A 43446-nucleotide genomic window follows, 5' to 3' on the forward strand; every position below is an offset into this window, starting at 1 on the left:
GGACGGGTGGTGGCGCTGGCCGCGCGGGATCTCTGGCATATGCAGCCATCACCGCTGCTCTCTTCGTTTTCTTACGTTGCGCTGGAAGCGGCGAAAGAAGCGGCGCCTGAGCTCCCACGAGGGTTGCTGTTGCATGAATGGCATGACAACTGGCAGGAAATGACCGAGGCGCTGGAGTGCGTATCGATTCATTTTAATCACAAAGTGCTTAATGAAAGGCGGGTTGCAGAGCTGAAAAAGTCCGGGTTACGGATCCTGGTGTACACAGTCAACAAGGCGGAAAGGGCAACTCAACTGCTGAAGTGGGGTGTCGATGCCATCTGCACAGACGCCATCGACACCCTGGGACCAGATTTTCACACTCCTTCCTGACCTGCCTACAATGCTGGCTGAATCCACTCACCCCAGTCACTGACTTGAGTAAGCTGCTGGGGGTTCATGCACTTGCCGTCTTGTTGCACGCCAGTCAGGTAGGCGCGTGCTTCATAAACCTAGTTGGTATTTTGCTGGACCTGCGGCGTGGTGTTGGTTCCAGGCTGTGACTGAATCACGCGCTGGGAAGCACTGTTCCGCTGCTCCTGTACCTTACGCTGTGTGTCCTGACTCTGACGCTGCTGATCCTGCTGCAACTTCAGTTTCTGCTGGGACTGCTGCGTCTGCATCTGATTTTGCATCCGTTGAGTGCTGGGATTGTAGCCCGGCTGATTTGGCTGATTGTTGTTGTTCAACATATTTGCCATACCGCTTAACGGTGCCAATGCGGCAACTAAAATAACTAACCATTTCATAAATGCCTCCTTATTTGATTACTCAAGTGTATGCCAGGGCCACCAAACTGCCTCCAGGAGTGGACTGAATTTCCGTCCCGCCTCGCCTTTTCTCTTATTTCGTACACACTTAACAGCGGTAAACAAACGTAAATAAGACTAACAAGAGGTGAAGATGACAGGACAGGGTAAGTTGACGCGGCTTGCGGGACCGCTAATGATCGGGCTGTTGCTGTGGCAGGGAGCGAATGCCGCGCCCACAGCACCAGCGGTTTCTTACGGTGTGGATGCCGATACGTTCCACCCGGTTAAAGAGCAACATGGGATGGTGTCGTCTGTCGATGCGACAGCAACTCAGGTTGGGGTGGATATCCTTAAGCAGGGCGGCAACGCGGTTGATGCGGCGATTGCGGTGGGATATGCACTGGCGGTTACACACCCTCAGGCGGGAAATCTGGGCGGTGGCGGTTTTATGATGCTGCGTACCGCTTCAGGCCGCACCACTTCCATCGACTTCCGTGAAATGGCGCCGACCAGAGCCAGCCGTGACATGTTCCTGGACGCGCAGGGCAATGCGGACAGTAAAAAATCCCTTACCTCTCATCTGGCTTCCGGCGTACCAGGCACGGTGGCTGGTTTTGCGCTGGCGCACAAAGAGTACGGCACCCTGCCGCTCAGTCAGTTGATCCAACCGGCTATTAAACTGGCCAGCAAAGGGATCGTGGTGAATGAAGCGCTCGCTGATGATCTGAAGGTTTATGGCAAAGAAGTGCTGATCACCCATCCCAACAGCAAAGCGATTTTCTACAAGCCGGATGGCCAGCCTTACAGCCGGGGCGAGAAACTGGTGCAACGCAATCTGGCCCACAGCCTGGAGTTGATTGCCACGCAGGGGGCGGATGCGTTCTATAAAGGCGCTATCGCCACGCAGATTGACCAGGAGATGGCGGCTAACGGCGGTCTGATTAACAAACAGGACTTAGCGAAATATAAGGCGATAGAGCGTAAGCCGATCAGCGGCACCTATCGCGGCTATGAAGTGTTCTCCATGCCGCCACCGTCATCTGGTGGCATCCATATCGTGCAGATCCTGAATATCCTCGAAAACTTCGACCTGGCGAAAATGGGCTTCGGCAGCGCGGATGCGATGCAGGTGATGGCTGAAGCGGAAAAATATGCCTATGCCGATCGCTCCGAATATCTCGGCGACCCGGACTTTGTGAAGGTGCCATGGCAGGCGCTGACCAGTAAAGCCTATGCAAAATCGCTGGCGCAGCAGATTGATATCAATAAAGCGCGACCTTCCTCGGAGATCAAACCTGGCAAGCTTGCACCGTATGAAAGCAACCAGACCACCCATTTCTCGGTGGTAGATAAGCAGGGTAATGCGGTAGCGGTGACCTATACGCTGAATACCTATTTTGGCAGCGGCATCGTGGCGGGGAACAGCGGCATCTTAATGAACAATGAGATGGATGACTTCTCGGCCAAGCCGGGTACGCCGAATGTCTATGGTTTGGTCGGCGGCGAAGCCAATGCTGTAGGGCCTTATAAGCGACCACTTTCCTCAATGTCGCCGACTATCGTGGCGAAAAACGGTAAAACCTGGCTGGTAACCGGGAGCCCAGGCGGCAGCCGCATTATCACCACCGTGCTACAAATGGTGGTGAACAGTATCGATTATGGGATGAATATCGCTGAAGCGACCAACGCGCCACGTTTCCATCATCAATGGTTGCCGGATCAACTGCGGGTTGAGAAGGGCTTCAGCCCGGACAGCCTGAAACTGCTGGAAGCCAAAGGTCAGCATGTGAAGGTGATGCCAGCGATGGGCAGCACGCAGAGCATTATGATTGGGCCAGACGGGATGCTGTATGGCGCGTCCGATCCCCGTACGATTGATGATTTAACGGCAGGATACTGATTGGTCTGCCGGTAGAATAATTAACGGCTTCAGCAAGATTGTCCCGCTGGAGCCGTTTGTTTTTCCCGATCGTTTATCGAACCTGATCGGGTTAAGCCTCTCTTTTCTTCTCATGTTCCGCAAGCCGAGTGTTGAACTCTTCCGCCAGACAACCCTGCTGCAAAGCTTCCAGTATCAGCTGCTGCTGCGTTTTCGGCACCAGGCCACCTAACGGCGGATCGGTATCCAGATTGGTCGGGAAGGAATAGCCTTCACCACTTGCGGCTACCACGGCTTGCCGCTGTGCTTCGCTCAACTTTTTCGTCAGTAACGTGGGATAGATCGCTTCCAGTACCTTGACATGATTCACTTTTTCCATCGTTTTGCCGAAGGCCGACGACACCTGTAACAAATTGGCGGTGCGAATATGATCCTGAGTCACGTTCGTTCCCGCAGCATGGAACAGAGCCGGATTGAAGAACAACCCATCGCCTTTTTTCAGCGGCAGCTGAACGGCATGCTGCTCGAAGAACTCGATAAAGCGCGGGTCGCGCCACGCAAGATAGCCTTCCGCATACTGCTGTGACCACGGCAGAAGTTGCGTTGGACCAGACTCGATGGGCATCTCACTGTGGGCAACCGCGCCCTGAAGCGTCAGATATTGCGACAGGATGTGTAACGGCAGCGGGAAGCGCGCGACAACGTCATTAACCTGAAAGCCAAGATGGTAATCGCGGTGCGGTTGCTGCGCTTTACCGCCCGGACGCACCTGATTTACCTGCGCAGTCATTTCATAGCCAGGCCCAACCCAGGCTTCGCAAATCAGCGCCAGTAACGGGTTGCTGTAATAATCGATAAACGCATCAGCATCGCGCTCAGCCACCTTTTGCAGGGCATTCCAGATGCGGCCATTACTGCCTGCTTTGGCGAAGTGATCGCCGCCGCCGCCGTTAGCCGCTTCGCTGGCGAGGATCGCTTCGAAGACGCTGCTGCTGCGATCTACGGCAGAAAGGTCCTGATACAGGCCCTGCACCACAAAGACGCCAGGCCCGCTGGACAGGGCGCGGTGTAGCTCACTCAATACAGTCTGACGGTCTGCTTCTGCAGCGGCTATCAGGTCATCACAATGATAGATGAGGACATTTTTTTCGGCTGAATGTGCCAGCGGGAAGTCGGTCTTCGGCAAGGTTTGCGCACAGATCGTGGCGAAATCATCCAGCGAAATCTGGCTATCATTACTGTAGATGTTAGTCATTTGGCGCCTCACAGAGTCAGAGCTTGTGGCGGCTGGAAGCCACCGTTATCACCACAGCCAACCACCGACTGATCGAAGTCGATCACCGATCCAGTCATCATTCCTGACTCTTCTGAGAGCAGAAAAGCAACGCCTCGGGCAACTTCCGCCGGTTTTAACAAGCGGCCAAACGGCTGTTGCTGCTCCGCTTTTTCCAGCCAGCCGTCTTCCGCCTGATGGTATTGCCGCTGAATATCATCTTCATGCGGGGTATCCATCCAGCCAATGTTGAGGCCATTCACCCGGATGCGGTTGCGCATTGCACTGAAGGCGACGTTTTTGGTTAAGGTCACCAGCGCCCCTTTCGACGCGGCATACGCTGTCAGGAAGCTTTGGCCACCGTGTGAAGTCATGGTGATGATATTGACGATGCTGCCCTCAACGCCTTTGGAAATCATCAGCTTGATCGCTGCCTGCATCAGGAAGAAGGGGGCGCGGACGTTGACCGCCATAATGGCATCGAACAGCTCAGGCGACGTGCTGAGGATAGTGCCGCGATCGGACATGCCAGCGCAGTTCACCAGCCCGTGCAGCGTGCCAAAACAGGACTCTGCGGCCGCGATGACTTTGGCACAGGCTTCAGGTGAACTGATGTCTGCTTCAACAAAGATCGCCTCACAGCCTGAATGACTGAGACTTTCGACCTGTTCTCGTCCGGCTTCGGCGTTGCGCCCACAGATCACGATGCCACGTGCGCCACGCTTTGCCAGCAGATGGGCCACGGCAGCGCCAAGTCCCTGGGTTCCACCCGTGACGACGAACACTTTGTTGTTGAACATATTGCTTTCAGTCAGGCTCATTCTTTGTCCTTTCTTTTTTTAGGGGGGAGGTAAGGTCTGTCCACTTGCTCACCCTGACCTTAGCAATTACATTTGATTAACAATACGTCGGCATAACCTCAAAAAGACCTCATTTTATGGCCAACCCATTTTCACTCAAGCAAATCGCGGCCCAATCTGGCGTCAGTAAAGCCACGGTCGACAGGGCGCTGCACCAGCGTGGCAGCGTGCATCCCCGAACGGCACGGCGGATTGCGCAGGCTATCCGCGATCTGGAGTTGCAGCAGCGCGCAAGTCTTGCCAGCGGCCGCACATTGCCGATTGATTTAGTGATGCACGCGCCTGAACGCTTCAGTTCGCTGACCCTTGCGGCGCTCCTCAGCCAGATAAAAAGCTTTGCGCCTTTCCGCCTGACTTTGCGTTGCCATATTTTTGAGGAGACTTCGCCAGAAGAGCTGCAACGGGAGCTGCGCCGCTGTGGTAATGACAGTTATGGGGTGCTACTCAAGGCAAGCGATCATCCCTTGCTGGAAAGCTGTATTGCCGAACTGGCAGCACTGCGAGTCCCGGTTGTGACGATGGTCACCGACCTGCCGCAAAGCGAGCGGATCCGTTATGTCGGCATGGATAACGAAGGGGCAGGGCGAACGGCAGCGTGGCTGATGTCTCGCTGGCTTCCGGCGGTGGCACAAACGGTAGCTGTAGTCCTCAGCAGCGCTGGATTTCGCGGCGAAGAGCAGCGAATGGAAGGCTTTATTGCCGCGCTAAATCAGCGGGCGCCCTGGCTGAATACGGTGGCGGTCAGCGAAGGTTATGGCATCGATCAACTGACTTTCAGGCAGATGTGCTTAGCGCTGGAACAAGACCGCACTATCGAGTCTGTTTACAGTGTTGGTGGCGGCAACAGCGCCATTCTGAGGGCCTTTACTGAAATGAACCGCGAGGTAAAAGTCTTTATCGGTCACGACCTGGATGAAGAGAACAGGCGATTACTGGCGGCGGAAGAGTTGGATGCGGTGATTGACCACGATCTGCGTGAGGATGCCCGATCGGCTTTCAGCGCTATCCTGCGTTTTCATGGCTTCCTGCCGGAGGAGGAGGAACAGCAAACGGCGTTTTCACGCGTGATCGTGGCCACGCCGTTCAATGTTTGATTAGACAGGCAGCTGCTCATCCTTCAGGCGTGCCATATACAGCGCATCAACCTGCTGACCGTCACGAACCGCGAAGCGGCGTGCAACGCCTTCGGTCACAAAGCCGAATCGCTGATAAAGCGCGATTGCCGTGGCATTGTCAGAGAAAACGGTCAGTTCAATACGTTCGATACTCAGCCAGTTATCGCAGAGGGTGATCATCTCTTTCATCAGGGCTGAAGCCACGCCTTTGCCACGGTGATGGAGATCAACGCAAATTCCGAACGAAGCTGAGTGACGGCGGCGTAATCGGTCACTCACTTCAAGCGTCAGATCGCCCACCACTTCACCCTCAATGCAGGCGACAAATCGCTGCTGGCCTTGTTTCGGTGAGGTCAGGCGATCCTGCCACATTTGCTGCGAAGGATGCGGAAGCTGGAGCGTATCGCGGTAAGTTTCTGGCTGGCTCAGAATGCGAAAAAGCGCCTCAGCATCAGTCGGTTCGGCATGACGTACAACGATCTCACTCATTTCCTTGCTCCTTGTTTTGTCCTATTCCTCTTTAAGATCATGGCCTTTAGCCGATAAATCAAGCAAAAAAAGTCTTTACAAGTGCGAATGATAATGATTATTATTGTCATGCGTTCCCGGCATGGGCTTCACGGACCAACGGGAAAGCACGACATTGCTCACATTGCTTCCAAGTATTATTTAGCCAGCTCGGGTGCTGGCTTTTTTTTTGCCTGCTCATTGCCCCCCTTAAACTCTCGCTGCCAAATTGTCTGTTTGATCCTGCCATATTCCATCGAATAATTTGAACAGAGGAGACAATTTTATCCACTATCATCCCTTCCGGAACAGGTCCAGACTGTTTGAAAACGTTGAGGAGGATTGAACATGATTTACTTACGCAAAGCACAAGATCGCGGTCACGCTAATCACGGCTGGCTGGACAGCTACCACACATTTTCTTTTGCCAGCTATCACGATGCCAATTTCATGGGCTTCTCGGCGCTGCGGGTGATTAACGAAGATGTGATCGACGGCGGACAAGGTTTCGGCACTCATCCCCATAAAGATATGGAGATCCTGACTTATGTGCTTTCCGGTACGGTTGAGCATGAAGACAGCATGGGCAACAAAGAGCAGATCCCGGCGGGCGAATTCCAGATTATGAGCGCCGGCACCGGTGTGCGTCACTCTGAGTACAACGCCAGCAAAGACGAGCCGCTGCATCTGTATCAGATCTGGATTATCCCGGAAAAAACCGGCATCGAACCTCGCTATGCTCAGCGCCGTTTCGATGACGTGCAGGGCCGCCAGTTGGTGCTTTCTCCTGACGCCCGTGACGGTTCTTTGAAGGTGTTCCAGGATATGACGCTGTCGCGTTGGGCGCTGAAACAGGGCGAACAAGGCACGGTCGACATTGAAGCGGGCCGCCGTGTCTGGATCCAGGTGGTGAAAGGTGATGTCTCCGTGAACGGTGAAAAAGCTTCAACCAGCGATGCCTTCGCTGTCTGGGACGAAGCGGCTCTGGCGATTGAAGCCGGAAGCGATGCCGAAATCCTGCTGTTCGATCTGCCTGCAGTTTAAGTTCGTCACACTTTGGGTGCGGTTTACCGCACCCTTCACCGTTTCCCTTTCATTTTTGTTACACTCTGCTCATCTCTCCCCAGACCCTTTACAACAATGAAGAAGAAAAGACCGGTATTACAGGATGTTGCCGATCGTGTGGGCATCACCAAAATGACCGTCAGCCGTTATCTGCGTAACCCTGATCAGGTCTCTGTTGCCTTACAGAGCCGGATTGCCGAAGCGCTGGATGAGCTGGGTTACATCCCCAATAAAGCCCCCGATATTTTGTCTAATTCCACCAGCCGCGCGATTGGCGTGCTGCTTCCCTCGCTGACTAACCAGGTCTTCGCCGATGTGCTGCGCGGTATCGAAGCCGTGACGGATGCCGCTGGATACCAGACCATGCTGGGCCACTTTGGTTACAGCGCGGAAAAAGAAGAGCTGCAAATCCGCTCTTTGCTGGCCTGGAACATTGATGGCCTGATCCTCACCGAGCGAACCCACACCGCAGCCAGCCTGCGGATGCTTGAAACCGCCGGGATCCCGGTGCTGGAAATGATGGATTCGGTTTCACCTTGCCTGGATATGGCCGTTGGCTTCGACAATGTGGAAGCGGCGCGACAAATGACGCACGCCATTCTGCAGAAAGGCTATCGCCGCACGGTGTACCTTGGCGCACGGCTGGATGAACGTACTTTGCTGAAACAGCAGGGCTATGAAAAGGCGATGCTGGAGGCCGGTCTGGAACCGCGCAGCATTATGATGGAAGAAGCGTCCTCTTTCTCGATGGGCGCCACCTTGTTGAAGGAAGCGCAATGCCGCTATCCCGACACCGACAGCCTGTTTTGTACCAACGATGACCTGGCGGTAGGGGCGATGTTCGAATGCCAGCGCCAGGGATTGCGGGTTCCTCGAGACATGGCGATCGCCGGTTTTCACGGCCATGATATTACTCAGGTGGTAACACCTGAACTGGCAACGGTGGTGACACCGCGTGAAAAAATGGGCCGTGAATCTGCCGCTTTGCTGCTGTCCAGCATCCGTGGTGAGACCAGCGAGACCAAACAGGTGAATGTCGGCTTTACCATTTCGGAAGGTGGCAGCATCTGACGGCAGGGCGGATTTATCCGGAGCCTGTGGGCAAAATGTGATGCAGCCCGCATGCTCCGGCTGAAAGTTGCCCCTTTGTGCCGCCATCACTCTGAAACTGTCATTTTTTTGAGCTACTTCACATTTACCAGCTTTTTCCTCCCCAGCTGTTGCCTTAGCGGACGGCCGTCCAGACAATGTTACCGATAACAAATTGGGCTGATCCCGAACGGCCATCTCCATAGACTTCTCTGCCGGAGCATAAATAATGAAAACCACCCCTTCGTCCAACCACGTTTTCGTGCTGATGGGCGTATCCGGAAGCGGCAAATCAGCTGTTGCCAACGCCGTTGCACACCAGTTGAAAGCGGCGTTTCTTGACGGGGATTTTCTTCATCCTCGCGCCAATATCGAGAAAATGTCTGAAGGGCATCCGCTCAATGACGATGACCGTAAACCCTGGCTGGAAGCGATTAACGATGCGGCTTTCGCCATGCAACGCACCAACGAAATCTCGTTGATTGTCTGCTCTGCGCTGAAAAAGAGTTACCGCGATATTCTGCGCAAAGGCAACGACAACCTGTCGTTCGTCTATCTGCAGGGTGATTTCGACACCATCGAATCCCGCCTGCGTGCGCGTAAAGGGCACTTCTTCAAACCGCAGATGCTGGTCACCCAGTTTGACACGCTGGAAGAGCCAGGCAGCAATGAGAGCGATGTACTGGTCGTAGAAATCAATCAGACGCTGGATGAGGTAGTGGCCGAGACCGTTACCACTATCGAAGGCGCGATTAAAAAATAAGTTGGATGTAATGGCTACTGCAACACTGGTTTTAACCGCAGCAGGTTCTGTTTTACTGCTGCTGTTCCTGGTGATGAAAGCGCGTATGCACGCCTTTGTCGCTCTGATGTTAGTTTCTGTTGGGGCCGGAATTTTCTCCGGCATGCCGCTCGATAAAATCGCTGACACCATGCAAAAAGGCATGGGCGGCACGCTGGGCTTCCTCGCTATTGTGGTCGCGCTGGGGGCGATGTTCGGCAAAATTCTGCATGAGACGGGCGCGGTTGATCAGATCGCTATCAAGATGCTGAAGACCTTTGGTCAGAGTCGTGCGCATTATGCGATGGGCGTAGCCGGGTTAATTTGTGCGCTGCCGTTGTTCTTTGAAGTGGCTATTGTGCTGCTGATCAGCATTGCCTTCGCCGTGGCCCGTCGGACTAACGACAACCTGGTGAAGCTGGTTATTCCTCTGTTTGCCGGTGTGGCTGCTTCAGCCGCCTTCCTGATCCCTGGGCCTGCGCCGATGCTGCTGGCATCGCAGATGCACGTCGATTTTGGCTGGATGATCCTGCTGGGCGTTTGCGCCGCGATCCCAAGTATGCTGATTGCTGGTCCGCTGTTCGGCAACTTTATCAGCCGTCATGTGACGTTCACGCTGCCAACGGAAACCACTCATCCGGATTTTGACGAGAGCAAGCTGCCTTCCTTTGGCTTCAGCCTGTCGTTGATCCTGTTCCCGCTGGTGCTGGTTGGTTTGAAAACCATTGGTGCACGTTTTACCGAACCTGGCACAAGTTTATATGAGTGGCTGGAATTCATTGGTCACCCGTTTATCGCTATTCTGCTGGCCTGCCTGGTGGCGATTTATGGCCTGGCTTACCGTCAGGGCATGGATAAAGAACGTGTGATGCAGATTTGCGGCAGTGCGCTGCAGCCTGCCGGGATTATCCTGCTGGTGATTGGTGCTGGTGGCGTATTTAAGCAGGTGCTGGTGGATTCGGGTGTCGGCCCGGCATTGGGCAATGCACTGACCGGTGCTGGTCTGCCGGTTGCGCTGGCGTGCTTTATTCTGGCTGGTGCGGTGCGCATCATTCAGGGGTCGGCAACGGTTGCCTGTCTGACCACGGTAGGCCTGATTATGCCGGTGATTGAGCCGCTGCATTACTCAGGCGCGCAGATGGCTGCGCTGTCGATCTGTATCGCTGGTGGCTCGATTATCTTCAGCCACGTCAACGATGCGGGTTTCTGGCTGTTTGGCCGCTTTACCGGCGCAACGGAAGCACAGACGCTGAAAACCTGGACGATGATGGAAACCATTCTGGGCACGGTCGGCGCTATCGTCGGGATGATTGCTTTTGAGCTGCTGTCCTGATCGGCACTTGAAAAGGAGAAGGGCGCTCACTGAGCGCCCTTTTTTTGTTAAATCTTCAGATAAGCCCGTATGCCATCCAGGAACATCTGGGTTGCCAGCATAATCAGAATCAAACCCATCAGCCTTTCCAGCGCATTGACGCCTTTCTCCCCCAGCAGCCGTAAAAATACGCCCGACATCAGCAGGATAATCACCGTTGCGCCCCAGGCAATCATCAACGCGCCGACCAAATGCGTCATCTGATCGGGATACTGATGCGATAAAAGCATCAAGGTAGCCAGCAAAGAGGGGCCGGCCACCAAAGGAATTGCCAGCGGAACCAGGAAAGGCTCTTCTCCGGCAGGTAATCCGCTGCTGCTACTTTCGCTGGAAGGGAAGATCATTTTAATGGCGATGAGGAAAAGAATGATGCCACCGGAAATTGACACGGTTTCAGTACGCAGGTTCAGGAAGGCGAGGATTTTCTCGCCGGCAAACAGAAACAGCAACATGATCACCAGCGCGATCAGCATTTCGCGGATCAAGACCACCCGTCGACGTTTAGGCTCCAGATGCTTTAAAACCGACATAAAAATCGGCAAATTGCCCAGCGGGTCCATAATTAGCAACAATAATATCGTTGCTGAGATCATTTCAGTCATCGTTTCTGTCTCTGTTTGATGCCGTCAACGGCAAATTAACCCGCATTTTTCAGGCTACAGATCGGGCTTTAGCCGCCTTCCTGTTTACTGAATAATGACCGGTATATTAGCGATATTGCTAAAAATTTGCCGATAATCGATTTAATTCACTTGCCACTTTTGCAGCATTTTGTAAGGTGTTAACCATACTTCTTTCTTATAACTTTAACAGGTCAGGCCTTACTCTTTTCGCCAGCCATTTACTGGCCGGGCAAGCCAGTGGTCTGCAGCAGGTGCAACATGAAATCAGTAGGACTTATCGGTTGGCGTGGCATGGTCGGATCCGTTCTCATGCAGCGCATGGTAGAAGAGCGTGACTTCGATGTGATTCGCCCGGTCTTCTTCTCTACTTCTCAGCATGGCCAGGCGGCCCCGGAGTTTGGCGGGCAGTCTGCCGGAACCTTGCAGGATGCCTTCAATATCGAGGCGCTGAAAGCGCTGGATATTATTATTACCTGTCAGGGCGGCGATTATACTACTGAAATCTATCCAAAACTGCGTGCTGCCGGCTGGCAGGGTTACTGGATTGATGCTGCTTCCACGCTGCGCATGAATGACGATGCGCTGATTATCCTCGATCCGGTCAACCACAACGTGATCCACCAGGGACTGGACAAAGGCATCAAAACCTTCGCTGGCGGTAACTGTACTGTGAGCCTGATGCTGATGTCACTTGGCGGCCTGTTCGCCAATAATCTGGTTGAGTGGGCTTCTGTTGCGACTTATCAGGCGGCTTCCGGCGGCGGCGCACGTCACATGCGTGAACTGCTGACTCAGATGGGCATGCTGCATGACCACGTAGCAAAAGAGCTGCAAAACCCGGCTTCTGCCATTCTGGACATCGAACGTAAAGTGACGGAGATGGGCCGCAGCGGCGTTCTTCCGACCGACAACTTCGGCGTGCCTTTGGCTGGTAGCCTGATCCCCTGGATCGACAAACAGCTTGAGAATGGTCAGAGCCGCGAAGAGTGGAAAGGCCAGGCTGAAACCAACAAAATTCTGCAGCCATCCAGCGTCATTCCGGTAGATGGGCTGTGTGTCCGTGTGGGTGCGCTGCGCTGTCACAGCCAGGCCTTCACGCTGAAGCTGAAAAAAGACGTGCCGCTGAAAGAAGTGGAGCAACTGCTGGCTTCCCATAATGACTGGGTACACGTAGTACCAAACGATCGGGAGCTGACCATGCGTGAATTGACGCCTGCAGCAGTTACCGGCACGTTGAAAACGCCTGTAGGCCGTCTGCGTAAGCTGAACATGGGGCCGGAATATCTCTCTGCCTTCACCGTTGGCGATCAGCTGCTGTGGGGCGCCGCTGAGCCTCTGCGCCGCATGCTTCGTCTGCTGGTTGGCTAAGCTTTCAACGCTGCTCAACACACCCCGTTCGCCTCTGGCTGCGGGGTGTTTTTTTAGCAACCCTCTTCCCGCTGCGCTTTCCCTCCCTCGTTTTGCGACTTGTCCGTCACCAATCTCCGAAAGTTTGATCTAAAAGGCATATTTTTCTCTTTTCGGTGCGGGCTTTAGCCGCGCCCTGGCTATGCTTAAAAATATCACTGAAACATAACGGGCCGGAACTGCTAGCAGGACACGGTCCGAAACGCTTTACCTTATCTGATGAAGTTCTCGCGCGCTGCGGCGGTTTTCGCACTGGATGGCCACCTTTCCTGTCAGCGTGCTTTTGGTTCAATAAAGAGCAGAGCCTTCGTTGCCGTTTTCAGGTAATCAGAGATCGCCTGCCAATCATCAAGGGAAGAAAGTCATGTCCGAGCTTACGGATCGTCGGCTTATTAATGAATTATTAACTGGCCACTATGCAGACCCCTTTTCGTTCCTTGGAATGCATCAGACCGACAGCGGCCTGGAAGTGCGGGCAATGCTGCCAGATGCGACCGAAGTCTGGGTGATTGAAACCAATACCGGGCGCAAATGCGCTCAGCTTGAGTGCCTGGACTCCCGTGGTTTCTTCCACGGCGTGGTACCACGACGCAGAAATCCTTTCCGCTATCAGCTGGCCGTCACCTGGCATGGCCAGCAAAACCTGATAGATGATGCCTACCGCTTTGGTCCTTTGCTGGCTGAAATGGACAGCTGGCTGTTGGCCGAAGGGACTCACCTTCGCCCTTACGAAACGATGGGCGCTCATGCAGATGTGATTGATGGCGTGATCGGCACGCGCTTCTCGGTTTGGGCGCCTAACGCCCAGCGAGTCGCGGTAGTGGGTGATTTCAACTTCTGGGACGGCCGCCGTCATCCGATGCGTTTTCGTCAGGAGATTGGCGTCTGGGAGCTGTTCGTACCCGGCGCTATTCACGGGCAGCTGTATAAATTCGAGATTATCGATCTGCACGGTCAGCTGCGGCTGAAAGCCGATCCTTACGCTTTTGAAGCGCAGATGCGGCCGGACAGCGCCTCGATGATTTGTGGCATTCCACCGAAAATTGAGATGCCTGAAGCCCGCAGGCGAGCCAATGACTTTGACCAACCGATCTCGATTTATGAGGTGCATTTAGGGTCATGGCGCCGTCACACCGACAACAATTTCTGGCTGAGCTACAAAGAACTGGCCGAACAGCTGGTGCCGTATGCCAAAGAGATGGGCTTCACCCACCTTGAGCTGATGCCGATCAATGAGCATCCATTCGATGGCAGTTGGGGTTATCAACCGACCGGCATGTATGCGCCAACCCGACGTTTCGGCACCCGTGATGAGTTCCGCAACTTTGTCGCCGCGGCGCATGAAGCGGGGCTGAACGTGCTGCTCGACTGGGTGCCAGGACATTTCCCTTCCGATGATTTTGCGTTGGCGAAGTTTGATGGGACTGAGTTGTACGAACACGGGGACCCGCGTGAAGGCTATCATCAGGACTGGAATACCCTGATTTATAACTTCGGCCGCCGTGAAGTCAGCAACTATCTGGCAGGCAACGCACTGTACTGGATTGAACGCTTTGGGATTGACGGACTGCGCGTGGATGCGGTGGCGTCGATGATCTACCGCGACTACAGCCGTGCCGAAGGTGAGTGGGTACCAAACCATTTAGGCGGCCGGGAGAATTTAGAAGCGATCGCCTTCCTGCGCTACACCAACCGCACACTTGGACAGGCCGCGCCTGGCTCCGTTACCGTGGCCGAAGAGTCTACCGATTTCCCTGGCGTCTCACGCCCGCCTGAAATGGGGGGCCTCGGCTTCTGGTACAAGTGGAATCTGGGCTGGATGCACGACACGCTGGATTACATGAAGATGGACCCGGTTTACCGTAAGCATCACCACGATAAGCTGACCTTCGGCATGCTCTACAACTCCACCGAGAACTTTGTGCTGCCGCTGTCGCACGATGAAGTGGTGCACGGCAAGAAATCGATTCTGGACCGGATGCCTGGCGATGCGTGGCAGAAGTTTGCCAATCTGCGCGCCTATTACGGTTGGATGTTCGGCTTCCCCGGCAAAAAACTGCTGTTTATGGGCAACGAATTCGCCCAGGGCAAAGAGTGGAATCATGATGTCAGTCTGGACTGGCATCTGCTGGACGGGCACGACAACTGGCACAACGGCGTGCAGCGTCTGGTGCGCGATCTGAACCAGACTTACCGTGCGCATCCTGCGCTGTATCAGCTTGACTTTGACCCGATGGGCTTTGAATGGTTGGTAGTGGATGACTTCGAAAACTCAGTATTTGTCTTCGTCCGCCGCGATCGGGACGGTAATGAGCTGATGGTCGCCAGCAACTTCACGCCAGTGACTCGCGAGAGTTATCGCTTTGGCGTAACCGGTGCTGGCAGCTGGCGGGAAGTCCTGAATACCGACTCTGACCATTATCACGGCAGCAACGCCGGCAATCAGGGCGTGATCCACAGCGATCCGCAGCCCAGCCATAACCGTGAACACTCCGTCAGTATGACGTTGCCGCCGCTGTCGACCGTCTGGCTGGCAAGGGAGGCGGGATGAGTCCAGTCCTTCCTGGCAAAGCCACGCCTTCCGGCGCTGATTATGACGGCAAAGGCGTGAACTTCACGCTGTTCTCGCAGCATGCAGAGCGCGTTGAGCTGTGCCTGTTCGATGAGCAAGGTCAGGAAACCAGACTGAATTTACCCGCGCGTACCGGAGATATCTGGCATGGCTATCTGCCGGCAATAAAACCCGGCCAGCGTTATGGCTACCGGGTTTATGGCCCGTGGCAGCCAGAAGTCGGGCACCGTTTCAATCCCAACAAATTACTGGTTGATCCCTGTGCCAGGGAAGTGGAAGGCGAAGTGACGGACGATCCTCGTTTCCAGTGCGGTGAAACGGAGATGAATTGCGAAGACAGCGCGTCAGTGGCCCCCAAAAGTGTGGTGCTGGCCAATGATTTCGACTGGGAGGATGACCAGCCGCCACGCGTGCCGTGGGGATCGACCGTGCTCTATGAAGCGCATGTTCGCGGGCTGACTAAGCGCCATCCAGAGATCCCAGCGGAGATTCAGGGCACCTATGCGGCGCTGGGACATCCGGTGATGATCAGCTATTTCAAACGGTTAGGTATCACCAGCCTGGAGCTGTTACCGGTCGCCTATTTTGCTCATGAACCGCGTTTGCTGCGACTTGGGCTGACCAACTATTGGGGCTACAACCCGCTGGCACCTTATGCACTCGATGCCCGTTATGCCTCAGGTGTTGACGATGTTCATCCCCGTAACGAGTTCCAGCAGGCGGTGAAAGCGCTGCATGCCGCAGGGATCGAAGTGATTCTGGACGTGGTGTTCAACCACACTGCCGAACTGGAAGAGACCGGGCCTACGCTGTCAAAACGCGGTGTGGATAACAAAAGCTATTACTGGCTGGACGATCAGGGCGGCTACCAGAACTGGACCGGCTGCGGCAATACGCTGAACATCAGCCACCCCAAAGTGATGACCTGGACGCTGGACTGCCTGCGCTATTGGGTTGAAGAGTGCCACGTTGACGGCTTCCGCTTCGATCTCGCCACTGTCTTAGGGCGCACACCTGAATACCAGCGCGATGCCGAAATGTTTCAGACCATCAAGGCCGATCCGTTGTTATCGAAGTGCAAGTTAATTGCCGAGCCCTGGGACATTGGGCCCGGGGGGTATCAGGTGGGAAATTTCCCGCCGCCGTTTGCCGAATGGAATGACCATTTCCGCGATGTTGTCCGCCGTTACTGGCTGTATGGCGATATCCCGAACGCCGAGTTTGTAAAACGGTTTGCCGCCTCAAGCGACGTGTTCCAACAGGAAGGGAGACTGCCTTCGGCCAGCATCAATCTGATCACCGCCCACGACGGTTTCACCCTGTGCGACGTGGTTTGCTACAACGACAAACATAACGAAGCCAACGGCGAAGATAATCGCGATGGCAACAACAGCAATTACAGCCATAACCACGGCGTGGAAGGGCTGAATGCGCCTTTATTGGTGGCTGAGCATCGCCGCCGCAGCGTGCACGCCTTGCTGACCACGCTGCTTCTGTCGCAAGGAACACCGATGCTGTTAGCCGGTGACGAGCACAGCCACAGCCAGCACGGCAACAATAATGCTTACTGTCAGGATAACGAGTTGACCTGGCTCAACTGGGAAAACAATGACAGCGGGCTGTTTACTTTCACTGCCGCTTTAATCCATCTGCGCAGCAAGATCCCTGCGCTGCAGACGGATAGCTGGTGGCAGGAAGGGGACGGAAACGTGGAATGGCTGGGCCCGACTGGTCAGCCGTTAAGCGCGGAGGAGTGGCAAAACGGGGCGCATCGTCTGCAGATTTGCCTGTCACAGAACTGGTTAATCACTTTTAACGCCACCGAAGAAGTGTGCGATTTACACCTGCCTAAAGGGGAATGGCACGCCATTCCACCCTTCGCCGGGGATGATAACCCGATCCTTATAACTGTCTGGCATGGACCAGCCCACGGTGTGTGCGTGTTCCAAAAGCAATCATAACAGGAGTCAGACATGATCAAATTAGAGAAGAACGATCCCCTGATGCTGGCAAGACAATTGCCGACACAAACTGTAGCCCTAATCCTGGCGGGTGGACGCGGTACCCGTTTGAAAGATCTGACCGCTAAACGAGCCAAACCGGCTGTCCACTTCGGCGGCAAATTCCGCATTATCGACTTTGCGCTGTCGAACTGTCTGAACTCCGGGATCCGTCGGATCGCGGTGATCACCCAGTATCAATCCCACACGTTGGTGCAGCATATCCAGCGCGGCTGGTCTTTCTTCAACGAGGAGATGAATGAGTTTGTCGATTTGTTGCCTGCACAGCAGCGTCAGGCTACTGAACACTGGTATCGCGGGACGGCGGATGCGGTAACGCAGAACCTCGATATCATCCGCCGTTACCAGGCGAAGTACATCGTGATCCTGGCGGGTGACCATATCTACAAAATGGACTACTCGCGGATGCTGTTGGATCATGTAGAAAATGATGCCAAATGCACGATAGCCTGTTTGCCTGTACCCATTGAAGAAGCCAGTGCGTTCGGCGTGATGGCGGTTAATGATGACAGTCGGGTAGTTGAATTCCTGGAAAAACCGGCCGATCCGCCGCATATGCCAGGCGATAAAACTCAGGCGCTGGCGAGCATGGGGATCTATGCGTTTACCGCGGATTATCTCTATGAGTTGCTGGAAGAAGACCTTAAAAATCCTGATTCCAATCATGATTTTGGTAAAGACATTCTGCCGCAGATTGTCGCTACTGGAGAGGCGCTGGCGCACTCCTTCAGCATCTCCTGCGTGCAAAGTGATGAAACCTCTCCGCCTTACTGGCGCGATGTTGGGACGCTGGAAGCTTACTGGAAAGCCAATCTCGATTTGGCTTCAGTGACGCCAGAGTTAGATATGTATGACCGCAGCTGGCCGATCCGCACCCATATGGAGCCGCTTCCCCCGGCGAAATTTGTGCAGGACCGCTCAGGCAGTCACGGTATGACCATGAATTCACTGGTGTCGGGCGGGTGCATTATTTCCGGTTCGGTGGTGGTGAATTCGGTGTTGTTCTCCCGCGTACGAATCAATTCTTTCTGCAATATCGAATCCTCTGTTCTCTCGCCAGATGTGGTTGTAGGGCGATCCTGTCGCCTGCGCCGCTGCGTGATTGACCGGGCCTGCGAGCTGCCGGAAGGGACGGTAATCGGCGAGAACCCCGATGACGATGCGCGGCGTTTTTACCGTTCGGAAGAGGGGATTGTGCTGGTAACGCGATCCATGCTGGCCAAGCTGGGCTGGCGCAGTTAACCAGGAAAAAGGTCAGTTGTAGGGCACGGCATTTGATGCGGAGGACCGCATCTGCACACAGTTAAGGAGCCGATAATGCAGGTTTTACATGTCTGTTCAGAAATTTTCCCGCTGCTGAAAACCGGCGGGCTTGCTGATGTTGTTGGGGCATTACCGGCGGCGCAAATTGCAGAAGGCATTGATACCAGAGTCCTGCTTCCAGGGTTCCCGGACTTGAAGAAAGGGATCCCGGATACGCAGGTGGTGGCAAGGCTGCAAACGTTCGCGGGCTACGTGGAACTGCTTTATGGGCAGTTTGATGGCGTAGGGATATACCTGATAGATGCGCCCGGCTTGTACGAAAGACCCGGCAGCCCGTATCACGACGAGTCCCAGTTCGCGTATACGGACAACTATCTTCGTTTCGCGCTATTGGGCTGGATTGGCTGTGAAATGGCCTGTGGGCTGGATCCTTACTGGCGCCCTGAGGTTGTCCATGCGCATGACTGGCATGCCGGTCTGACCTGCGCCTATCTGGCGGCCAGAGGCCGACCAGCAAAATCGGTGTTTACTGTCCATAATCTGGCTTATCAGGGATTGTTTGCTGCCAAGCATATGGAGGATATCCAGTTACCCTGGTCGTTTTTCAATATGTTCGGCCTGGAGTTTTTCGGGCAGATTTCTTACCTAAAGGCCGGCCTGTTTTATGCCGATCATATTACTGCGGTCAGTCCGACGTATGCTCGCGAGATAACGCTGCCTGAGTTTGGTTACGGTATGGAAGATCTGCTAAAGCAGCGGCAGATTGAAGGTCGATTAACCGGGATCCTCAACGGAGTAGATCCGGCCATCTGGGATCCGGCTCACGACCTGTTGCTGAACGCGCGCTACAACCGCGATGTGCTGGATGCCAAAGTAGAGAACAAACGCCAGTTGCAGATCACTATGGGCCTGAAGATTGATGACAAGGTTCCGGTGTTTGCGGTGGTTAGCCGCCTGACAAAACAAAAGGGGCTGGACCTGGTGCTGGAAGCGCTGCCAGGACTGCTTGAACAGGGCGGACAGCTGGTATTACTTGGCGCCGGAGATGCGGTACTGCAACAGGGCTTCCTTGCCGCAGCCGCCCAGTATCCGGGACAGGTTGGCGTGCAGATTGGCTATCATGAAGCGTTCTCCCACCGAATTATGGGGGGCGCAGATGTGATTATGGTGCCGAGCCGCTTTGAACCTTGCGGCCTTACGCAGTTGTACGGTCTGAAATACGGCACGTTACCGCTGGTAAGACGCACCGGCGGATTGGCCGATACAGTCAACGACAGCTCGCTGGAAAACCTCGCTGACGGAATGGCCAGCGGGTTTGTGTTTGAGGACAGCAATGCCTGGTCTTTACTGAGGGCAATCCGTCGTGCTTTTGTTTTGTGGTCCCGTCCTTCACTTTGGCGTTATGTGCAGCGTCAGGCGATGGGGATGGATTTTAGCTGGCAGGTGGCCGCTGTGGCCTACCGCGATCTCTATCAACGACTGTTGTAATGGCTATGGGAATTTTGATATGAACGCACCTTTCACCTATACCGCTCCCACGCTCAGCGTCGATGCGCTGAAACACTCTATTGCCTATAAGCTGATGTTTACCATCGGCAAAGATCCCTCTATTGCCAATAAGCATGAGTGGCTGAATGCCACGCTGCTCGCGGTGCGGGACCGGATGGTAGAACGCTGGCTGCGCTCCAACAGGGCGCAGCTTTCCCAGGATGTGAGGCAGGTTTATTACCTGTCGATGGAGTTTCTGGTAGGCAGAACCCTCTCCAATGCGCTGCTGGCGATGGGCATGTACGATGATGCTCAGGCCGCGCTGGAGGAGATGGGCTTCAATCTGGAAGACCTGATTGAGGAAGAGAGTGATCCAGGCTTGGGCAACGGCGGGTTGGGGCGACTGGCTGCGTGCTTCCTTGATTCCCTCGCCACGTTGGGGCTGCCAGGCCGGGGCTATGGCATCCGCTACGACTATGGCATGTTCAAACAAAATATCATCGATGGCCGTCAGGCAGAGTCTCCAGACTACTGGCTGGAGTACGGCAATCCCTGGGAGTTCCAGCGGTTTAACACCCGTTACAAAGTCCGGTTTGGTGGACGTATTCAGCTTGAGGGCAGCCGTTCCCGCTGGCTGGAGACGGAAGAAGTGCAGGCGATGGCCTACGATCAGATCATTCCAGGTTATGACACCGATGCTACCAACACCTTGCGTCTGTGGTCCGCACAGGCCAGTAATGAGATCAACCTGGGGAAATTCAACCAGGGCGATTATTTTGCGGCGGTAGAAGATAAGAACCATTCGGAAAACGTGTCTCGCGTGCTTTATCCGGATGACTCGACCTATTCAGGCCGTGAACTGCGTCTGCGTCAGGAGTACTTCCTTGTCTCGGCTACGGTGCAGGACATTCTGAGCCGTCACTGGCGGATGCATCAGACCTTCGACAACCTCGCCGACAAGATTGCCATTCACCTGAATGACACCCACCCGGTATTGGCTATCCCGGAACTGATGCGCCTGTTGATTGATGAGCATAAATTCAGCTGGGATGATGCGTTTGAGATCACCTGTCAGGTGTTCTCCTACACCAACCATACGCTGATGACAGAAGCGCTGGAGACATGGCCGGTAGATATGATCGGCAAAATCCTGCCACGCCATCTGCAAATCATTTTCGACATTAATGACTACTTCCTGAAAACGATTCAGGATTACTACCCTGATGACTGGGAGCTGCTGTCACGCATTTCCATCATTGATGAGAACAACGGCCGTAAAATCCGCATGGCCTGGCTGGCGGTAGTGGTCAGCCACAAAGTGAACGGTGTTTCTGAGCTGCACTCCAATCTGATGGTGCAGTCGCTGTTTGCTGATTTTGCGGCCCTGTTCCCTGGCCGCTTCTGTAATAAAACCAACGGCGTGACGCCTCGTCGCTGGCTGGCGCTGGCGAACCCGAAACTTTCCGGCGTGCTGGATGAGGCGATTGGCCGCACCTGGCGTACCGAACTGAGCCAGCTGGATGAGTTAAAACAGCACATCGATTACCCCAGCTTCCTGGCGCAGATCAGCGAAGCCAAGCTGCATAACAAAAAACGGCTGGCAGATTACATTGCGCAGAAAATGGGAGTGGTTATCGATCCGCATGCGCTGTTTGATGTGCAGATCAAACGTATCCACGAATATAAGCGTCAGCTACTGAACGTGCTGCATGTGATCACCCGCTATAACCGCATCAAGGCGGATCCTGAAGCCGACTGGGTGCCGCGTGTGAATATCTTCGCGGGTAAGGCCGCTTCTGCTTACTACACCGCCAAGCACATCATCCACTTGATCAACGATGTGGCGAAGGTCATTAACAACGATCCGCTGGTGAATAACAGGCTGAAGGTGGTCTTTATTCCCAACTACAGCGTCAGCCTGGCGCAGATCATTATCCCGGCGGCGGATCTCTCTGAACAGATTTCGCTGGCCGGTACAGAAGCCTCAGGCACCAGTAATATGAAGTTTGCGCTGAACGGGGCGCTGACCATCGGCACCCTTGATGGGGCGAATGTCGAGATGCTGGAGCATGTGGGCGAAGAGAATATCTTTATCTTCGGTAACACCACGCCGCAGGTTGAGGAGCTTCGTCAGAATGGCTACAGCGCGCACAAGATTTACGAACAGGATGCCGAGCTGCATCAGGCGCTGACGCAAATGGCCACCGGAACCTTCAGCCCGCAGGAGCCAGGCCGCTACCGTAACCTGTTCGATTCGCTGGTGAATCTGGGAGACCATTATCAGTTGCTGGCCGACTATCGCAGCTATGTGGATACTCAGGATAAGGTCGATAAACTCTATCGTCATCCGGATGAGTGGACGCGCAAAGCGCTGCTGAATATCGCCAACATGGGCTACTTCTCTTCTGACCGAACGATTCAGGAATACGCTGATGAAATTTGGGGGATCAAACCTGTCCGGTTGTAATCTGATTTTTTAAAAACTGAAAATGTAAAAGGGGCAGAATTCACATTCTGCCCCTTTTTATCGCGCCGACTGGACGGGTTACGAAGCCAGTGACAACGCCGGTTTTTTAGCATGCTGCGCCAGCCACTCGCCTACGCGGGCGCGCTGCTCGTCATTCAGCCACATACCGATTTTGGTCCTGCGCCACAGCGCATCGTCCTGCTCACGTACCCACTCGTTCTCCATCAGATAACGCAGTTCAGCTTCATAGAAGTGGTGACCAAACAGTTCACCCAACTCTTCCAGGCTGGTTGCTCCGCTCAGCAGCTTCTCGGTATTGCTACCGTAAGTGCGGGCGTAATGACGCGCCATGCCTTCAGTGATGAACGGATAACGACGACGCAGGCTGGCCGCGTAATCTTCACGCGTCCCGGCAATATCGCCGCCAGGCAGTACGCAGGTTTTGGTCCACGCCGGGCCAGCTTTCGGATAGTACTTCGACAGCTTCTCCATCGCATGTTCAGCCAGCTTACGGTAAGTGGTGAGCTTGCCACCAAACACAGAGAGCAGCGGAGCCTGACCATTATCATCGCGCACGTCCAGCGTGTAATCGCGGGTGATAGCCTGCGGTGAATCAGATTCATCGTCACACAGCGGACGCACGCCGGAGTAGGACCAGACGATATCTTCTTTGCTCATCGACTTTTTGAAGTGGCCGTTGAACACCTTCAGCAGATACTCGGTCTCTTTGTCGTCGATATGAACGTTTTTCGGATCGCCTTTGTATTCCACATCGGTGGTGCCGATGATCGAGAATTCGTCCATCCATGGGATGACAAATACGATACGGTTATCTTCGTTCTGCAGAATGTAAGCCTGCTTCTCAGTATGAACGCGTGGCACCACGATGTGGCTGCCTTTGATCAAGCGGATACCGTACGGCGATTTCAGCTTCAGGCCGTCATCAAACAGCTGTTTAACCCAAGGGCCAGCCGCATTGACCAGACCTTTGGCGCGCCAGGTGAAGGTTTTACCGCTGTCGATATCTTCAGCTTCCACCATCCACAGGCCATTTTCACGCCATGCGCGGGTCACTTTAGTGCGGGTACGGACTTCGCCACCGCGCTTTTCAACTTCCTGCGCATTCAGCACAACCAGACGCGCATCGTCGACCCAGCAGTCGGAATATTCGAAACCGCGCACGATTTCAGGCTTCAGTACCGAATCTGAGCCAAAACGCAAACTTTTGCTGCCCGGCAGGCTGGTACGTTTACCCAGATGGTCATACATAAACAGACCGATGCGGATCATCCATGCCGGACGCAGATGCGGACGGTGCGGTAAACGGAAACGCATAGGGAAAGCGATGTGCGGCGCCATCTTCAGCAGCACTTCACGTTCGGCCAGCGCTTCGCTGACCAGACGGAATTCATAATGCTCCAGGTAGCGCAGGCCACCGTGGATTAATTTTGAGCTGGCGGAAGAGGTCGCGCAGGCCAAATCTTGCGCTTCCAGCATCAGCACAGACAGGCCGCGTCCTGCAGCATCAGCTGCAATGCCAGCGCCGTTGATGCCGCCGCCGATTACGATCAGATCTTTGGTTTCCACGTCATCTTCCCCCGATGTTCGGAATAGTTCTTAAATGTTCGTTTTCGAGCATAATAATAATCGTATTCGCACATTGATGCCAGCGTTAACCGAATAAAAACATTTATGCGTGATGTGGGTAACATAATTGAGCAAAGAAAAGGCGATTAACCCTGCAACAATTCGGGTTATTCCAGGCAACCTTCGCGTTACAATAAGGCTTGTTTGTCTGACTTTGACGAGACCCCACCATGGAACAATTTGAGTGCATCAACGTGCAACAGGCACAGGCACAGTTGACCGACCACAACGCGTTGATGGTTGATATTCGCGATCCACAAAGTTATGCCGCAGCCCATGCCAGCGGGGCGTTTCACCTGACCAATGAGTCACTGCAGGGCTTTATAGAACAGTCAGATTTCGCTACGCCAGTGCTGGTAATGTGCTACCACGGCAACAGCAGTAAAAGTGCTGCGCAGTATCTGTTGAACCAGGGATTTAACCAGGTGTTCAGCATTGATGGCGGCTTTGAAGCCTGGCGCGTGGTGTTCCCGCAGCAGGTAGAAGCCGTTGCGCTTTAACTGACCCCCTTGAAACAGTGCGGTATACTGTTCTTTCGTTTTAATTAACAGAGACTTTCGACGGCGATGATGCGCATCACTGAATTCTCCAACCCCCGCATGGCACAAGCCTTTGTGGACTATATGGCTACCCGCGGCATTGCGCTGCGAGTGGAGCACGATAACCATTATACGGTCTGGCTGGATGATGATTCGAAAGTCAATCTGGTCGAAAACGAACTTAGCCAGTTTATCCGCGACCCTAACCATCCGCGCTACCAGGCGGCGAGCTGGCATTCCGGCAGTACTTCTACCGGTATTCACTATCAGAGCTCTTCGTTGCTGGCTAATATCCGCCAGCGTGCCGGGCCGCTGACGCTGTCCGTGATGGGGGTCTGTATTGTTGTTTATCTGCTGATGCAGGTCTTCGGTGACCAGACGGTGATGAGCCTGCTGGCCTGGCCGGATGCGGATCAGCACTTTGAGTTGTGGCGCTGGTTCACCCATGCTCTGCTGCACTTCTCGATTCTGCATATCATCTTCAACCTGATGTGGTGGTGGTATCTGGGCGGCGCGGTGGAAAAAAGGCTGGGCAGCGGCAAGCTGTTAGTCATCCTGTTGATTTCGGCGTTGCTCAGCGGCTGGATGCAGTCTAAATATAGCGGTGTGATGTTCGGCGGACTGTCTGGCGCCGTCTATGCACTGATGGGCTATGCATGGCTGAGAGGCGAGCGCGACCCGGAAAGTGGCATTTTCCTGGAGCGTGGGCTGATGGCCTTCGCGGTTGTCTGGCTGGTCGTGGGCTATATGGGCTGGTTTGGCTTATCCATTGCCAACGCTGCGCACGTTACCGGCCTGTTGGTTGGCCTGGCTATGGCCTTTGTTGATACCCGACACGTTAAAAGATCCTAAAGCAATAATCAGCACGGATGCCCGGACAGGAGAGTTTTGTGAAGCAAACGCAACGTCATGACGCCATTATCGAATTAGTGCGTCGTCAGGGATATGTCAGTACGGAAGAGCTGGTGGATCATTTTGCCGTCAGCCCGCAAACCATCCGTCGCGACCTGAACGACCTGGCAGAACAGAATAAAATTCAACGTCATCACGGCGGGGCAGCCCTGCCATCCAGTTCGGAAAACACCGCCTGGCAGGATCGTAAGATGATGTGGTCGGCCGAAAAAGCCCGCATTGCTCAGCGCGTTGCCAGTCAAATCCCTGACGGCGCATCGCTGTTCATTGATATCGGTACTACGCCAGAGGCCGTGGCCCACGCTTTGCTGAATCACAGCAATCTACGGGTGGTGACCAACAACCTCAACGTGGCGATGCTGCTGATGTCGAAACCCGATTTCAGCCTGATTGTCGCCGGTGGGGAAGTGCGTACCCGCGATGGCGGCATTATGGGTGAAGCCACGCTGGACTATATTTCTCAGTTCCGGCTGGACTTCGGTATTCTGGGGATCAGCGGCATCGATATGGACGGGTCGCTGCTGGACTTCGATTATCACGAAGTCCGCACCAAACGGGCGATTATTGAAAACTCCCGCTGCGTTATGCTGGTGGCAGACCACTCCAAGTTTGGCCGTAACGCGATGGTTAATCTGGGGAATATGAGTCTGATCGACTACCTGTTTACCGATGAGGCACCGCCCCCAAGCGTGATGCAAACCATCGAGCAGCACGAAGTGCATCTGGAGTTGTGCTGAGGTAAAAATGCCGACCGCTTTCTGGTCGGCAAGCCATCCCATTCTTCTCTCTGTAAGCCCTGCTTTCTCTAAAAAAGTGAAGGCGATCGTCGCCTCCTTGATAAAAAAGACACTCTTCCGCTACGGTTGGCATTCACATAGATGCCTGCTCTCTTCCTGCGCGTTATTTTCCAGAGCACTCTTCGTTCATCTGTCCGGGTGAACGACAACGTTCTGATTATCAGGGGAAGATGATGAGCATTCGATTAGGCGTGTTTGGTATTGGTTTGGAGACTTACTGGCCTCAGTTCGAGGGATTAAAACAGCAGCTGGAAGGCTATCTTGATTGTGTGGCAACCCGTCTGGCGTCTGATGACATCGCGGTCATTAACGGCGGCCTGGTGGATAATAACGACCGCGCAGATGAAGCGGCCAGCTTATTTCGTGCATCGCAGGTGGACGCACTCGTTCTCTATATCACGACCTATGCACTAAGTTCGACGGTACTGCCCTTGCTGCAAAAACTCAATGTGCCGGTTCTGATACTGGCCCTTCAGCCTGAAACCCAGGTTCCCCATGAGCGAATCAACCAAATCGACGATCGGGCGATCCGAACCGGTCAGTGGCTCGCGCATTGTCAGGCTTGTACTGCGCCGGAGATGGCGAATGTTCTGCAACGCGCGGAGATAGGTTTTGAGCTGGTAGTGGGCTATTTGAACGATGAGCAGGCATGGCAAAAAATTGGACATTATCTTACCGCGCTGAGACTTGCCGAAGCTTTACAGCGCTGCAATATCGGCGTGCTTGGCCATTACTATAACGGGATGTATGACGTCTATGCAGACCTGACCAATCTGTCGGCAAAGTTTGGCGTGAGATTCAAAATTCTGGAGTTTTGTGAGCTGACGGAAAGTCTGGCGGCCATCACTGACCAGGACATCGAGAAAAAGTCTGCTGAAGTGCATGCCGTTATGGAAGTGGATCGAGCCTGTGAGGTGAGTGAAATAAATCGGGCAGTGAAAACCTCAGTGGTGTTGGACAAACTGGTCAGCAGGCATTCGCTGGGTGCCGTGGCTTACTATTACGAAGGTGCGCCAGGTTCGCAGCATGAAAATATCGCCACGTCGGTGATTCTGGGTAATACCCTGCTGACGGGTAAAGGCATTCCTGTCGCCGGGGAATGTGAAATTAAAAATGTGATTGCCATGAAAATCCTCAGCCTGATCGGGGCTGGTGGCTCTTTTTCTGAACCCTATGGCATCAATTTTGATAACGATACGGTGCAGTGGGGACATGACGGCCCTGCGCATCCTGAAATGGCCAACAGCAGAGTCAAACTGGTGCCACTCCCTGTTTATCATGGTAAGCCGGGCAACGGCGTTTCTATCCAGATGTCCGTTGCCTTTGGCCCGATCACGTTCCTTTCAGTGGTAGAGAAAAAGGGCGGCGTGGTGGTCTTGCAGTATGCGGAGGGGGAATCTGTGCCTGGCGGCGTACTTGATATCGGCAATACCAACAGCAATTACCGTTTCCCGCTCTCTGCCAGAGAGTTTACCGAAAAATGGTGCCTGGGCGGCCCCGCCCATCATTGTGCTATTGGTTCTGGTCATCAGGGAAAGGTGATTGAAGCGCTGGCAAAACGGCTCAACATCCAGGCCTGTAAAATCGCCTGAGTTAACGCGGTTCGTCCTGGCTCACCTTTTTTGGCGTTTATCTCCTTAACGGGTGAGCATTTTTTTCTGTTCCGGTCTTAACTGTAAGGGTCGTTAGCCGGTTTGCACCTTGCCTTTTTTCCCTTTTTATAAGGAAGCGGTATGTCGCAGCAGAAATTCAATCAGGCGCGTTTTGACGCGGCCCTTACCCGTCAGTGGCAACATCTGGGTTTAGCTTCAGCCAGTGAAATGACTCAGCATCAATGGTGGCAGGCCCTCAGCGGGGCGCTGGCCGAGTTGCTGGCGGCCTTGCCCGTAGCAAAACAGACTAAAAAGCAGCGCCACGTTAACTATATTTCGATGGAATTCTTAATTGGCAGGCTCACCGGCAATAACCTGCTGAATCTTGGCTGGTATGACGAAGTAAAGGCGAGCCTGGCAAAACATCAGTGCGATTTGAGCGAGCTGCTGGAAGAAGAAGTGGATCCGGCGTTGGGCAACGGTGGCCTGGGCCGACTGGCTGCCTGCTATCTGGATTCGATGGCCACGGTCGGGCAACCTGGGATTGGCTATGGGCTGAACTATCAATATGGCCTGTTCCGCCAGTCCTTTAAGGATGGGCAGCAGTTTGAAGCCCCGGATGACTGGCAACGCAACAGCTATCCGTGGTTCCGCCACAATGCGGCACTGGATGTGAATGTCGGGTTGGGCGGTAAAGTGGTTAAGAATGGCAGCGGATTCCGTTGGGACCCGGCGTTTACCCTGCGCGGTGAGGCCTGGGATCTGCCCGTAACCGGCTATCGCAATGGCATCACTCAGCCTTTGCGCCTGTGGCAGGCCACGCATGTGCATCCGTTCGATCTGACCTTGTTTAACGACGGCAAGTTCCTGAAGGCCGAACAGCAGGGGATTGATGCAGCAAAGCTGACAAAAGTGCTGTATCCCAACGATAACCATCAGGATGGCAAACGGCTGCGGCTGATGCAGCAATATTTCCAGTGCGCCTGTTCAGTGGCCGATATTCTGCGCCGCCACCATCTGGCCGGGCGAAAAATTGCCGAGCTGCCGGATTATGAAGTCATTCAGCTGAACGATACCCATCCTACGATTGCCATTCCTGAAATGCTGCGCGTGCTGCTTGATGAGCATCAGATGGGCTGGGACGATGCCTGGGCCATCACCAGCAGGACCTTCGCTTACACCAACCACACGCTGATGCCGGAAGCGCTTGAGCGCTGGGATCAACGGCTGTTCCGTGCGCTGTTGCCACGGCACTTTATGATCGTCAATGAGATCAACAAGCGGTTTAAAAAGGTGGTCGAGCAACACTGGCCAGGCGACGAAGCCATGTGGGAGAAGCTGGCGGTCCTTTACGACCATCAGCTGCGGATGGCGAACCTCTGCGTGGTCAGCGGCTTTGCGGTTAACGGGGTGGCGGCTTTGCACTCTGAACTGGTGGTAAAAGATCTGTTCCCTGAGTATTACCAGCTGTGGCCAAACAAATTCCATAATGTGACCAACGGCATCACACCGCGCCGCTGGTTGAAGCAATGCAACCCGGCGCTGGCCGGACTGATTGATGAGACGCTGAAAGTTGAATGGGCCAATAAGCTGGATGAGCTGAAAGGGCTGGAACCCTTCGCCGATAACAAAGCCTTCCGTAAGCGCTATCGTCAGATTAAACATGATAACAAGGTGCGCCTTGCCGACTACATCAACCATCTGACCGGCATTGTAGTCAGCCCTGACGCGCTGTTTGATGTGCAAATCAAACGCCTGCATGAATACAAGCGCCAGCATCTTGGTCTGCTGCATATTCTGCATTGCTATAAAGAGATCCGCGACAATCCGAAAAAGGAGGTCGTTCCTCGGGTCTTCCTGTTCGGGGCCAAAGCTGCGCCGGGCTATTACCTCGCCAAAAATATCATCTACGCCATCAATAAAGTGGCGGAGAAAATCAATAACGATCCGCTGGTCGGCGACAAGCTGAAAGTGGTGTTTATCCCCGACTACCGCATCACAGCGGCTGAATTGATGATCCCGGCGGCCGATCTTTCCGAGCAGATCTCCACGGCAGGCTACGAAGCTTCCGGCACCGGCAACATGAAGCTGGCGCTGAACGGCGCGTTAACCATCGGGACGCTCGATGGGGCAAATGTAGAGATAGCCGAACAGGTGGGAGAAGAGAACATCTTTATCTTCGGCAACTCAGTGTATGAAGTGAAGGCGTTGAAAGCAGGCGGTTATTCACCGAAGAAACTGCGTAAAAAGGATAAGCATCTTGATGGCCTGTTGAAGGAGATGGAAAAAGGCTTCTTTAGTGACGGCGATAAACATGCCTTCGATTTGATGCTGAACAGCCTGGATAAGGGCGGCGATCCCTGGCTGGTGCTGGCCGATTTCAACAGCTATATCGAAGCGCAAAAGCGGGTGGAGACGTTGTGGCTGGATAAAGAAGGCTGGACCCGCGCCACAATCCTGAATACCGCCCGTACCGGAATGTTCAGCTCCGATCGTTCCATTCGCGATTATCAGCAGCGTATCTGGCAGGCAAAGCGCTAAGGAGACATCATGGACAAGAAGAAATTTGAACAGGAAGCCGCCGCCGCTGGGATCGCCACAAAATACATCAATGCCAGAGGTGAGTCGGAAGAGATTGAGCTGAGCATTCGCCAGCGGTTGCTGGCAGCAATGTCGGATCAGCGAAAGGCAAAAGCAGGCCCGGTTCCCTCCTGCAAAGTGTTTATCCGTAAGCGTTCGCTGCAACTGGATGTGGCCGGTAAGGGCGAATATCAGTGGCAGCTGATGATGGAAAACGGACGTGAACACAGTGGCACGGTTAACGGTGGCGAGGCGATTAAACTGCCTGCCAATCTGGCCTTTGGCTATCACCAACTTCAGCTTCATCAGGGTGAAAAGCAGTGGCCGTGCCGGATTATTGTGGCACCCAAACGCTGCTATGAACCGGAGCCGCTGTTGCAGGGCAAAAAACTGTGGGGTTCCTGCGTTCAGCTTTACACCGTCCGGTCTGAACAGAACTGGGGAATGGGTGATTTCGGCGATTTAAAACGGATGCTGGTGGAAGTGGCCGATCGTGGAGGGGCGTTTATCGGCCTGAATCCCATTCACTCTCTTTATCCCGCCAGTCCGGAAAATGCCAGCCCGTACAGTCCCTCGTCCCGGCGCTGGCTGAACGTGTTGTATATCGATGTGGCTGCCGTGCCGGATTTCCAGCAGGGCAAAGCGGCGCAACGCTGGTGGCTGCAAAAGGGCACGCAAAAGCAGCTTGCCAAAGCCCGTGAAAGTGACTGGGTGGATTACGCACGAGTAGGCGAGCTGAAAATCAGTGGTCTGCGCCACGCGTGGCAGCATTTTAGTAAGCGTAAAGAGCGTGATCCTGATGTGGTTCTCTTTAACGACTTTATTGCTGAAGGCGGCAGCAGCCTTTACTGGCAGGCGGCTTATGATGCGCTGCATGCCATTATGCTGGCAGACAATCCTGACCGCTGGGGCTGGCCTGTCTGGCCGAAGACGCTGCAGCAGGCGCACTCCAAAGAAGTGGCGCAGTTCTGCCAGCAGCAAGAGTCTGAAATCCGCTTCTGGCTGTGGTTACAGTGGCTGGCAAACCAGCAGTTTGATGCGTGCTGGCAGCTCAGCCAGCAGCGCAATATGCCCATCGGTTTATACCGTGACCTGGCTGTGGGCGTGGCGGAAGGCGGCTCGGAAACCTGGTGCGATCCTGAGCTGTATTGCCTTGGTGCTTCCGTCGGTGCGCCGCCGGATATTCTGGGGCCGCTGGGGCAAAACTGGGGTCTGCCGCCGATGGATCCCCACGTCATGGCTGCCAGAGGTTATCAGCCGTTTATTGACCTGGTCCGGGCGAACATGGCCAGTTGCGGCGCGCTCCGCATCGATCATGTGATGTCGATGCTGCGGCTGTGGTGGATCCCCTACGGTGAAACGGCCAACTTCGGTGCCTATGTTTACTATCCGGTAGAGGATTTACTGGCAATCCTCGCGCTTGAGAGCCAGCGAAATCAGTGCATGGTGATAGGGGAAGATTTGGGAACCGTCCCCAGGGAAATCGTCTCATTGCTGCGTGACGGCGGGATCTACTCCTGGAAGGTGTTGTACTTCGAACAGGAAAATATGGACCAGTATCGTTCTCCGGCGGCCTGGCCCCGGCAGTCGATGGCGAGTGCGACCACACACGATCTGCCAACCTTGCGCGGCTTCTGGAATGCCGGAGACCTGCTGCTGGGTGAACGGCTGGGGCTGTATCCGGACAAAGTGGTGCTGCACAGCCTTTATCAGGATCGCGCCAGGCAAAAGCAGGCGTTACTCACCGCTTTGCACCAGTATGGCTGCCTGTCTAAAGGCAGTGGCAAAAAAGCCAGCGTGATGAAAATGACCCCGGAGTTGAATCGCGGCATGCAGCGGTTTATTGCTGACAGCAACAGTGCGCTGCTTGGGTTACAACCTGAGGACTGGCTGGATATGGATAAGCCGGTAAACGTGCCGGGCACCACCGATCAGTATCCCAACTGGCGCAGGAAGCTGAGTGTAACGCTGGAAGCGATGTTTGCTGATGCGCGGGTGAACAGGCTGATTAAGGATATTAATCGCAGACGTAAGGCTGGAGAGAACAGCGGGAAGTAGCGGCAGAACGCAAGGGGAAGTTAGCCGTGAAAAGGAAACGGGCGGAAGGATCCGCCCGTTAGCAACACTCAGTAGAAAGAGTGCTCGCCGCGCTGGTGTTCAGTCAGATCGCGGACGCCTTTCAGTTCAGGGAAGGCGATCAGCAGCTCTTTTTCGATGCCTTCTTTCAGGGTCACATCGACCATTGAACAGCCGTTACAACCGCCGCCGAATTGCAGGATGGCGAAGCCGTCATCGGTGATTTCCATCAGCGACACTTTACCGCCGTGGCTGGCCAGCTGGGGGTTGATCGTCGCCTGAAGCTGATATTCAACGCGTTCAATCAGCGGCGCATCGTCGTTCACCTTACGCATTTTGGCGTTTGGCGCTTTCAGCGTCAGCTGAGAGCCCAGGTTATCGGTGACGAAATCAATTTCAGCATCATCCAGATAAGGGGCGCTGAGTTCATCAATATAGGCAGACAGCTTCTCAAACTTGAGTTCGGTGTCGGTGGCTTCTACTGCATCGGGTGGGCAGTAAGAGACACCGCATTCGGCTGTTGGCGTACCTGGATTGATTACGAATACACGGATTTGGGTGCCATCTTCCTGTTTCGACAGCAGTTTTGCGAAGTGCTCTTGCGCAGAATCAGTTATTAGGATCATGGCGATTGCTCAATAGTTTAGACAATTAATTAACAATATTACGCCCATCGCCGACGCTCTACAAGGTTCGGCACAGGCTCCATACCTGCACGCTGGCCGCGCCTGCGGCCAACAAAATGCGGCTGATCTCCCCAACGGTGCTGCCGGTGGTGACCACATCGTCTATTAATGCGATATGCAGCCCTTTCACCGCCATTTCAACCCTGAACGCCCCACGTAAATTTTTCCTCCGTGCGACAGCCAGCAGCTGGTGCTGGATCCGGGTCTTTCTTTGCCGGGAAATCCCCGCCACGGCATAGCGGCAGTTAAGCCAGCGGGAGAGATGGCGGGTCACTTCATCCATCTGATTATAGCCCCGTTGCCAGGCGCGCGTTTGGTGTAAGGGTACACAGAGCAGCAGGTCAGGTCTGCGCAGCTTGTGCTTCCTGCGCGCACTTAACCAGCTTAGCAAAAGCAGCCTGGCCAGCATGGCCGAGAGTGCGGTTGCCCGGAAAAATTTTAGCCGCTTCACCCAGTCACTGAGCGGTGGCCGCCAGTCGCTGACCACAATCATCTGTTGCCAGTAAGGCGGTTTAAGCAGGCAGGAACCGCAGTCAGTCAGCGTGTTAGCTGACGGCAGGCCACAGCGAGGACAACACGCTGGCAGGGGCGGAAGATGGCGCAGGCAAACGCTGCAAATGCCGTGGTGGGCAAAGGTCAGCGGCATCTGGCATAGCCAACACGTGCCGGGCATTGGTAGCATAGCGGCCTCCATGGCAAAAACAGGACAATAACGGATGACACAGCTTTACTGGCAGACAATCGGCACTGGCGATCGCCATCTTGTGATGCTGCACGGGTGGGGGCTGAATGCCGGTGTCTGGCAAAACGTGGTAGAGCGACTTAGCCCGCATTTTTGTCTGCATCTGGTGGATCTGCCAGGGTATGGCCGCAGCCGGGAATTTGCGCCAATGAGCCTTGAACAGATGGTTGAGACACTGTTGCCGCAGGCCCCGGAAAAAGCGCTGTGGCTGGGCTGGTCATTAGGCGGGCTGGTCGCCAGCAAGCTGGCTTTATTGCACCCTGAGCTTGTGCAGGGACTGATCACCGTCGCCTCTTCACCTTGTTTTTCTGCTGGGGAAGGCTGGCCAGGCATCAAGCCAGAGACGTTAACGGGCTTCCAGCAGCAGCTGAGTGAAAACTTCCAGCGCACCGTAGAGCGATTCCTTGCTTTACAGACGCTGGGAACGGAAAGTGCCAGGCAGGATGCCCGCGTCCTCAAAAGCGTGGTATTGGCGTTGCCCGCGCCTGAGGTCGAGGTGTTGAACGCCGGGCTGGAGATTTTACGGTCGGTCGATCTGCGTGAAGAGATGAACGCGCTGACGCTGCCGTTACTGCGAATTTATGGTTCACTGGATGGTCTGGTACCCCGTAAAATTGTGCCGTTGCTAGATGCCGCGTGGCCTGCCAGCGAATCCGCTATCATTGAAAAATCCGCACACGCGCCGTTCATTTCTCATCCCGACGCTTTCTGCCAGCAACTGATTGATTTCGGCTCAAAAAATCACGCATAAACTTTGGCGAAAAACTGGCGAATTATTCATTACGGGTAATAATTACCTTTGTAAGCAGGATCGCTTACTGATTACCTCTGAGCTGTCAGGGAGTTAGCTCGTTTTTCCCTCCCTGAATTCTCATCAAGCGATTGCTTATTCCTAACTACTATTTCAGGAGTGTCTTTGATGAAGATCTTTAAAACTGTTGCGATTAGCCTGCTGGTAGGCTCGGTTTCTTTCACGGCCATGGCGGCCAAAGAAGTGACCAAAGAAGAAGTTAAGACAATGAACCTCGAAAAAATTGGTACGGTGACCACCACTTCGGAAGCGACTTCCCCAATGGATGCCAAAAAAGATCTGTCTGAAAAAGCGGATGAAAAGGGTGGGAAATACTATCTGATTATCGCCGGTCGTGAACACGGCAAATTTAGTGGAATAGCCGACGTTTATAAGTAAGTCCTGGTTCTAAAAGGCATCTGTTAATCCGCTTACAGATGCCAGTCATTTAAAGCGAAGGGCAGCGTCTTCCCTGCCTTTCGCTCATTCATTTTTATCATCAGCTCTTCAGCCACAGGTAAGATAACGGCGTTAACGTCAGTGGCTTCTCCCCTTCGAATATCCTGTCAGTAAGAATATCGCGATAGCGCCTGGCATCCGGCAACGTATAAAGGATTTCTCTGTTGCTCAGGTTATAAATGCACAGCAGCGTCTGATGATCTTTTTCGGACCAGCGATACATCACGAAAAGCGCGTTATCCCCCTCTAACACCTGCATCGGATTGTCCGGATGGAAGGCCGTTTGCCGGGTTCTTAGCTGTACCAGCCTGGAGAGTGAGTGGTAGACCTGGTAACGTAATGAATGGGGGTCGCTCAACGCCGCTTCAATCTGGCTGAGGCTGTATTTCTGCCGGTTAATCGCCCGGTTATGCCCGGCGGTTTTCACCCCGTCCATATCGTTACGCGAGCCAAGAATACTTTGAATATAGAGTGCAGGCACGCCGGGAAAGGCCAGTAATAAGGCGTGGGCCAGCATAAATCGTTGCAGCCGCGTGCTGTCGTCATCGTCTTTTTTGTTCAGGGCATCCATGTAGGTGACGTTGATTTCGTAAGGGCTGGTGCTGCCATCCGGGTTGTTTTTATAGGAAACCAACGCCCCTTCCATCGCCAGATCCCTGACCAGCGAAACGATTTCCGTCTCCGGTAAAATCCCCCTTAGCGGGTTAAGGCCGATGCCATCGTGCGAGGCCAGGAAATTAAACCAGGTTGTTGTTCCGCCGGAACCATCAAGAGAGGCGGCCCACTGTTTCAGGGCACGTGCTGAGCCATTGTGGATAGCATGGAGCACCAGCGGCGGCAGCGAAAACTGATAAACCATCTGCGCTTCATCCTGCCCGTTACCCAGATAACTGATGTTGTCTTTATGCGGCACATTGGTCTCAGTGATGATCACCGTACCCGGCGCTACGGCATTGGTTATGGCACGGAACAGTTTGACCAGCAGATGGGTTTTTTCGAGGTGGATGCAGGAAGTCCCCGGCGTTTTCCACATATAGCCAACGGCATCCAGACGGACATAATCAGCCCCTTTTGCCAGGTAATCTAGCAGCACGTTAACCATGCTCAGCAGCACTTCAGGATTGGCAAAATTCAGGTCGATTTGGTCGGCGCTGAAGGTGGTCCAGATAAAGCGAGTTTCACCGTCCGCCATTTTAAATGGCGTCAGCAGCGGTGACGTTCTGGGACGCGTCACGGTGCTCAAATCGGTGGAAGGCGGCATGCTGATAAAGAAGTCATCCCAACCGGGATCCTGTGCCAGATAGTGTTTAAACCAGCCGCTATGGGCAGACATATGGTTGCAGACAAAATCAAACATCAACCGCGTCTGCTCGTGCAACTCCGCAATGTCTGACCAGTCCCCGCAAATCTCGTTGACCTGATGGTAATCAATGACCGAAAAGCCATCGTCCGAGGAATAGGGGAAAAATGGCAGCAGATGGACCAGCGTAAAACTGGATTGCAGGTGCTGCTGATAAAAGCGTGAGAAGGTTTGTAGCGTGGGTTTATCCGCTTCGCGGAACTGATCGGCATAGGTGATCAGCACCACGTCTTTTTCGTCCCAGTGGGCTTTACGCTGATGAGTCAGTTCGTTGCGGGTGCGCAGAAGGGCATCTGCCAGCTTTTCCCGACAGGCGAGGGGAAAAGTGCCGTCATAAATTTTGTCGAGTAAGGGAGTAATGTTATCCATTGAGATGCAGTGAGCCGCCGCATTTATCCACAGCACGATAGTTTTCACTGTAGACCGTTGAAGCAGAATCGCAACTTCAACGGCCTTTCCTTCTGCTTCTCTTTAACAAAATCAGTGGCAGCGCCCGCTTTTGGCACAGCCCGTACAGGGCTGGTCAGTAACCACTCTTAACGTCAGGCGCTCCGGCGGTAAGGTCAGGGTTTTCAGCCGCAGCCACAGCAGCAGATTGAAACCAGCAACGGCCAGTACTATCAGGCTGCTGGACTGAGGATGCTCGGTGAAGGTGGCCAACTGATAAAACACGGTGGCCAACGAGTAAGCCAGATTCAGTCCCCAGCCAATCGAGAAAAACATCCAGCTTCGGCTACTTTCGCGGGCAATCGCCCCCATCACCGACACGCAAGGGACATACAGCAGTACGAAGATCAGATAGCTGTAGGCGGCTGCCGCATTGCCGAACTTACTGTGCATAATCCCCATCGCGCCTGTCGCCATTTCGCCGTCGCCTTTGCTGGCTTCAACCGGGTTTAACAGGACGCTCAGGCTGAATGTCTCTTTAACGCCATCCCAGGTTTCTGTCAGCGCCTGTTTAAGTTCCCCTGTCAGGCTAAAGCTGGTGGCGTCAAACGGCTGCTCGTGCAGGGCTTCAGCGGTGTAAAGCGTATTCAACGTCCCAACCACGACCTCTTTCGCCATTGCCCCGGTCACCAGGCCCACCGTGGCCTGCCAGTTATCTTGCTGTACGCCCATTGGCGATAACAGTGGCGTGAGGGCGCGACTGACGGTAGCCAGCGCCGAATCGTTGATGCTGTCTACCGGCTGACCACTGAACGAGAAGCTGTTCAGCGCGCCAATCAGTACGCTAACCACTACGATCACTTTACCTGCGCGCAGCACAAAGCTTTGCAGCCGCTGCCAGGTTTGCAGCAGCAGACTTTTCAGATGCGGCACATGCCAGGTCGGCAGTTCCATCACAAACGGCGACGCCTCACCTCGCAGCAAGGTTTTTTTCAACAGAAGCCCGGTCAGGATCGCGGCCACAATGCCTAACAGATAAAGACTGAACACCACCAGTGAGCCGCTCTGGCCAAAGAAAGCTGCCGCAAAGACGGCAAAAATCGCCAGCCTGGCACCGCAGGACATAAAGGGGGCCATCAGCACGGTCATCAGGCGTTCACGCGGGGCATCCAGCGTGCGGGCTCCCATAACGGAGGGCACATTGCAGCCGAAGCCAACAATCAATGGCACGAAGGATTTCCCAGGTAATCCCAGCGCCTGCATAAGACGATCCATCACAAAGGCGGCGCGCGCCATATACCCTGAGTCTTCCATCAGCGAGAGGAACAGATACATCAGGCCGATTTGCGGCACCAGAGGCATCACCGTATTAATCCCGCCACCGATGCCCTGAGCCAGGAATAGCGTAAGCGGCAGAGGGAAATGCAACATTGCCCCAATCCACTGCGTTCCGTGAATAAACACCGCAGCAGACCCCAAATCAAACAGCGGCTGCAGTGCGCCGCCCAGATTGATGGCAAAGAAGAACATCAGGTACATCACGAAAAAGAAAATCGGCAGCCCGAGCCAGCGGTTCAGCACCAGACTATCCAGCCTTGCTGAAAGGCGGTGCGGGGTAGCATTTTGGGGTACGGTGACGGCTTCACATACGGCATCAATCGCCTGATAGCGGGCCGCAGCAATCTTCAGGGGCGCTTGTTGCAGGTCTGAAAATACCTGAAGTTTTTCAGCGGCTTCGCTAGCCTGAGTGCGGCTGTAGATATCGCCCTCCAGCAGCTGTAATGCCAGCCAGCGGCGCTGTGCCGTGCTTCTGTCTGCAGGCATTGCCTCACTGAGTGTTGCCACTTGCGCCAGGATTTCAGCTGGATAGCTAACGTCGAACCGGCCTGAATGGCGTGAATGGCTGTCAATCGCCTGTTTAAGCTGTTCAATGCCCTTAGCGCGGGTAGAAATCAGCGGAATAACCGGGCAGCCAAGCTGGTTTTCAAGGGCAGGAACGTCGATATCAATCTGCTGGCTGGCGGCGATATCGAGCATATTCAGGGCAATAATACAGGGAACGCCCAGCGCCTGAAGCTGCTGAGTCAGCCACAGATTACGCGCCAGATTACTGGCGTCGACCACGTTGATCACCAGATCCGCTTCGCCGCTTAACATGTAGTGACAGGCAATCTGCTCGTCCAGCGAGCTGTCGGCTGAAAGAGTGGTCAGGGAGTAGGTGCCAGGCAGATCGACCAGCTGGACGGCGTGGCTTTTCGTCGTGAACTGGCCTTGTTTACGCTCAACCGTCACACCAGCCCAGTTGCCCACTCGCTGCCGCGCGCCGGTTAACTGATTAAAAAGCGTGGTTTTGCCCGAGTTAGGGTTGCCAATCAGGCCAATGGTGCAGGGTGTCATTTTGTTGCTCCTCTCAGCTCTGAGACGCCAGTTGCAGGAAGGCCAGGTCTTTTTTCCGCAGCATCAGACTGACGCGGCGAACTTCGATCTGTACCGGATCGCCCAGCGGGGCAATACGTTTGACCTGAAAGCTGGCTCCGGGGAGTAGCCCAAGCGAGAGCAATTTCTGCCGGAAAGCAGCGCTGACGGAGGGAGAGAAGCTGACGATTTTATAGTGCTGCTGCGAGACGATCTGCATAGTTCCACCTGGCGGCCGGAAGCGCCGTGATTATCAACGGTGGCAATTATAATGAGAACTATTCACGGTCTTATTGATGCAGAACAAGCTTGAGGGAAAAGAGAGAAGGGAGTCAAAAGCGGGCCCGCAGACCCGCTCTTATCACGGCTTAGCGTTTTTTACCGAAAGCCGCGGCGAGTGCATCACCCATCGCACTATTATTGCTGACAGCTGGCTGAGCCGCCGGACGAGGACGAGCCTTGCCCTGAGCTGGTTTAGCGTTATCACGGCCGGCAGTGTTGCCGCCTCCGCGACGGGCGTTGGTTTCGCCCGGCTGCTCGTCAAGACGCATGGTCAGCGCAATGCGCTTACGCTGCAAATCGACTTCCATCACTTTCACTTTGACAATATCGCCCGCTTTGACCACTTTGTGTGGGTCATCGATGAACTTGTCAGACAGTGAGGAGATGTGCACCAGACCATCCTGATGCACGCCGATATCGACGAAGGCGCCAAAGTTGGTGACGTTGGTCACTGCACCTTCCAGCACCATCCCCGGCAGCAGGTCGTTCAGGGTTTCAACACCTTCAGCGAACTGGGCGGTTTTAAACTCAGGACGTGGATCCCGGCCCGGTTTTTCCAGTTCTTTGATGATATCGGTCACGGTCGGCACACCGAACTTGTCGTCAGTAAAGTCGACGGCCCGCAGATTGCGCAGCTCGGTCGGGTTGCCCATCACTTCGTTCAACGCCTGCTGAGTCGCGGCCAGAATGCGCTGCACTACTGGATAGGCTTCCGGGTGAACCGTTGAAGCATCCAGCGGGTTATCGCCCTGGTTAATACGCAGGAAGCCCGCGCACTGCTCAAAGGCTTTTGGCCCCAGACGGCTGACTTTTAGCAGCTGCTGGCGATTCTGGAAGCGGCCGTTCTCGTCACGCCAGCTGACAATGTTCTGCGCCATCATTTTGCTCAGGCCCGCCACGCGGGTCAGCAACGGCACTGAAGCCGTGTTCAAATCGACGCCAACGCCGTTCACACAGTCTTCTACTACGGCATCCAGCTTCTTCGCCAGCTGGCTTTGGCTGACGTCGTGCTGATACTGGCCGACACCGATAGATTTCGGGTCGATTTTCACCAGCTCGGACAGCGGATCCTGCAAACGGCGAGCGATCGACACGGCACCACGGATGGAAACGTCGAGATCAGGGAATTCCAGCGAGGCCAGTTCAGAGGCGGAATAGACCGATGCGCCTGCTTCACTGACGATCACTTTCTGCGCCTGAACCTGCGGATATTGCTGTTGAATATCGAGGTAGAAGCGCTCTGTTTCACGTGAAGCGGTGCCGTTGCCGATGGCAACCAGCTCAACGTTATGTTTAGTGCAAAGTGCGGCAACGGCGGCCGCTGCCTTTGCCGTCTGGCCGGTGTGCGGATAAATCGTATCGAAGGCAACCAGTTTACCTGTGGCATCAACGATAGCGACTTTCACGCCGGTACGCAGGCCTGGATCGAGGCCCATCGTGGCGCGCATGCCAGCCGGAGCGGCCATCAGCAGATCGTGCAGGTTACGGGCAAAGACGTTGATAGCTTCATCTTCAGCACGTTCGCGTACGGTGCCCATCAGCTCGGTTTCGAGGTGCAACAGCACCTTGATGCGCCAGGTCCAGCTGACAACGGCTTTGCGCCAGCCATCAGCGGGAGCGTTATTCAGGCGCAGCTGTAAGTGATCGATAATGATCTGCTCGCCGTGGCTTTCGCGTGGCGGCTCATCAAACTGCGGATCGGGGTTTAGCGACAGCTGCAGGATCCCTTCATTGCGGCCACGGAACATCGCCAGCGCACGGTGAGAAGGCGCAGTAGCCAGCGCTTCGTGGTGGTCGAAGTAGTCGCGGAATTTCGCACCTTCGTCCTGCTTACCCTCGATCACGCGGGACACCAGATGGGCATTTTTCCACAGGTAGTCACGGACTTTGCCCAGCAGAGCCGCGTCTTCAGCGAAGCGTTCCATCAGGATATAGCGCGCGCCATCAAGGGCGGCTTTAGTATCAGCAACGCCTTTATCCGCATCCACAAAGGTCGCGGCAAGCTGCTCAGGGTCTTGCGAGGGATCCTGCCACAGCGTTTCCGCCAGCGGTTCCAGGCCAGCTTCAAGTGCGATCATCCCGCGCGTGCGGCGTTTTTGCTTATAAGGCAGGTAAAGGTCTTCGAGTTCGGTCTTGCTCAGGGTGTTGGTGATGGCGGTGCTCAGCTCATCGGTTAACTTACCCTGGTCGCCGATAGATTTCAGAATCGACTGGCGTCGCTCTTCAAGTTCCCTGAGGTAGCTCAGGCGGGTTTCCAGCATACGCAGCTGGGTATCATCCAGGCCGCCGGTCACTTCCTTACGATAACGTGCGATAAACGGCACGGTATTCCCTTCATCCAACAGACGGACAGCGGCATCAACCTGTTCTGCTCGCGCCTGCAGCTCACTTGCAATTATGCGGCTCAGCGAATCTTTCATCATCGGTTACTTTATGGCTTATAGACAGCGGACAGTTATACGGATTGCAGGCGGAAATTGCCAGTCGCCGGGCGACTCTCAGCGCCCAGATCCGCGTGATTAGGATTGTTTAACGTAATCGATAGCCACCACATACCACTTCGCATCGCCAACCGGCGTGGGGACTACCGCCAAATCGCCGACCTCTTTTTTCAGCAGCGCGCGGGCCATCGGTGAATCGATAGAAATGTAGTCATTACGGCCAAATATTTCGTCGTAGCCCGCAATGCGAAAGCGTTTAACGTCACCCTCGTCATTTTCAATTTCTACCCAGGCACCAAAGAAAACTTTGCCATCCTGTTGCGGGGAATACTCCACAACACGCAGCTGCTCCAGGCATTTGGTGAGATAACGCACGCGGCGGTCAATTTCCCGCAGGCGCTTCTTGTTGTACTGGTAGTCGGCATTTTCACTGCGGTCACCGAGGCTGGCGGCCCAGGTCACCTTTTTAGTCACTTCAGGCCGATCTTCCCGCCAGAGAAAGTCGAGTTCCTGCTTCAGCTTGTCGTAACCTTCGCGGGTAATCAGTTGGGTTTTCATCGTAATCCATTTCTTTCACAGGAATGCTGCGACTATTTTGTTGCGCGGCGCGCAGCGATGCAAATCTCTTCTGCATTTTTCTGCCGGCGCTTACTGATTGTTTGTCCTGACTATTCGCGCTGAAAAAGCTGTGCGCTAGCGCAGGTTTTTCGGTCAAAATTAAAGATAAGCTGCTGTTTAATATGCTTTGTAACAATTTCGGCTAGAATATAAACCATTATTGACTGTTACATTCAGGCATCTTTTTTGAAAATAATAGCTCGGGCAATTGCGCCTTTGGGAGTATCGACATGCAAGAGAACTACAAAATTCTGGTCGTGGATGACGACATGCGTTTACGTGCGTTGCTGGAGCGCTATCTGACCGAACAGGGTTTCCAGGTGCGTAGCGTAGCGAACGCTGAGCAGATGGATCGTCTGCTGACTCGTGAATCCTTCCACCTGATGGTGCTGGACCTGATGCTGCCTGGTGAAGATGGCCTGTCTATCTGCCGCCGTCTGCGCAGCCAGAGCAACCCAATGCCGATCATTATGGTCACGGCGAAAGGCGAAGAAGTGGACCGTATCGTGGGCCTGGAAATCGGTGCTGATGACTACATTCCAAAACCCTT

35 protein-coding genes are annotated in these 43446 nt (G+C 54.4%); 22 read left to right on the plus strand and 13 right to left on the minus strand.

Annotated features, from left to right (window positions below; translation table 11 throughout):
* Positions 1-372: glycerophosphodiester phosphodiesterase family protein (locus tag WCC56_RS01985; RefSeq protein ID WP_424690768.1), on the plus strand; the 372-nt coding region annotated here is incomplete at its 5' end.
* A 119-nt stretch (positions 373-491) separates the two neighbouring features.
* Here WCC56_RS01985 and WCC56_RS01990 read toward each other — a convergent pair.
* A complete protein-coding gene (locus tag WCC56_RS01990; protein ID WP_424690769.1) occupies positions 492-788 on the minus strand; it encodes a DUF2756 domain-containing protein in 297 nt (98 codons plus the stop codon).
* Positions 789-942: 154 nt separating this feature from the next.
* On the opposite strand from WCC56_RS01990, the gene ggt reads away from it, so the two are divergent.
* The gene (gene ggt, locus WCC56_RS01995) at positions 943-2691 is read left to right on the plus strand and encodes a gamma-glutamyltransferase (protein ID WP_424690770.1); all 1749 of its coding nucleotides are present in this window, start codon (positions 943-945) and stop codon (positions 2689-2691) included.
* A gap of 91 nt (positions 2692-2782) precedes the next feature.
* Here the strand turns inward: ggt and WCC56_RS02000 are convergent, their stop codons facing one another.
* Both WCC56_RS02000 and WCC56_RS02005 read right to left on the minus strand, forming a co-directional pair.
* The gene (locus WCC56_RS02000; protein ID WP_424690771.1) at positions 2783-3925 is read right to left on the minus strand and encodes a phytanoyl-CoA dioxygenase family protein; all 1143 of its coding nucleotides are present in this window, start codon (positions 3923-3925) and stop codon (positions 2783-2785) included.
* 8 nt (positions 3926-3933) lie between these two features.
* Positions 3934-4764, minus strand: a complete 831-nt coding sequence (locus tag WCC56_RS02005; RefSeq protein ID WP_424690772.1) for an SDR family oxidoreductase — start codon at positions 4762-4764, stop codon at positions 3934-3936.
* A gap of 116 nt (positions 4765-4880) precedes the next feature.
* Between WCC56_RS02005 and WCC56_RS02010 the strand changes: the two genes are divergently transcribed.
* Positions 4881-5897, plus strand: coding sequence for a LacI family DNA-binding transcriptional regulator (locus WCC56_RS02010; RefSeq protein WP_424690773.1), 1017 nt, complete (start codon positions 4881-4883; stop codon positions 5895-5897).
* On the opposite strand, the gene WCC56_RS02015 is transcribed toward WCC56_RS02010, so the two are convergent.
* The gene (locus WCC56_RS02015; RefSeq protein WP_424690774.1) at positions 5898-6407 is read right to left on the minus strand and encodes a GNAT family N-acetyltransferase; all 510 of its coding nucleotides are present in this window, start codon (positions 6405-6407) and stop codon (positions 5898-5900) included.
* Positions 6408-6773: 366 nt separating this feature from the next.
* On the opposite strand from WCC56_RS02015, the gene WCC56_RS02020 reads away from it, so the two are divergent.
* The 4 genes from WCC56_RS02020 to gntU all read left to right on the plus strand — a co-directional run bounded on the left by WCC56_RS02020 (position 6774) and on the right by gntU (position 10693).
* The gene (locus WCC56_RS02020; protein ID WP_424690775.1) at positions 6774-7469 is read left to right on the plus strand and encodes a pirin family protein; all 696 of its coding nucleotides are present in this window, start codon (positions 6774-6776) and stop codon (positions 7467-7469) included.
* A 96-nt stretch (positions 7470-7565) separates the two neighbouring features.
* The gene (gene gntR / locus WCC56_RS02025) at positions 7566-8561 is read left to right on the plus strand and encodes a gluconate operon transcriptional repressor GntR (protein ID WP_424690776.1); all 996 of its coding nucleotides are present in this window, start codon (positions 7566-7568) and stop codon (positions 8559-8561) included.
* Between the two features lie 247 nt (positions 8562-8808).
* Positions 8809-9342: a gluconokinase gene (gene gntK / locus WCC56_RS02030; protein WP_424690777.1), complete on the plus strand. Its 534-nt coding sequence runs from the start codon at positions 8809-8811 to the stop codon at positions 9340-9342.
* A 10-nt stretch (positions 9343-9352) separates the two neighbouring features.
* Positions 9353-10693 carry a gluconate transporter gene (gene gntU, locus WCC56_RS02035; protein ID WP_424690778.1) on the plus strand — a complete coding sequence of 447 codons (1341 nt, stop codon included), beginning with the start codon at positions 9353-9355 and terminating at the stop codon, positions 10691-10693.
* A gap of 47 nt (positions 10694-10740) precedes the next feature.
* Here gntU and WCC56_RS02040 read toward each other — a convergent pair whose 3' ends face one another.
* The gene (locus tag WCC56_RS02040) at positions 10741-11334 is read right to left on the minus strand and encodes a YhgN family NAAT transporter (RefSeq protein ID WP_424690779.1); all 594 of its coding nucleotides are present in this window, start codon (positions 11332-11334) and stop codon (positions 10741-10743) included.
* A 279-nt stretch (positions 11335-11613) separates the two neighbouring features.
* Here WCC56_RS02040 and asd point away from each other — a divergent pair, with 279 nt between their 5' ends.
* From asd to glgP, 6 genes are all read left to right on the plus strand, one after another.
* Positions 11614-12723, plus strand: coding sequence for an aspartate-semialdehyde dehydrogenase (gene asd / locus WCC56_RS02045; protein WP_424690780.1), 1110 nt, complete (start codon positions 11614-11616; stop codon positions 12721-12723).
* Between the two features lie 403 nt (positions 12724-13126).
* Positions 13127-15313, plus strand: coding sequence for a 1,4-alpha-glucan branching enzyme (gene glgB, locus WCC56_RS02050; protein ID WP_424690781.1), 2187 nt, complete (start codon positions 13127-13129; stop codon positions 15311-15313).
* The gene (glgX, locus tag WCC56_RS02055) at positions 15310-17295 is read left to right on the plus strand and encodes a glycogen debranching protein GlgX (RefSeq protein ID WP_424690782.1); all 1986 of its coding nucleotides are present in this window, start codon (positions 15310-15312) and stop codon (positions 17293-17295) included. Before glgB ends, glgX begins: the two co-directional genes overlap by 4 nt.
* Before the next feature lie 12 nt (positions 17296-17307).
* A complete protein-coding gene (gene glgC, locus WCC56_RS02060; RefSeq protein ID WP_424690783.1) occupies positions 17308-18597 on the plus strand; it encodes a glucose-1-phosphate adenylyltransferase in 1290 nt (429 codons plus the stop codon).
* Positions 18598-18672: 75 nt separating this feature from the next.
* Positions 18673-20106, plus strand: a complete 1434-nt coding sequence (gene glgA, locus WCC56_RS02065) for a glycogen synthase GlgA (RefSeq protein WP_424690784.1) — start codon at positions 18673-18675, stop codon at positions 20104-20106.
* 19 nt (positions 20107-20125) lie between these two features.
* Positions 20126-22573, plus strand: a complete 2448-nt coding sequence (gene glgP / locus WCC56_RS02070) for a glycogen phosphorylase (protein ID WP_424690785.1) — start codon at positions 20126-20128, stop codon at positions 22571-22573.
* 78 nt (positions 22574-22651) lie between these two features.
* On the opposite strand, the gene glpD is transcribed toward glgP, so the two are convergent.
* Positions 22652-24160: a glycerol-3-phosphate dehydrogenase gene (gene glpD / locus WCC56_RS02075; protein ID WP_424690786.1), complete on the minus strand. Its 1509-nt coding sequence runs from the start codon at positions 24158-24160 to the stop codon at positions 22652-22654.
* A gap of 230 nt (positions 24161-24390) precedes the next feature.
* Here glpD and glpE point away from each other — a divergent pair, with 230 nt between their 5' ends.
* From glpE to malQ, 6 genes are all read left to right on the plus strand, one after another.
* Positions 24391-24720 carry a thiosulfate sulfurtransferase GlpE gene (gene glpE, locus WCC56_RS02080; protein WP_424690787.1) on the plus strand — a complete coding sequence of 110 codons (330 nt, stop codon included), beginning with the start codon at positions 24391-24393 and terminating at the stop codon, positions 24718-24720.
* Between the two features lie 69 nt (positions 24721-24789).
* Positions 24790-25611 (plus strand): rhomboid family intramembrane serine protease GlpG, encoded by an 822-nt coding sequence (gene glpG, locus WCC56_RS02085; protein ID WP_424690800.1) that lies wholly within the window; start codon positions 24790-24792, stop codon positions 25609-25611.
* A 38-nt stretch (positions 25612-25649) separates the two neighbouring features.
* The gene (locus tag WCC56_RS02090; RefSeq protein ID WP_424690788.1) at positions 25650-26408 is read left to right on the plus strand and encodes a DeoR/GlpR family transcriptional regulator; all 759 of its coding nucleotides are present in this window, start codon (positions 25650-25652) and stop codon (positions 26406-26408) included.
* A gap of 233 nt (positions 26409-26641) precedes the next feature.
* Positions 26642-28060, plus strand: a complete 1419-nt coding sequence (locus WCC56_RS02095) for an arabinose isomerase (protein ID WP_424690789.1) — start codon at positions 26642-26644, stop codon at positions 28058-28060.
* A 141-nt stretch (positions 28061-28201) separates the two neighbouring features.
* Entirely contained in the window at positions 28202-30601 is a 2400-nt protein-coding gene (gene malP / locus WCC56_RS02100) for a maltodextrin phosphorylase (protein WP_424690790.1), read from the plus strand.
* Between the two features lie 9 nt (positions 30602-30610).
* Positions 30611-32698 (plus strand): 4-alpha-glucanotransferase, encoded by a 2088-nt coding sequence (gene malQ / locus WCC56_RS02105; protein ID WP_424690791.1) that lies wholly within the window; start codon positions 30611-30613, stop codon positions 32696-32698.
* Positions 32699-32766: 68 nt separating this feature from the next.
* Here malQ and nfuA read toward each other — a convergent pair whose 3' ends face one another.
* Entirely contained in the window at positions 32767-33342 is a 576-nt protein-coding gene (nfuA, locus tag WCC56_RS02110) for a Fe-S biogenesis protein NfuA (RefSeq protein WP_424690792.1), read from the minus strand.
* Between the two features lie 58 nt (positions 33343-33400).
* On the minus strand, positions 33401-34084 hold the full coding sequence (gntX, locus tag WCC56_RS02115) for a DNA utilization protein GntX (protein WP_424690793.1): 684 nt from the start codon (positions 34082-34084) through the stop codon (positions 33401-33403).
* Between the two features lie 34 nt (positions 34085-34118).
* Between gntX and bioH the strand changes: the two genes are divergently transcribed.
* Positions 34119-34895, plus strand: a complete 777-nt coding sequence (bioH, locus tag WCC56_RS02120; RefSeq protein WP_424690794.1) for a pimeloyl-ACP methyl ester esterase BioH — start codon at positions 34119-34121, stop codon at positions 34893-34895.
* A 168-nt stretch (positions 34896-35063) separates the two neighbouring features.
* The gene (locus WCC56_RS02125; RefSeq protein ID WP_424690795.1) at positions 35064-35333 is read left to right on the plus strand and encodes a DUF1471 domain-containing protein; all 270 of its coding nucleotides are present in this window, start codon (positions 35064-35066) and stop codon (positions 35331-35333) included.
* A 100-nt stretch (positions 35334-35433) separates the two neighbouring features.
* Here the strand turns inward: WCC56_RS02125 and WCC56_RS02130 are convergent, their stop codons facing one another.
* From WCC56_RS02130 to greB, 5 genes are all read right to left on the minus strand, one after another.
* Positions 35434-37122, minus strand: a complete 1689-nt coding sequence (locus WCC56_RS02130; RefSeq protein WP_424690801.1) for a sugar phosphorylase — start codon at positions 37120-37122, stop codon at positions 35434-35436.
* 111 nt (positions 37123-37233) lie between these two features.
* Positions 37234-39537, minus strand: coding sequence for a Fe(2+) transporter permease subunit FeoB (gene feoB / locus WCC56_RS02135; protein WP_424690796.1), 2304 nt, complete (start codon positions 39535-39537; stop codon positions 37234-37236).
* Positions 39538-39550: 13 nt separating this feature from the next.
* Entirely contained in the window at positions 39551-39775 is a 225-nt protein-coding gene (gene feoA, locus WCC56_RS02140; RefSeq protein ID WP_424690797.1) for a ferrous iron transporter A, read from the minus strand.
* A 148-nt stretch (positions 39776-39923) separates the two neighbouring features.
* Positions 39924-42260 carry a Tex family protein gene (locus WCC56_RS02145; RefSeq protein WP_424690798.1) on the minus strand — a complete coding sequence of 779 codons (2337 nt, stop codon included), beginning with the start codon at positions 42258-42260 and terminating at the stop codon, positions 39924-39926.
* Between the two features lie 96 nt (positions 42261-42356).
* Positions 42357-42836: a transcription elongation factor GreB gene (gene greB / locus WCC56_RS02150; protein ID WP_424690799.1), complete on the minus strand. Its 480-nt coding sequence runs from the start codon at positions 42834-42836 to the stop codon at positions 42357-42359.
* Positions 42837-43126: 290 nt separating this feature from the next.
* On the opposite strand from greB, the gene WCC56_RS02155 reads away from it, so the two are divergent.
* On the plus strand, positions 43127-43446 hold a 320-nt coding region (locus tag WCC56_RS02155; protein ID WP_149016636.1), incomplete at its 3' end, for a response regulator.

Origin of the sequence: Erwinia sp. (assembly GCF_049696395.1) — a bacterium.
Taxonomy (GTDB): domain Bacteria; phylum Pseudomonadota; class Gammaproteobacteria; order Enterobacterales; family Enterobacteriaceae; genus Erwinia.

Coding starts and splice junctions, on each gene's coding strand:
- WCC56_RS01990 (WP_424690769.1), bottom strand. CDS start 788: ATGAAATGGTTAGTTATTTTAGTTGCCGCATTGGCACCGTTAAGCGGT.
- ggt (WP_424690770.1), top strand. CDS start 943: ATGACAGGACAGGGTAAGTTGACGCGGCTTGCGGGACCGCTAATGATC.
- WCC56_RS02000 (WP_424690771.1), bottom strand. CDS start 3,925: ATGACTAACATCTACAGTAATGATAGCCAGATTTCGCTGGATGATTTC.
- WCC56_RS02005 (WP_424690772.1), bottom strand. CDS start 4,764: ATGAGCCTGACTGAAAGCAATATGTTCAACAACAAAGTGTTCGTCGTC.
- WCC56_RS02010 (WP_424690773.1), top strand. CDS start 4,881: ATGGCCAACCCATTTTCACTCAAGCAAATCGCGGCCCAATCTGGCGTC.
- WCC56_RS02015 (WP_424690774.1), bottom strand. CDS start 6,407: ATGAGTGAGATCGTTGTACGTCATGCCGAACCGACTGATGCTGAGGCG.
- WCC56_RS02020 (WP_424690775.1), top strand. CDS start 6,774: ATGATTTACTTACGCAAAGCACAAGATCGCGGTCACGCTAATCACGGC.
- gntR (WP_424690776.1), top strand. CDS start 7,566: ATGAAGAAGAAAAGACCGGTATTACAGGATGTTGCCGATCGTGTGGGC.
- gntK (WP_424690777.1), top strand. CDS start 8,809: ATGAAAACCACCCCTTCGTCCAACCACGTTTTCGTGCTGATGGGCGTA.
- gntU (WP_424690778.1), top strand. CDS start 9,353: ATGGCTACTGCAACACTGGTTTTAACCGCAGCAGGTTCTGTTTTACTG.
- WCC56_RS02040 (WP_424690779.1), bottom strand. CDS start 11,334: ATGACTGAAATGATCTCAGCAACGATATTATTGTTGCTAATTATGGAC.
- asd (WP_424690780.1), top strand. CDS start 11,614: ATGAAATCAGTAGGACTTATCGGTTGGCGTGGCATGGTCGGATCCGTT.
- glgB (WP_424690781.1), top strand. CDS start 13,127: ATGTCCGAGCTTACGGATCGTCGGCTTATTAATGAATTATTAACTGGC.
- glgX (WP_424690782.1), top strand. CDS start 15,310: ATGAGTCCAGTCCTTCCTGGCAAAGCCACGCCTTCCGGCGCTGATTAT.
- glgC (WP_424690783.1), top strand. CDS start 17,308: ATGATCAAATTAGAGAAGAACGATCCCCTGATGCTGGCAAGACAATTG.
- glgA (WP_424690784.1), top strand. CDS start 18,673: ATGCAGGTTTTACATGTCTGTTCAGAAATTTTCCCGCTGCTGAAAACC.
- glgP (WP_424690785.1), top strand. CDS start 20,126: ATGAACGCACCTTTCACCTATACCGCTCCCACGCTCAGCGTCGATGCG.
- glpE (WP_424690787.1), top strand. CDS start 24,391: ATGGAACAATTTGAGTGCATCAACGTGCAACAGGCACAGGCACAGTTG.
- glpG (WP_424690800.1), top strand. CDS start 24,790: ATGCGCATCACTGAATTCTCCAACCCCCGCATGGCACAAGCCTTTGTG.
- WCC56_RS02095 (WP_424690789.1), top strand. CDS start 26,642: ATGAGCATTCGATTAGGCGTGTTTGGTATTGGTTTGGAGACTTACTGG.
- malP (WP_424690790.1), top strand. CDS start 28,202: ATGTCGCAGCAGAAATTCAATCAGGCGCGTTTTGACGCGGCCCTTACC.
- malQ (WP_424690791.1), top strand. CDS start 30,611: ATGGACAAGAAGAAATTTGAACAGGAAGCCGCCGCCGCTGGGATCGCC.
- nfuA (WP_424690792.1), bottom strand. CDS start 33,342: ATGATCCTAATAACTGATTCTGCGCAAGAGCACTTCGCAAAACTGCTG.
- gntX (WP_424690793.1), bottom strand. CDS start 34,084: ATGCTACCAATGCCCGGCACGTGTTGGCTATGCCAGATGCCGCTGACC.
- bioH (WP_424690794.1), top strand. CDS start 34,119: ATGACACAGCTTTACTGGCAGACAATCGGCACTGGCGATCGCCATCTT.
- WCC56_RS02125 (WP_424690795.1), top strand. CDS start 35,064: ATGAAGATCTTTAAAACTGTTGCGATTAGCCTGCTGGTAGGCTCGGTT.
- WCC56_RS02130 (WP_424690801.1), bottom strand. CDS start 37,122: ATGGATAACATTACTCCCTTACTCGACAAAATTTATGACGGCACTTTT.
- feoB (WP_424690796.1), bottom strand. CDS start 39,537: ATGACACCCTGCACCATTGGCCTGATTGGCAACCCTAACTCGGGCAAA.
- feoA (WP_424690797.1), bottom strand. CDS start 39,775: ATGCAGATCGTCTCGCAGCAGCACTATAAAATCGTCAGCTTCTCTCCC.
- WCC56_RS02145 (WP_424690798.1), bottom strand. CDS start 42,260: ATGATGAAAGATTCGCTGAGCCGCATAATTGCAAGTGAGCTGCAGGCG.
- greB (WP_424690799.1), bottom strand. CDS start 42,836: ATGAAAACCCAACTGATTACCCGCGAAGGTTACGACAAGCTGAAGCAG.